This window comes from Paenibacillus sp. 276b (genome assembly GCF_900107875.1).
Classification (GTDB): domain Bacteria; phylum Bacillota; class Bacilli; order Paenibacillales; family Paenibacillaceae; genus Paenibacillus; species Paenibacillus marchantiae.
Genome location: NZ_FNRR01000003.1, coordinates 519,044 through 576,714, shown reverse-complemented (window position 1 = coordinate 576,714; position 57,671 = coordinate 519,044). Strand labels below are relative to the sequence as shown.

The window sequence follows — 57,671 nt, the reverse complement described above, 5'->3', positions numbered from 1 at the left end:
GGTTACCATAGGCATCAGTCGCCATTTGGGTTCCTTTTTCCTCAGTTTGGCTGGTGGTCTGTGCTGTATTGCTTGTTGTATCGGCTGTTTTACCGCAAGCTGTTGCAACCAATACAATCAAACATAAGGTGAGCAACGTGGTGAATCTCGACATTTTGTGTATCATGAATATCCCCCTGTATGGTTAAACATTTACTGATAATCATTATCAATAAACCAAGTGTAATGCGGTTCAAGGGTGCATTCAATGGAATAATAGGACGTTTTTTTTGCATTAATAGGCTGGTTGTGGGCAAGTTTCGGTCATTGATAACCAAGGAAGAGTTGGGTTATGATGATTCTAATTGATAATGGTTATCAGAAAAAAGGAGAGCTAGCTGTGGATCTGACTCATCTCAAAACCCGGTACGTTGTTCCCGACATTTATTACGAACTTCACGGGTTGGCTCTACAACATCTATCGCATAAAGATGGCATTCCACGACAAACGCTAACCACCGACCTCATGATTGTGGTCGAGGAGGGGGAAGGTCTGCTCATTTGCGATGGTAAGATAAATGAACTGCAATATGGGGTGCCCCTGGTCATCAATGCGGGACACACTGTAGAGATTCGGATGAATGAAGAGGCGTTGTTATCCGTGTGGTTAATCGCATTTACATTGCATGATCCTGAGCGCCAAATGTCCCCTTCCCTTATAGAGACCCGCGAAACGGATACGGCCGGATTTCGATCCATAGTGCAGCGAATCCGGGCCATTGAAAACCGCCGTATGGCGCAGGATCGCAAACAACGAGTCGGCATTCACACCCAGTTTCAGAGATTGATGAGCATGGTACTGAAAGATACCCCTGAGCACGAAGGAGAAGTCTCCAGTGAGCATACAAGAGCGAACATATCCGAGATCATTACGCAGCTAAAAGGCCGTTACAACGAGGAAATTACCGTGGATGAGTTGGCAGATCAGGCCAGGATTAGCAAGCGGAGGTTTACCCATTGGTTCAGGCAGCTGACAGGAACGAATCTGTCGGATTATATGACAACTCTGCGGATGGAACATGCCAAACAACTGCTATTACGCGGGGAGCGTATGAAGGAGGTGGCCGCTATGGTGGGATATCGGGATGAATACTATTTCAATCGTCGATTTAAACAGATGGAAGGAATCTCACCGGGCCAGTTCATTCTTAACCATCGGAAAAGTTCATCTAACATCTGTGTGATGAGTTGCCTCGGTCATCTGCTTGCCCTTGGGATCCGCCCAGCAGCGGTTGCCAAAAATCTAGCCAATGAGCATTACCTAAGCAAGTTGAGTACGAGTTTCCATAAGGTCAACAGCGTACCGCTGGACCCGCAGGAAATTTCCTATTTGCAGCCAGAGATGATTCTGGTTGGAAATCAGGAGGAGTACGATACGTTGTCGCCAATAGCGCCAACATATATTTTTTCACAGAACGACGACAAGCCATTCGTATTGTTACAGAAACTTGGTGAGGTCTTTGGTAAGGGGTTTGAAGCGGAGAAGGTAATGAAGCAATATGAGCGCAAGGCACAGCGCCTGAGATCGCGGTTGAAAGGTATGATTCAGAGTACGGATACGTTCTCTGTGATGGAAATACGCGATGACTCAATCTATGTGTTCGGGAATTACTGGTGCAGAGGAGCCTACAATCTGTATGATGGCCTTGGACTCCAGGCACCTGAACGTATACAGAAGGAATTAATAGACCGTCAGGCTTATCTCATGATCTCAGAGGAGCAAGTTGCATCCTATGTAGGAGACCACTTGTTCCTGACGGTACTGGATTCGGAGCGGTATCAACATATGTCCAGCAGCATCTGGTGGCAGGAAATGCCTGCAGTGAGGCAAAACCAGGTGTATATGACGGAGTATACGGAATTCGCAGTTACTGATCCCATATCTATGCCTTACCAACTGGATGCCCAGATGAAGTTAATACTTGAACGTAAAATGCTCCATTCCTGATCGGATCACTTAACTCTTATACCGTCTCAATTGAATTACCACTACGAGAGGTGAAAAATTTTATTTTGACAACGATGGATACCAAAGCAAGCAAACCAAAGATGATTCCGCTCCAGATGACCTGATGGATGCCGAGTTGGGCAATGAACCAGCCACCAATGGAGGTACCGAGGGTAATCCCCAGATTAGAGAAAGAGACAAAGAGGCTGTTTCCGAATTCCGGCGCTTCATGAGATTCCGTCGTAAGCCAAGTTTGGCTGACAATCAGACCGCCAGAGTGAATCGCACCCCAGACGAACACCATGATAATCATCGGAGTGAAGTAGGTACCTGCATAGAAAACGAGTAAATAAGCCGCCATGTATAGCACCGGGAAGAGGAGAACGGTCCTCGGAATATTCCGATGCAGAAGCTGTCCGAATACCAAATTGCCGGCAATCATAATAACACCAAAGGCCAAGAGCATCACACTAATCCATGAACCGCCCATTTGGGTGACTTGCCCCAGATATTCGGCGAAATAACTATATACGGAGAACATCGCTGCAAAAATAAAAATGACAGTAGCAATATTTAGCCACAGCGCAGGTTTACGCAAAATGCCGATCTGTTTGCCATAAGACATCTTCTCTTGCACAGGCATCGAGGGCAACCATATCCATATACCGATGAAAGCAATGATACTGACAACCGCTCCGAACCAAAACGCAGCCTCCAACGAGAATCGTTCCGCAAGATAGGAAGTTAGGGGCACGCCAAATGCAAAGCCGGCAGTGATTCCGGTAAAGACTTTGGCAACGGCCTGACTGCTTTTTTCCGGTGGGACCAGCTTGGCACCCGTGACGAGAGCAACGGAGAAGAAGACTGGATGGAAAATGGCCGGGATAATCCGAAAGATTAGCATCATGTCGAATCGGGTTGTGTAGGCATATACTACGTTGGAAATGGCGAACAATAGCACGGCAGTTAACAAAATGGTTTTACGATTGATACCAGATACGAGCAAAGTCAGGAAAGGGCCAGACACAGCAACGACGAGAGCGAAAATACTTACCAGCCATCCGGCCTGTGCAGCGGTGATGTTGAATTTCTGCGTGATCAGGGGCAGTACTCCGATAATGCCGACTTCTGTAGTAATGATGGCGAATACACCGAGCGCCAGAATGAGGATGAGTAACGGATTAACCTGTTGTGATTTCGATTTCATGTTAAAGTCTAGACCTCCAAATATATTTATATATACAGAAAAATAGATATATTAAACTAAAAAAATGCCTCCTCACCTATATAAAAATATATGGCCGATATAATAAGTTCTCAGAATTACATTATATCTATATTTATAGATTTGTAAATATAATAAAGTGTAAGTCATTTAGTTAAGTCATCATGTTAGTGCCCAACATCTATACTTTTTGAGGGACAAGCTATACTTTCTACATGGATAATTACAAATATATCCAGTAAAATGGAATTTGTAAGCGCTTACTAATTAAGCGAATACTAAAATTCAAAGGAGGAAGATCATGTTCAAGTCCAAATGGTTTAAGACTGTAGGTTCACTGGCATTGGTTGGTGTGCTCGCTACCTCAGTCGCGGTTGGCAGTGTGAGTGCAGGTTTGGCCAAAGGTAGCAAGTTTTTGGGCAATATCATTGCAAGCAGTGTTCCCTCCAATTTCAGTCCCTATTGGAATCAGGTAACGCCGGAGAATTCAACAAAATGGGGAGCAGTCGAAGCCACGCGTAACAATATGAACTGGTCTCAGGCAGATATTGCCTACAATTATGCCAACAACAATGGATTTCCGTTCAAGTTTCACACGCTTGTCTGGGGAAGTCAGGAGCCAGGTTGGATTAGTGGACTTTCCGCTGCAGATCAGAAAGCTGAAGTAATCCAGTGGATCAAGGCAGCAGGTCAGAGATATTCCAAATCCGCGTTTGTCGATGTAGTTAACGAACCATTACATGCCAAACCTTCCTATCGTAACGCCATAGGCGGGGATGGAGCGACAGGGTGGGACTGGGTTATTTGGTCTTTTGAGCAAGCAAGACAAGCTTTCCCGAACGCCAAACTCCTGCTGAACGAATATGGGATTATTGGCGATCCGAATGCAGCTGATCAATACGTTCAGATCATCAATATCTTGAAGAGCAGAGGCCTGATTGATGGCATCGGCATCCAGTGTCATTACTTTAATATGGATAACGTTTCTGTCAGCACAATGAATACCGTATTGAACAAACTGGCCGCAACCGGATTGCCGATCTATGTATCCGAACTGGATATAACCGGCGATGATAACACACAGCTGCAGCGCTACCAGCAGAAATTCCCTGTCCTCTGGCAGCATTCGGCCGTTAAAGGTGTGACGTTGTGGGGCTTTAATCAAGGTCAGACTTGGGTGAGCGGTTCTCATTTAGTGAATACCAATGGTACAGAGCGTCCAGCACTGCAATGGCTGAGAAATTATCTTGCGAACAATCCTTAAGCGAGGTAGGCAAAATCATTTACAGAATCATTTCTTTCCATAACTTTGCACAAGAATATAGCGTCATATCCCCCACATCAAGTAGGGGGACATGACGCTATTTCGTGGTTTGAATGGGTATTAGGATTGGGAAATAATAATACTGTTGAAGGAATCAGCCTCCAGCTCGAACCGGAGTGTCTGCCCTTCATATGCCAGTTGCAGGTCACGGCTGTCCTTGAACGGATTGTTGATGACAATGACGAGACTATTGTCCGGGTTACGGAAGGCCACGGCTTTGCCACTCCAGGCTCCAGACAGTCCTACTCTTCGTGCACCAGGCACGACATCATGAGCAAAATGCTTCATCACATAATACTCGGGATTCCGAATGATTCCTTTGGCATCCGGGTCTACCGTAATCATGGAGTTTTGCTCCCACCCCCATGTGCTGCGGCCTTTCGGCTCCAGAACCATGTTCCAATAAATATACGCATTCACTCCATTGCTGAAATAGTGCTGGTACAGATTAAATACATACTTGGCGTAGTTCCAAGAGTTGTTGCCATCACCGCACTCATTCTCGGTCTGCATGTAACGAAGCTCCGGGTAGCTCGCGGCTGTACGTTGGATGGCATTTTTGCCTGCCCACTGATAACCAACTCCCTTGATATAGGCGTACGCTTTGGGATCACTAAGTACCAGTCCGGCATATTCATCGAAATCATTGGTTTTCTTCTTGATCAATTCTTCCCACGGATCAGGTGCGTTGATCGTTCCCAGCCAGATTTCCGTGTCCAGACCATGCTGTTCAAAAGCAGGGCCCAGGTAATCGGCGATAAACTCACGTAGCTGCTCACCTGTCCACATGCAGGAAGGGAATTTCTGATCCGCGATGACTTCGTTTTGTACATGGACCTGATGGATGGTAATGCCAGCGTCCTTGTACGCCTGTACGAATTTGACGAAATACAGCGCATAAGCTTCCAGGATATCCTTCTCCCAGCGCAGCGTTCCATAGTTATAGGCTTTCGGTGATTTCATCCAGGTGGGCGGGCTCCACGGCGAGGCGAAGAATTGCAGATTCGGATTATAGCTCAGGGCCTCTTTGATGTATGGAATCAGATATTTGAAATCACGTTCGATCGAAAAATGTTCCATGGTCACATCGCCGTCCACCTCATTGTGACTGTACCATTGCTCTGCATAATCACTCGCGCCAATGGGCAGGCGACAGATGTTGAATTTATGTTCACCTTCCGGGTGGAAGAGGGAATGAAATACGTCATGACGCTGCTCCTCATTCAAGTGGGACAGGGCAATATAACCAAGCTCATTAAAACAACCGCCAAATCCTTCTACAAGCTGATGCTGTTCACCTGTGAGCTTTAAGTTAGCGTTTTTATTTGTAGATGTATAAGAGATCTCTTTCCATGCATGATCTGGTGTAGTGGAATAACCATGTAATGTCAGGGACATTGGAATTTCCTCCTCGCTTGAATCTTAGGTATGATGTACAGTCAGTATATCAAGTCCCATTGCAAAAGAAGATACGCTGAACCGCGTAAAATTTGCCCTAATCCAAGGTGGTGAAATGCATGATCATTCCTGAACCATACCGTTCTTATCTATCTCCGGAGAGCCGATGGCTGCCTGCGACGGACTGGAACGTCAAGCTGTTTGGTGCTCACATGCAGAAGGTAAAGCGAGGCTGGCAAGTGCCGCTGGAATCGCATTTGGCCTTTGAATTGATACTGATTCTGGAAGGATCGCAGACGACGATACTGGAGAACATCCGTTATGATCTCCACGCAGGAGATATATTGCTTATCCCGCCTGGATGCAAACATACCAATGAATGTAATCAGGAGCAGGGGCTGACCTACTTTATTGCCCATTTCAATGTAGATGAGGTTCTGTTTCGCCAGGAGATGAGTAGACATGTGCAGATGTTGTTCCCATGTGGCGGCGAGGATAATCAGCGATTAACGGAAGTTATGATGAAATGGGTGGATCTGCTTCAGCACAGAGAAGAATATACAACATCAGATCTGTTCCGTATGCAGGCTGGTTTGCTGGAGATTTTGGCGATATTGGCAGAGCAAAGCTTCTCCCGTTCCCAAGAAGCCGTATCGCCTACTGTGGCGCACTATGCAACACTGATTGCTGAGGCAATCAAAAGCCGCTTCAATGCCGGGAATATCCAGCGGGAAGGTCTGGGGGATAAGGAGATTCGGATTGAAGAGATTGCGGCCTCGCTTCAAATCAGCCCTGGATATGCTCTGGAGACGTTTCAGAAAGTATACGGCATCTCTCCGCGCAGATATTTGTCCGAACTGAAGCTTCACGAGGCTAAGCAGCTAATACACCAGCCTGATCTTAACCTCACTCGCGTTGCCACCATGCTCGGATATTCCAGTCTTGCGCACTTCAGTCGGCAGTTCAGGCGATGGACTGGCATGAGTCCCAGTGAATACAGACAGACCATGGGCAGCATCCGTTTTTTTGATTAAACTGCATTCCTGCCAGCTCGTATCTAGTTTAATGCTCATCAAAAATCCCCGCTGATGTTCAGACGGGGACTTCGCTGTGCATGTAACAATCTACATGGAGGGCATATGAATTGAATTGTGCATTAAGATAAGTTGAGATAAGTGCGCGGTGCTGATCATGCTTTGCTTAATTAAGGTTGTACATTTTCGTCCTGCGCTTTGTTTTCGAAGATCAGAATCGTTTTGCTGCTTCCGATATACGCAACCGTCGTATTGAATTGCTCCGAAATAAAACGTACCGGGACAAACGCCTTTCCATCCTTCATCAACAGGGGTGCATCATTTATAGCAAGCGTATCGTCCACAACCACCTGTTTGTTGCCCACCGTCCAATGAATCGTTGTATCATTCTGCGCAATCTGAACCTCCTGTGTATCCGGATTCCAGTTCACGCTGGCATTCAACTGCTCGGAGACAAAACGGAGCGGTACATAGGTCCGTCCCTCATCGATAAAAGGTGCAGCCTCCAGTGCGTAAGCACGATCCCCGACATAGGCTGTGGTAGAGCCTTCAATAAGCCGCTGAAAATTACCCTGTGGAGTACGCTTCTGCTCCCGCACATTCATCTGGTTTAGCAGGCGCATCGTGTCACTACCGTTCGCAACATCCAGATAATTATTTTGCACCGTAAGTCCGGCAGGTTCCGGTTCAGAGACCGAGGTCTGCGTACCGGAGGATAAGGAAGTGGAAGCCGAGATATCCGTTATCGTATTTGTATTTGCAGAGCTGTTTCTTGTAAAAGTAAAACCGGCAATCGGTGACAGATTCCACACCCGGTTATTGGACAGTTTCAGTACTTCCAGCTTGGACAGCTGGCGTAATGGCTCCAGATCATAGATCTGATTGGACTCCGCATTCAGTTCTTTCAACCCTACCAGATCTTCCAAGGGTGCCAGATGCTGAACCTGATTCCCGGAGAAGTCTAGCGCCTGCAGGCGTGTCATATGGTTCAAGGGCATCAGATCGGAGATCTCGTTGCCTGCCACATTCAGCTTCTGAAGTGTATTCGGCAGATCAGCTAGTACATCCAGTGTATGAATGTGGTTGTTGGCCACATTGAGCTGTTTCAGTTTTCTTTTATCCGCCAGTGGTGTCAGGTACGTTATCGCATTATTCGAGATTTCAAGCCATTGAAGATCATCTGCATCCGCCAGTGCGGAGAGACTAGTAATCTGGTTACCGCTGGCGTGAAACGTATGTAATCGGGTGAATCCACGTACAACTTCTATGGAAGAAATGGAATTGTTGCTGATATACAGCCGTCCCAGGTCTTTCAAATCAGCCAGTGCATCAATCGATGTAATGTAATTATTGCGAACGTCAACCTCGCGAAGCCGAGTCAGATGCGCCAGCGGTGTTAGGTCTTCAATCTCATTGCCATATAACCGGAGGTGAGTCAGATTCGTGGCGTATTCCAGACCGGACAGGCTTTGAATGCCTGCATTGCTCAGATCCACTACGTGCAACTGCTCCAGATCGGAGGAGGTTAGAGGGGCATCTACCGGTTTGTTCAGGATCAGCTTCAGTCCGTTCTCCAGTGCTGGATCTTTGATGATTCCTTCGCCCAAGTCTGCCGTAGTATAGGCCATCGCTTGCCCAGCCGCCCCAAGACTCAGGATGAAGACTAGAAATAGTAGAGTCATTCTTCTCATTGCATGAATTCCCTCCGATTCCGATTTTAAAATACTCCGAACAGATTGATTTTTTTCGATGATATATAAGGTAAGTACAATATTTACACGATAACGGAGAGGGCAGAAATAACCTGAAGAAGCGAAGCGGTCACCTTTATCACGGGATTTCTCCCTTTAGAAAAAGGGAATCAAGGAAATCCGGGGATAACAGTGATCGGAAGGTTGTTCTGCCATCGGAGTGGTAAGTGTAAATGGACCAGTTTAACTTATGCAGGCACGAATAAAAACACATCTATAGTTATTAACCCATCATGGGGCAAAAGGAACAAGAAATTCATGACAGGTAGAACATCTACTTCTATTCTATATGATACAAACCCCATACTGCACTCTTCCAGCCATCTTTTTCAAAAAATATTGTACAACTCCCCCAGATGCTATTCAACTCCATGGCAGAAAGGGTATAAATGAAGTAAGAATGCCATTTGGAGGAGAAGATGCAGGTATGCGCCAAGCCATGATCATTAGTAATCCATCGTCGGGTAAAGAAGAGGCTCAGGAATATGTGTCCCAGGTACAAGAAATTCTTGAATCACAGCAGTATGAAGTGGTGGTCAATGAGACGGCTGGTGAGGGAGATGCGACCAACTACTGTCTGAGTGCCTGCAAAGATGGCTGTGATCTCGTCATTTCCATCGGAGGAGATGGGACGCTGCATGAGACGATTAACGGCATGATGGATCAGGAGCATCGTCCCAGACTGGGTGTGGTGCCGCTGGGTACGGTGAATGATTTTGCGCGTGCGCTGAATATCTCGCTTGATCCGGAGGAAGCCATTCGGCAGTTACGTTCGGAGCAGATCCATAAGGTGGATCTTGGTAAAATCAATGATCGTCTGTTTGCCAACGTGGTGGCAGCTGGTTCATTGGCAGAGGCGTTGTTTTCGGTATCATCGGAAGAGAAGTCGAAGCTGGGTTCATTCGCTTATTTGAAAGAAGGATTAAAAGACCTGATGAATACACCGGCCAAGCCAATAACTATTGAGTATGACGGGCAGTTTTGGGAAGGGGAGTCTCCACTTTTTCTCGCGGCACTGACCAATTCGGTTGGAGGTTTTGAGAAATTGTCCCCGGAAGCAGCGGTGGATGATGGGTTAATTCATTGTTTTGTGATCCGTAGCATGAATGTCTTTAATACGGTAACACTCGGAACGTCCCTGTTGTTTGGCAACTTGAAGAACCATAAGGATGTTGATTATTTTACAGCAAAAGAAGTTCACGTCCGTTCTACAGAAGCCATTCGCACAAATGTGGATGGAGAAGAAGGGCCCTCTCTGCCCATTCAAATCAGTGTATTGCCTCGGCATATTGAAGTGATAGTCCCGGAAGAAGTGTAGGTGGAGGAACGATGCAGAAAAAAACCTCCATTATTCCATATAAGAATTCTAAAATTCCATTGAAACCGATTGCAGTTCTGTGTCACAATCATAGACGGAAGACAAGTATATACTAGTTGGCAAAGATCATGAGAATGAATGTACGATACTATTCGAATATGGAGGGAAATCATCTTGAGAACAATTAAACTTGGCAGCAGCGCACTCGAAATACCGGTTGTAGCCGTTGGCTGCATGCGAATTAATTCATTAAGCAGCAAAGAAGCTGAACATTTTGTTCATTCCGCCATGGAAGCAGGCGCGAACTTCTTCGATCATGCTGATATTTATGGAAACGGAGCGTGTGAGGAGATCTTTGCAGAGGCTGTGCAGATGAATCCCCAGGTTCGTGAAAATATGATCCTTCAATCCAAATGCGGTATCCGCAAAGGCATGTTTGATTTCTCCAAAGAGCACATCTTGAATTCGGTGGATGGCATTCTGCAGCGCTTGAAAACCGATTACCTGGATGTGTTGTTGCTGCATCGCCCGGACACCTTGGTTGAACCGGAAGAAGTGGCTGAAGCCTTTGACCAGCTGGAACGCGAAGGTAAAGTGCGTCACTTCGGGGTATCCAACCAGAATCCGAACCAGATCGAACTGTTGAAAAAATACGTTAAACAGCCACTGGTAGCCAATCAGCTGCAGTTGAGTATTACGAATACCACGATGATTGACAGTGGAATCAACGTAAATATGGAGAACGATGCCGCGGTTAACCGTGATGGCAGTATTCTTGATTATTGTCGCCTGCACGATATCACGATTCAACCATGGTCCCCGTTCCAATACGGATTCTTCGAAGGCGTATTCCTGGGCAGCGATAAGTTCCCGGAACTGAATGCGAAGATCGATGAGATTGCTGCAAAATATGAAGTGAGCAACACGACCATCGCAATTGCTTGGTTGCTGCGTCACCCGGCGCAAATGCAGCCCGTGACAGGTACAATGAACATCCAGCGTTTGCAGGATTGCATCAAAGCTGGCGATGTTCACCTTACACGCCAAGAGTGGTACGAAATCTATCGTGCAGCTGGCAATGTGCTGCCATAAACCCCAATCAATACATAGCAGAATGATCTGCTGTATTGCATGTAAAACACGAGCGTATATAGCGCTCGTGTTTTTATTTTATCCTTTATTTGATGCTTATTCGTTCCCGGTATAAAATAAGGGTAGGGCCTCTATTTTAACAAAAGGATTATTTTGTAATTAATACAAATTAGTTGAATTTATCTTATTGACCCTTGCTTAATTATTACATATAATTACTTTTGCATACCGTTAATCCTGTTTATGGTTTTTTATTTTGGAGGGTGGTGTTAGTTTGGAGCCGACAACCACGATACGCGATCATTTAGAGAGTTATCTGAAGCGTGAGCAGATGTCCATTAGTCTTTTTTCGGAAACGTCAGGAATTAACTCGGGTACGCTGAGCAACATTTTGAATAAGAATCGTCCGATTGCGATGCAGCAGCTGGATCGAATCACTTCAGCTATGAGACTTGAAGAAGGTTACTTCTATGAATTGTATATAGATGAGTGTTTTGTCCATGCTGCCCCTGACTGGCGAAGACTGGGACCATTCCTTCATCGATGTGCAGAATTGGATAAATTGAATTGTATTGAAGATGTTATCCGGTTGATGATGGATAATCTATCTTATATTCCTTTGTTATTTGATCTGGCTGAAGAATTCTACCATGCTGGTAAATTCAAACCGGCCGTTCTACTATATGAAACGATAGCCGAAAGTGAGAAAATGCAACACTCCGAACGGCTTGCACTATGTCAGTATCGACTATTCAGATTGGGGCTGAGCAATGATCAGCAACGAAATCTAATCATTGCGGCCCAATTCGAATACTATGTGGATCGGCTGGATGAACGCTATCAGCTGGATGCGCTTAACGAACTGATCAATGCCTTTGCATCTCTTCACAGGTGGAGCAAGGTTCAGGAGCTCTCTGAAAAGTTGAAAGTAAAAGCGACCATTCATTATGAGTTGAATGGAAGACGGAAACAGGAAGAGACGAAACGACCGATTATCTTTTATATTATGTATGCCTATTTGGCATCTGGAAGTGCTAACTTCCATCTAAATAATTATGAAATTGCACTGAAATATGTTTCTTTATATACGGACTACAGTTGGGTAAAAAAGCCTGATTCGGATGAGCTGGTTGTCATTAATCAATTCCAGGAATGGGCTGAAGGAAATCGCTATATATATCAATTAATGGCTGGACAGTTTGAGATATTGCCTGACTATCTCGATTACATCTCAACGAAAGAAAATGAGATTTTCCCTGCACTGTGTGACATTGTAACAGCTGCAAATCGCTATGATATGAATATTGACTATGTACTAAAGGAATACGAATCCTACTTCACTTATCAAGAACAAAGTAATCGAATTGGGAAAGTTAGCAAACAGGTAACGGATGATCGCTATGTTCGTCTGTTGGCAGGATTGGGAACCTATTACCTTAAAAAAGATGAATTTGCCAAGGGAATAGATTTTGTTCTTGATAGTTTGAGGTTTTCACTTGAAATTAGTGACGGACGAGGTATGCTTAGAGGTGTCGGGCTATTTGAGCAATATAGGGATTATGCGTCTGACACAGCTATACAGCAGTACAAAATTTTGATTAGTGAGGTGCAGAAACTCAATGAAGAGAAAGCTGGCTTTGCTGATAGTTACATGTAGTATAGTGGTGAACATCGTTGCTCCTGTTATTGGACCTGTCCCCACTGAGGAAGTTCCGAACCCTTCAATTTACCGAACTAATGACCATGGTTTAGGGACATAAGCCTAAGCCAAGGGACGCTTCTGAATATTCATTCAGAGGCGTCTTTTTTTGCGTCTGGTGGAAGAATAAGTATGTCGTACCCCTTGCGGCCTATCGATTGGCATAATAAACTAAAATATGACAAAAAGGAGGGGTACTATGGATTGCTTGAAGTTAATGTCACAGATCGAAGAAGCCAGACAACAGCTTCACCGCTTACAGTCGGAATACGGTAGTCTGCTTCATCCTGAAGTCATCCAGCAATCTGTAGTTCTGGACGGTCTTATTAATCAATACAATCGAGCCAAAATGAAAAATTTGATTAATTAGTGGTTCGCCTATTTACATATTGGTTTCCGTATACTATAGTTAGTCACATGAGTAACTAACCGACTAACTAATTAACGATGAATGAAAGTTGGAATCGCATGAAATCGAATTTGGATGAATCTCAGCCCATTTTTCATCAGATATCCATGATGATTATGGATGACATTGTAGACGGCAGATTGAAGGTAGAGGAACAGGTTCCGTCTACCAATGAGCTCTCTCGCTTTTACAATATTAATCCAGCCACGGCACGCAAAGGGCTTCAAATGCTCGTGGACAAAGGTATCATTTACAAACAGCGGGGTGTTGGAATGTTTGTTGCGAAGGGAGCCAGGGAAGCGTTGCTTGTTGAGCGAAAACAGCATTTCTACGAGGAATATATTAAACCTTTACTTGAAGAGGCCAGACGGATTCACATGAATGAGGATATGATTATTGATTTGATTCGCGGCAAGAAGGATAAGGAGAGTGAGTTATGATTCATATTGAGCAGATGAACTACAGCTATCAGAAAACAAAAACGCCGGTTCTGAACAACGTTACTTTGCATGAAAATGAGCCGATCATCAGTGCAATGTGGGGAAGAAACGGTGCCGGCAAAACAACCCTGATGAGTCTACTCGCAGGCCATAACCGACCTGATGCTGGAACCATTCAAGTGATGGGCCAGGATCCATACAATAACTTGGCTGCGCAGGAGAACCTGTGTTATATCCAGGAGAACCATCCCCTGGGTAGAAATTGGACGATCAAGGACATGGTTCGATTCGGTCAATACTTCCATCCTCAGTGGAATCAGGCTCTTGCCGAGCAACTAATCGACATCTTCGAATTACCAGAGAAGAAGAAGATCGTCAAATTCTCAAAAGGCATGAAGACCGCCGCTCAGATGATATTGGGTCTTGCCAGTAACGCAAGGGTAACGATTCTTGATGAGCCCACCAATGGACTTGATGCTGAGAAACGTAAATATTTCTACAATGCTTTACTGGAGACTTATGAAGATAACCCGCGTCTAATTCTAATATCAAGCCATCATATTGAGGAAATTCAGCCTTTATGTGAGTCCCTTATCGTTCTGCAAGCAGGGGAAGTGTTGTTTAATCAGTCGATGGAAGAGATGCGCGAAAAAGGAGTTCTTCTAACAGGGAGAATAGAAGATATCAATCGAGTCACCGCAGACGTGAAGGTCATAGAATCTTCCCAGATGGGATCGACCTTGAAAGTGATGATTGATGAGCCATACTCGAAAACGTGGAAAGACATCGCTCATACGCAGGGGCTTTCCATTGAGAAGGCGACATTACAGGATTATTTGGTTAACAGGACGCGTAATCAGGAGGGGATTAAGCGATGAACTCGGTGAAAGGTACGAATCGGCTGATTCTGGATGATATGCGCTGGTATTTGATGATCTTCTCCTTCATCACCCTTATGCTTACTGTAGTCTATCTGGCCATTGGATTCATCTTCGATATTGCTTATACTACACAACTTTGTGGTCCAATGTATGGAGGGATCTGTGCTTTTGCGATTGCGGGAATCGTTACCTTGTTTCCGGTTGCGATAGGTATAGGGAGTACACGCATTCAGTTCATGAAATCCTTCTATATCATTTCGGTTTGGATGGTCATAGGCACAATTACCATCCTGAATATAATCTATTTTATTACGCATCTTCTCCTTGAATATGGAACACTTCGCGTAACCTTTTATCAACCAGGCATGCTGTACTCAAGCGAATATCATTTTTTCTCCTATTTGTGGATCGATCTGATGATTGGTTTTCTCGTGCTGGGACTGTCCATCTTTTCAACCGTCTGTTGGATCAGATTGGGGATGCGCAATTTTTTCAGTCTGTTCTTTGGATTTAGCTTAATCGTCACGCTGGTATTTACTTTGACCGATCTTAGTGAGTTTATGTTGTGGATTGCGGGAGTCAATCGCATGACATTGTTCACTGCTCTGGGAGTCATTGGAGGTGCTTTGCTTCTGAGCACGTACCCCATGATGAAGAATGCACCGCTTACAATGAAAGGCAGAAAAGATTGATAAGATCAGAAAAACACGAGTGCGTACATACACGCCTCGTGTTTTTTTGTATGAGTTAAGCTTGAGCTTGTGGTTTGAATCCTTCTTCTTTGAGATACTCGCCTGCTTCGCTACGCGTTTCGAAAGCCATATCCAGATTAACACCGGAATACACATACCACATGTCATCTTCATATTTTAAAGTAAGTGTATGTCCATCTTCATCGACCCATGTTCCGCCACCGGTAGAGGTTGTAGCCAATGTAGGAGCAGCTTTGGCTTGTTCTGGCTCTTCTGATTCTACTGCGTTGGGATTGGTTGACATTGCTTTAATCGTTTCATCTAACAATGTGCGTAGATCTGCTTCGGAGTAATCACGAATATTGACGAATCCTTTATTATCTGTCTCATAGTTGGGCAGCAGCCCTGCATAGATATAACCGTTACCGTTAGGATGAATATGGAGAGCAACGATCTTTTTCTCGTACGCACTTTCTTCGTAGTGGAAATTAACACGGCCGAGAGAAACATCTTTGCGTTGCAGTTGGGGATACGATTGTAGCACTTCAAGCTTTTGTTCAACGTTAAGCATATTTTCCTCCTGTTAGTGTTGGGTAGTGGTGATTATAACATACATAGGTGAAAAGATAAGCATCAAAAAACAGGTGCAGTATAGCACCTGTTTGAGGATTCACATCATAGATGATCGCTTGTAATAGTAGCATTAAATGAATATCGTGGAAAAGTGCGCTTCCTTCTAGTGGAAAATGAGAAGCGCGCCTTTCTGTTAATTTCCAGATAGAATACTTTGCCCCAGTTCTTTCAGGTGTTCCATCGCTTGCAGATAAGGATAAGGTCCATAACTTACGCGTGCCACACCCAGCCCGGCAAGTTGTTTCGGTGAAGGTTCATGGGATGTAACCATCACGTTGACCGGAAGCGACGAACGTTCACACAATTCCTGAATCAGTTGTTGATTCTGTAAGCCCGGAACGAACAGACCACTGGCGCCTGCTTCTGCATATGCCTTGGAGCGAATAAGTGCTTCTTCCAGGAGAGGGTGATTGTGTCGTTCAGGTGCATTTTGCAAAAAGATATCTGTGCGGGCGTTAATGAACAGCGGAATGCCTGCCTGCTCCGCAGCTTCCTGGGCAGCCGACAGTCTCAGACATTGCTCCTCCACAGCGTACAGTCCCGCGCCAGAGGGGAGCTGATCCTCAATATTAATTCCTACCGCACCGTGATGGATCACTTGGCTCACATTTCCCTTCACTTCTGACGCCAACCTGCCATACCCTCCCTCAATATCGATAGTAACAGGCAAATCCACGCTCGCTGTAATCCGGGCCAGATTGTCCAGTACCAGCTGGAATGGCATCGCTTCTCCATCTTGTTCACCGTGGGCAGCAGCTACAGACCAGCTTCCAGTAGCGATTGCTGCTGCTCCAGCAGATTGGATGGCGAGTGCACTCCCGGCATCCCAGACATTGACCAGAACCAATGGATTGCCTTTGGTATGGGATTGGTGGAACATCAACGCTTTTTTTTGTAGGGTACTCATAAGACTTATCTCCTCCGTTACATAGCTGTATCCTTCATATCACTTGCCGTTCTTTTCTTATCTATTGAGTACTCAGCTACCCTGCTTCTCGTGAGTTAAAAGCCAGTTTTTGCGTGTCAGGCCTCCTCCGTATCCACCCAGTTCACCACTAGCATTGATCACACGGTGACAAGGAATAACAATAGCTAGCTGATTAGCTCCGTTGGCCTGTGCTACCGCTCGACATGCTGTGGGTTTACCCAGTGCATTCGCGATATCTTGATATGACCTCGTCTCCCCCGGCGGGATCGCAATCAATTGCTCCCATACACTCTTCTGGAATGGTGTTCCTAACCAGAACAACGGGGTATGGAATACAGCTAGCGTGCCTTCAAAATACTGTGCAAGTTCCCGTTCAATGGAACGAATCGGATCTGTTACTCCAGGTACAATGGCTGACTTCGTTCGTTTGCGCAATCGTTCCACCTCGCGCTCCAGACCTCTTCGATCCACGAATTCGAGCAGATATAATGCTTTCTCATCGGCTACAGCCATCATGGGTCCAAGACGTGTGTCGATCCAGGACGCCTTCAATACATGTTCTTCATCTACTTGTGTAGGCGCTGCGCCCATGATTCGCGAGAAGGCATCCCGGAACCCGCTGCCAGACTCGTAGCCGGTGGACAGCTGGGCATCAATGACCGTACGACCGGAGCGAATATTTTTCAGGGCCAGTCCCATACGGCGGGCACGGGCATACTCCACAAAGGTCATGCCAAATCGCTTCTTGAACTGACGTCTGGCCGTCGATTCGTCGATGGATAATGCCTTGAAGTCCTGGCCTTTCCAGCGTTTCTCCGGATGGTTCTCCACGGCTTCCACCAATACGCGTACCACATCAGATACCTGATTGGGATGAGACAACGGGCGGCAACGCTGGCAAGGACGATACGAAGCAAGCAATGCCTGCTGCGCCGTCTCGTAGAATTCACAGTTTTCGAATTTTGGTTTTCGCGCGGGGCATGTAGGCCGGCAGAATACACCCGTCGTCTTGACGCCTACATAGAATAAACCTTCGTATTCCGAATCCTTGGCAACCAGAGCCTCATAGTATTGTTCTTTCAGTTCAGCAGAAATCATTGGGCGCACGTCCTTATATCAGTAGAGTTTATCCTTATTGATATTATAAAAAAAACGATGCGCAGGGCATCGCCGAAAATCAGGCATGAATATTTTTATTTCATCAATACATTCTTATTATTTGTTCGTCCAGTCCAGTTTACCAGAAAGATACCCAGGAATATGCATAGCCCGCCCATATAGACGTAATTCCGAATGACTTCGCCCAGAAGCAGCCAGCCGGATAAGACCCCGAAAAATGGAGCAAGAAACAGAAACGCACTTGTCTGGCCCGGATCGCCCTTGCTTAACAGGTAATACCACGTAGCGAACTGCACAATGGAACCGAGGATCGCCAGATATAGAATCACCCCTATGGACGTGGTGTTCAGGATGAGTTTTGTTGATTCCATGGTAAAACTGAGCAATAACAGCGTTAGTCCGCCGAATAACATCTGATATGCCGTTAGCACCCATGTGCTGAAGTGTGAGCCCCATTGTTTGACCAAGAGGGTAGCGATCGCCCAGGACAAGGCAGACCCCATACCCAGTAACGTTCCTCCGGAGAATTGAAGATGGAAACCAAGCGTGATGAAAACTCCTGTTATACCGATGAGCACCCCAAACCACTGGTATACCTTATATCTCAGACCAAGAAATACACTCCCGAGAAGAACTACCAATAGCGGATTTGTAAATGTGAGAATGGATGTCTGCCCGGAAGGAATAGTGCGCATGCTCAGGAAAATGCAGGCCATCACACCCGTCGTCTGGAACAGACCGATGACGAACAACCGGAGCCAGTCAGGCGCGGTCACGGGAAGATTTTTATTTCGCACCCAGAGCGCCATTAGTCCTCCAGCGAGCGTAAATCGAATGCCGACCAGCAGAATGGGTGAGACATAAGTCAATCCGATTTTGCCCACAGCAAAGGATGAACCCATAAGCGAAGTGGCGAGTATAACGAGCATCATAAAAGCAAAGCGATTCAACCTTTTACCCCCTCAAATAGCATGTTTTTTTGACCCTTTCAGGGTAACACGCCAACATTTCAGGGTTCATCGAAGTGTATTAACGAATTGAATTTAGTACTCATTTACATAATATGGAGCTTAATGTGAGACGATATGGTGTAGTAATTACTATAGAAGGTGCTGATTGGAAAGTTCTCTTTGGATGAATGCATAAGGTTTGTTACTTTAGATAAATGGAGGGAGTACCAATATGAATCTTAATAAAAATAAATCTATTCTCTGGGTGTCTGTTCTATGTATTCTGCTGTTGACCAGCGCATGTGGGGCAAAAAACAACAACGAATCCGTACAGGAACACGCCTATCCACAATCAAAGCAGCCCATAGAGGAAGCGGGAAATAGTTCCGTTCCCAATATGGAGGCGAAGAATAACAATAATCAGGCGAACGAAAGTGGGAATGAAGGCAAGCCTACGGCCCAATCGGAATCCTCCGCTGATACGGCAGGACAGGTCATGATCGTCATTGACCAGACGGATAAGCCGTCCGAGGGCAATAGCTTTGATTTTGCGATAAAACAAATTCCTGAGGGCTATGCTTTATCCGAGATGCGCTGGACGTCCAACACGGTAACGATTGTGAATTCCTACAAGGAAGCGATCGAGCATGGCGCGAATGGAAAAGAAGGGTTTTATATCAGTGGTGACGGGCAATTCTCCGGATTTATTTATTCGGATGAGATGAAGGGTGAACGCGGCAAAGCGACGTTTGTATTTACCAATGAAGAGGGGAAAGAAGTGACCTCGGAGAAGGAAATTAAATTAAAATAATCAGGCAGATCATAACCGTGTGCAGTGCTTTCTGTTAATTCAAAAATGGAAAATGAAACAGACACATTATACGTGCGCCTTCATTTCTCCCATAAATGAGTAAAAGCAGCCGTCAAGGCTGCTTTTTATTGATCTGCAAGCTTACGCTTTGTTCTAGTAGACTGAGTGTGTCCAGCTCTCGTGTCTATAACGGACCTGCTCCTACATGAAGTCGAAGAAATAACGCACCACGTGGAACATGACTGGAGAGGTGTACGTCAGGCTGTCGACCCGGCTCAGGTAGCTTTTTTTCAACGCATCGAACTTATTGTCATCCCCGATTAACAAATCCCGCTTCAGAACAGAAACCGTCAGACTTCCGAAGAACCCTGCCAGAGCGATCAACACACCGATGAAAAGCGCGAAACGTGCATCAAACGGAGTCAGGTAAGGATGAATGAAATAAGAGGCAGCGGTGGTTATAACGAATGCACAGGCGAACCCTTCCCATGTCAAAAAAGGATTGGCCGTGGGCACCACTTTGCGTTTGCCCAGATAGAGCGAGGCCAGATAATGCACCACATCATTCAGCTGGGTTAATACGACCAGGAACAGGACCAGCTTTGAACCATATTCCGGTGTTGCGAACGGGAAGTAGGCTAGATGACTAAGTCCAAATACCATTAGCATTAATCCCCATTGCGTCGAGCTGACACTGCGCAGGAAACCAACCGTGCCCTTATTAATTAGACGGGGCAGGGGCAGCACCAGGAAGACATAGAGTGGAATAAACACGATAAACATCCCATACCATCCAATATAGATCCAGTAGAACTGTACCGGAATCGCCAGATACGCCCATAGAAACAACCTGCGATCAGCTTTGCGGGTGCTGCGGATCATGGAGAAGTACTCTTTCAGCGCGAAAAAGGTGAGTACCATAAGGGAGATCAGGGAGACAATCGGATTGAAGAGGGTGGCGAGACAGAAGATGACAAACATGCCCCACCAGGTTTTGATTTTGTTGCCAATGCCCGAATAATCCTTATCCGGCTGAAGCTTCGTAATGATTTTGTACACGATATGTATGACCAATAAAGCAATAAAAATCAGTGTTAAGGTAAAGAGTGAACTGCTCAAGTACAATCACCTGCTTATCCAGAAGTAAGATTCCAATATAGGGTACCTATGTTATTATGAAGGAATAGTGCCAACTTGATAAGGGGAAATTTCGTTATGACAGAACCACGCTCCATCTATATCCTGCTTACGAATACGGGAACGTTGTTTACCAAAGTCATTCAAAGTTACACCAGAGCGCCATACAATCATGCCTCCATCTCATTTGACCGGGAATTATCCGAGCTGTACAGCTTCGGTCGCAAGCATCCGAGCAATCCGCTGAATGGCGGGTTTGTGAAGGAAGATATTCAGACAGGTACATACAGTAAATATCCAAATACCACATGTGTCATTTATGAGCTTCAGGTGACGGAGCGTGAAGTGGAAAAAATGAAACGGGTGCTGCACATCTTCATCCGCAGCCGCCAGAAATATATGTACAATCTGCTTGGTGTGATTGGCATTACGTTGAAGGAGCCTGTGGAGTTCAGCAACTCCTACTTTTGCTCGCAATTTGTTGCCGAGATACTGCAGCGTTCAGGCATCAAGCTGTGGAACAAGCTGCCTGCGCTGGTGACCCCGGATGATTTTCGCCAAAGTGAACAACTGCAGTTGGTGTATGAAGGGAAGTTAAGCGATTATACGCCGGGAATTGAAAAGGGTGAATGAGGGCAAGGAGTATGTCTTAAGACCATGCGCTCGCTTTCTTATCACTCAAAAAACATAATATAAAACAGCCTGCCGCCACGGATTTCCGCGCAACAGGCTGTTCGGTTTGTGTAACGCTAGATCGATGGTGTAGAGGAACGGTCAAAATCAACCTCTTCGAGGAATTCGATCACTTCACCATTTGGACTATGCACAACCGCATTTCGAACTTGAAGTGGGGGCTCACCAAGTGAGATCCAATCGGGTTGAATATATGGTTGTGCACCATGAGCAAGCGCTCGCTCGTAGATCTCTTCCACATGGTCTACGTAAAAGGCGAAATGCAGTAATGCCCCATGTTTTACTGCTTCGGGAGACTCTGCTGGTTCACCTTCGGCCGCGATTACGGCTCCGGGGTCAAACAGTTCAATGCAGGTCCGTTGATCCGGTGAGATCAGCATGCACGCCTCAGTAATTTGAAAGGCGGGCAGACTCCAGGAGTGACCAACTTTAAATCCTAATACATTCGTATAGAATGAGAGGGTATCCTCATAATTACGTGCTTGAATGGCTACGTGAGCAAGTCCGTTTACACTCATGCTCATCACTCCTTCTTCAGATTGTTTTCTAAAGTATAAAGGGAACGCTGCATTGGAACCATGCGATATCAAAGGATATAATGGAGTGAGAGTTGCGATATATAAGCTCTTTTATCCCAAAAAACTTATTAAATTAGCCTGATTCTCGGGAGGGTCTACAAATGGGTTATGTTATAGATGAGATCGACCAGCAGATTATGCGTCTGCTGCAGCACCATGCTCGTATGCCAATTGTACAGATTAGCAAAGAGGTGAACATGTCCCAGCCTTCAGTCAAGGAGAGAATTCTCAAACTGGAGGAAAACGGGGTCATATCGGGATATTCAACCATCTATGATCTGGCCAAACTAAATCGTGGGACAACGACTTTTATTTTGCTCAAAACAGAGCATTGTGAGGAATTCGTTTACTTCTGTGAACAGGCTGTTGAGGTTACGGATTTATATCGGATTAGCGGTGAGTACAACTATCTGATCAAGGTACAGACGGCAACCATTGAAGAGCTTGCAGAGTTCCAAGACTCGCTTGTGAAGCTTGGTCCATCCAAATCCCATATCAGTATGAAAAATATAATGGAACACCGTGTGCTGCTCTAAGTAGCAGCGAAGCACGTTAGTGTATGGGTGGCAGGATATTCGGTCCTGCCATTATTCATTGTGCACGTGCACAATGAATTTCGTCTGTTCATCAATATTTATTTGGCTTACCAGTAACTATAATGAAAGCGTGTTCAAAAAAGGTTTATCCTTTAATAACACGGATGGGGTGGGAGAAGATGAGAGAGACGACATTTGTACTGGCACCGGATTCATTTAAAGAGAGCATGACAGCGAAAGAAGTATGTGTGGCCATGGAGAAAGGATTGCGTAAAATCTACCCAACCGCCAACTATATTCATGTACCGATGGCTGACGGAGGCGAAGGAACAGTGCAGTCGCTGGTGGATGCTTCTGGCGGCGTAATTCACCAGAGAGAGGTGAGCGGGCCACTGGGACAGCCTGTACTAGCGCAGTATGGTATTCTGGGCGAGGGGTTAACGGCGGCGATTGAGATGGCATCGGCGAGCGGCATTCATCTGGTGACCAAGGCAACCCGGAACCCGCTTCACACGTCAACCTATGGCACGGGAGAGCTGATTCGGGCGTGTCTGGATCAGGGTATTCGCAAAATCATTATCGGAATTGGTGGAAGTGCGACCAACGATGGGGGTACAGGCATGGCCGAGGCGCTTGGCGTAACTTTTCTGGATGCACACGGGCATCCACTTGCACGTGGAGGTGGGGCACTTGATCAGTTGGCACATATCGATGTGTCCGGCCTGGATGAACGATTGCAGGATGTGGAGTTCATTGTCGCCTGCGACGTAACGAATCCGTTATGTGGAGAGCATGGCGCTTCACGGGTGTTTGGACCGCAGAAGGGAGCTACACCGGAGATGGTACAGGTGCTGGATGCGAATCTTTCCCATTATGCAGATGTGGTGAAGCAGCAGCTGCACAAGGATATACTTGATGTGCCGGGTGCTGGTGCGGCAGGTGGTTTGGGCGCAGGGCTTTTGATTTTTACACAGTCTGTGTTGCGCAAAGGTATTGAAATCATCATTGAATACACTGGATTGCGTGACAAGCTGCTACATGCGGATGTGGTGTTTACGGGCGAAGGCGGCATTGATTTTCAAACGAAATTTGGCAAGACGCCTTACGGTGTAGCGCGTGCTGCCAAGGAAGCAGGCAAGCCAGTTATCGCCATTGCAGGTTACGTTGGTGAAGGGATAGATATGTTGTACACTGAAGGTATTGACGCGGTGTTCGGTATTGTGCCGGGGGCGGCTGATCTGGAACAACTTCTGCGCGAAGGCCCGGAGAATGTGGAGCGTACAACCGAGAATATTGCGAGAGTGCTAAAATTGGGTCTGATTTCTTAACATTCTGTGGTTCGGTTATGAGGCGTAGCCTGTTCATAACAGATGGCAATACTGGCGTCTCGTCTGCTAACAGAGATGAAGGCATGAGTTTTTATTCAGATTTCTCTTCGTTATGGGATTCCTCGACTAATTTCTCCGCAGTAATCATATGTTTGGTTCCGTTCAAATACTCCAGATGAGCCTTGCCCCAGCCGCACATGCCATCCAACAGCGTACCAATCGTCTGCCCGTGTTTGGACAGACTGTACTCGACCTTCGGTGGAACATCGCCATAGAGAGTGCGCACAATAATCTGATCCTGTTCCAGCTCACGCAGCTGTTTCGTTAACGTGCCCTGCGCTACATCAGGAATCATGCGTCTTAGTTCACCAAACCGTTTCGTGCCTTCCTTCATTAAAATAAACAGGATGAGTGGTTTCCATTTTCCATTAATGGCTTCCAACGTAACGAGAACACCTTGTAACCGTGGCTCCTGTAAATCCATAGTATTCACCTCAATTTAAACAACTATATGTAACTTCATCATACCTGATTTCTTCGCGTTCTGCTTGTTTTGTCTATGTGAATTGGGCAGGAATAACTGTGTCATCTGGTTCCAATAGTACGAATTTTCGTACCTGGTACGATTCAATTGCGTACTGTTCAGGGCTAATCTTTTCGATAATAATGAACAAATGCTAGAAAAACGAAAAATCCAGCTATACGAGAGGAAAATGCAGAATGAGTCCATTTACATTGGAGAATAAACGTGTCGTGATTATAGGAGGAAGCTCTGGGATTGGACTTGCAACGGCAATCCAGGCTGCTGAGGCTGGTGCACATGTAGTTATCGCGGGACGATCGGAGACCAGACTAGAGGAAGCGAGGGAGCAGATTGCTCGTGTCGCAGGCAAAGGCAAGACTGGCACGGTGTCCATCGAAGTGTACGTATTGGACAATCAGGATGAAAAGCAAATCGAACAATTTTTCAATCAGGTTGGTGCATTCGATCACCTGTTCACCCCTGGAGCTGCATACACCCGTGGTCCGTTAACTTCAGATCGAGAGACGGCCGAAAGCTGTTTCAAGGGCAAGTTCTGGCCTCAATATTTTGCTGCCAAATACGCAGCTTCGTATCTATCGGCTTCGGGTTCGATCACGTTAATGTCGGGGGGCTTCAGCCAACGCCCACTGGATGGTGGCGCTTCTTACGCAGCGTGTAACGGAGCGATTGAAAGTCTGGGCAAAGCACTTGCAGTGGAGCTCGCGCCTGTTCGCGTGAATGTCGTGTCCCCCGGAACCATCTGGCGAGAGGGGCAGGAGGGTACACCTCGCGGTGAACATTTTAAAGACTATGAGAGGCTGTCTGTGCTCAAGCGTGTGGGCTACAATGGGGAGATTGCACATACGGTTACTTACCTTATGACGAATACATTTACGACAGGAAGCACATTGTTTGTGGATGGCGGATATACGATGATTTGATGCGTCTACCTGTTTGTTATACAGGGAGCAGTGGAGGAGTATAGGGAAGACGTGACAAGAATCTTAATTTTTATAGAATATAGGACTCTATAATTAAATGAAGAAGTAAACATGATGAATAATGACGAAAAATATTTGAAATCCGGACTGTTTTTCACCTACAGGCCGGATTTTTTTCCGTTTATTGGAGTGAATGTTCAGAATCCGTTCAGAGTTGCGTACTACACTAGACCTAGATTGATAGGCAATTAGACATGATGCCTAAAAAACATGAGACAAGGAGGACAACGTTTTATGTATTACAAGAAGCTTATAAGTTGTTTATTAGCTGTAGTTTTGGTATTACAGGTAGTTAGTGTGGGAGGGGTTGCAAGTGCGGGTCCAGCTCCTACCGCATTGGAGCAGCTTAATGAAATAAGGAATTCATATGAGGATATTGAAGGAGCAATTTCAAGTGTCCAAAGTATCCTGACAAGCGGAAGTTTAATAGATATTACCGATATAATGACTACCTATAACCTGCTGACTCAAGAGCAAAAGAATGAACTGGTACGAGGAATGATTCTTTTGCTGCCACGTGAGATAGAGTATGAGAATCAAAGCCAAGTAGAGTATGTTTTTGCACTATTATATAACTTGGTCAAGCTGCCTAAAGAAACTAGTCCAGATACTGTACAGTATATTTTAAATGAGATATATGGTTTGTATAGCCATGCTGGTGGTTTTCTCCCTTCTGACCAAGCAGAACCCATGGTTGAGGAGAGTGCTACTTACAGCACGTTGAGAGGCGCCGACAAGGTGATGTATACAAATATCGTGATGTTTGGACCTGCTTTAGGAAAATATGAAACGCCAATCAATTATAATGGACAAATCGAATTATTAATGGATTTGCTGTCAAGATATCTTCCTATTAATGTTCCGAATAATATTTCGGACATGGAAGCTACACTAGATAGCATGTTTGGGCACTATTTTATGACTATGATGTTCGGGATGGATCCCTCAGTTACCGTTCAGCCTTTTCCAGTTAATATGGAGAAAATGTCTACCATAGAGAACAATGATCAGAAAAGGGCGGATCTTGCACAGTGGATGATTGAACACAGGCCAGTTGAAGGTTACGACGATGTGACACAGCTGCAAGCTGTATTTGATGCATTCTTCGAGCCTGAAGGTGATTCTTTGTTGGATCAGTATAACGAGCTCAAAAAGAAAGCAGACCGGGGTAACAGCAATGATTTTATTCAAGAAGCTATCTTGCTGCTTAGTAATAAGCAATTCATTGGCACGCCTGATTTTGAATCTTTGCCTGTAGAAGATCAGGAGGCTATTGCAAAATACTTATTAGATATCGAAGCGCCAACAAGCTATGGATATGAGAAAAAGGGGCAAGTTGAGTTCTTGGTGCAATTAGCTCTGAAAGCTCTTGAAGTGACTCGCCAAATCGATGGACCGAATGCATTAGTTGCACTTAATGACCTGTATAGTAAGCAAGCAGAAAGAATAAATCATTTTGATTATCCGAGTGCTGAAGATAATTTCTATCCACTCATTGCTGCATATAGCACTGCCTCCGAGGTAGATAAAAGCACAACGGCTTATCTATACGAACTTAAACTCAAAAAAACATCTTCCATTTCAAGCGTTTTGAGATATATAGACACAGCAGTGGAAGATACACCTTTCATTAATCGTGCAAATACGACTGAGGAAATGGTAACGTCACTGGATAAATTAAATAAAATTCATGAGAACATTCTGACTTATAACGAAGCGAATCCAGGAACTCCGATAACGAGCTTCGCTTTGGATACAAGCAAAATGGATAACTTGACACCAGAAGAGCAGGAACAGTTGGCTGATCATATGCTTACTGAAAGACCGATTGGTGGATATGCAAGTTTTGAATCCATTCAGACTACATTTAACGAATTTTTCCCTGGTAATGAAATTGATGCGTTGGCTGCTGTAAATGCTGCAAAGAGTAGCAACGATATTGATGGTATGATTCTGGCCGTGGAAAATCCTGATCTGGAAATTAATTTACCGAATGGATACTATGAATCCTTGCAAGTTAAGAAATTCATTGCTGGTTTCCTGATTGATTATGTGAAGAACGATTATAGAAATAAAGATCAGGTTCAATATATGATTGAACTCGCTGTTCTGGCACAATCCATCTGGGGGCAGAAGGAATTCGACGTTCTTAAAAACAAACTGGATTTATTTGCACAAAAGTTGGTGGATGGACCAGATTATTTTAATGACCAACAAACATATGTGCTGCGCAGCTTGGGGCAACAACATTTGGACCGTAGCCAAGTAGATAAAGGAGTTTTTGCTTATAAATACCTGCATCAGGTGGCTTTTGAAAGGTTGGAAGGAGAATTTAAAGGGAATATTGTTAATCCGGACATTGTGCTGAATCTCTTTTCTATGCCTTTGGAATCCTTTGAGAATGCTACTTCTATTCCGCTAATGGATCAATGGCTTGATCATGCCATGAACGAATGGATTGCAGGGGAAGCATTCTTCGATAACTATAAATTTAGACGTACAGGTGCCCTTGATTTGTCCAAAAGAGCTGAACTTAGCACGGAAGGCAAAAAAGAACTGGCCGAATGGGTGCTTAATGAACAAGACAGATACGAGGATGTTGGGAATCTACAATATGTAATCAATCAATTCTTTACGGCCCCTAATGTAACGGGAAATGATATCAACAACACGATAACCGGCTTGGATGACACGATGGAGATCTCCCTTAACGGCAAACTGAACTGGATTGATGTTGCGTCTATTCAGAAATTTGATTTTAGTGGTGACAAAACGGTATGGGTTCGTTACAAAGCCATCAGTGACTTATTGCCAGGACGTGCGGTGAAGATTGTCTTCACGGCGAATGGCGATAGCAATAACGGAAATGGTTCAACACCAAACACTGGTGGAAGCACAGGAGGTGGATCGTCAGTGACTACACCTGTAACGACTACACCGACGACCAAGCAGGAACAAATCGTCGTGGACGTGAACGGAGCGAATGGCACCAACCTCACCAAAACGCCAATTACACGTACAACCGAGGTAGACGGTACGATTAAGGACCTCGTGAAGATGTCTGAGGCGATTGCCAAGGAATCGGTGGAAAAAGCGAAGCAATTAAACATGAATACTGCACGCATTGTCATCCCTGACGCCAAAGATGCTGTGTCTGAGACACGCATTGAACTGCCAAAAGCAGCGGTGAAACAGCTGAATGATGGTGGGCTTAACCTTGAGATTTCCACAGAGAACGCTATTATCTCGGTTCCAACGAAGTCGATTGCCGGATTCGACCAGGATCTGTACTTCCGCGTCGTTCCGTTGAAAAAGGAATCCGAGCGTAAAGAAGTGGAAGAACGTGCGAAGAAAGAGCAGTTGATTCAACAGATTACTCCAAATTCAAACGTGAAAGTACTGGCTCGTCCGGTTGAGATTGAAACGAATATGCAAAGTCATGAAGTAACACTGACATTACCGCTGCGTGACAGTCTGCCAACTGATCCGGCTGCACGCCAGCAAGCTTTGGACAACCTGGCTGTGTACATTGAACACAGTGACGGTACGAAAGAGTTGATTCAAGGCAAACTGGTGAAGCTCAGCGATTCTAGTGAAGGCATCGAGTTTACTGTTAACAAATTCAGCACGTTCACGCTCGTTGTGGTGGATGGACTGAAAGCTTCCCAAGGCTCGCACAACCCGTATATCAACGGATTTGGTGCTGATTTCCGCCCGGATGCATTCGTAACCCGTGCGCAAATGGCAGCGATGCTGGCTCGTAATCTGTCTGATGAAGCGGGAACTGCATCCTCGAACGCTGTAAACTACGACGATGTATCTGCTACCCATTGGGCAGCGAGTGATATTCAAAAAGCGCAATCCGCAGGCATCATGAACGGTATGAACGCCACTCAATTTGCACCCGAAGGTTCGATTACCCGTGCACAAATGGCGACCATTGCATACCGCTGGATACAGCAACAAAGCGTAGACGCATCAAGCAGCACAACACAAGCAACAGATGGTGCTGGATTTACAGATGTGTCCGCCGACCTTTGGGCTTTCGATGCAATTGCCTACGTACAATCGGCTGGCCTGATGACCGGATATAACGATGATACATTTAAACCGAACAGCAAACTGACTCGTGCTGAAGCCGTGAAAGTATTAAATGTACTGTTCAAACGGACGCCGGTAACAGGCGTAACTACGCCATCTTTTATAGACGTACCTGCAACACACTGGGCTTTTGCAGACATTGAGGGTGCGGCACAGAAATAAGATAACCATATCTATAACAAAAGGGGAGCCCAACCATGAAAACATGGCGGGGCTCCCCTTTAAATTATTTAAAGCCAGCTCAGCAAGCACATCGTTGCTCGCCGAGTTGGCTTTTTTAGTTTAACGAACGAAGTGAATGCTATTCATAATAAGGCGTATATGATTCCTTAGCGTGTTTAATCACTTTCATGTGGAGCGTCTTTGTAAAAAACTCCATCCCGCAGTTGATCTACAAATCCCTGCAACCACTCATAATACTGCTCCGCATGCTGAAGTTTATGCAAATCGCGCAAAGCGTCTTCCCGTTCCTCCGGCGGAGTTGTTCTGGCGAGAATAATCTCCGATAACTGCGGAATGACCTCCCGAAGGCTTTCCTGCATCACGTCGATTTCCCGTTGAAGCTTGGCCCCGAAGAAGTTCTGAAACGTACGGAAAAAGTTGGTTTCGGCCAGATACTGATCCTGGCGTTCCCGCTTTTCCTCCAATTTATAGATCATCTGAGATTCGGTAAGCGAACGTACAGCATAACTCATATTACTTTTGCTCATGTTCATGGACGTTTTCATCTCTTCAAGCGTCATGGGACGATCCTCAAAATACATAATGCCATACAGTTGACCAAATGAATGATTGACTCCATACAGATCCATGGTATTGGCAATGGCGTCAATGACTTTCTCCCTCAGCTCGGGCCGATAGGACAACGACGAATGGTTCTGGTCCTCGGCAGCTTCTTTTCCCACAATCTCACCTCTAGTATATGGATGGGACTCCCTGTTTCCTTTTCATATTTTACATGACCTCGCGTTATTTTAACATAACCCGGAATTACATTTTTCAAATGTATTATACAATCATTTTTGTACAGAAGAGATTAAAGGGAGATTAAAGGGAGTTTAAGACATGATTTTTAGAGAAATTAAATAAAATTTGGACGATTAGGAGTGTGCAAATTGCGTGTGAAATTATGGAGGGAGACAGAAGCGGTTCTCTTCACCCTTCCTGCCCTTATCCCATTACTCATTTTCTGGCTGGGGCCTTTGGGATACATTGTTTATCTGAGTTTTACGGATTGGGACTTCATGAGTCCTGACAAATTATTCGTCGGTTTGGATAACTACAGCTATCTGCTAACCAATTCTGAATTTTACCGTTCATTAAAAGTTACGCTGTTGTTCGGTCTTGGAAGTGTAGTGCCTACGATTGTGGGTGGATTGGCGCTGGCCATGCTCATGAACAGCAAGATTAAGTCCTCCGGCTTGTTCCGGACGCTGCTGTTCTCCCCTTGGGTGACTCCGACAGTCGCAGTCTCCATTGCGTGGTCATGGATTTTCGAACCTGAAGTGGGGCTGGCCAACCTGTTGCTTGGCTGGGTCGGCATATCCCCGATCGGCTGGCTGAAAGATCAGAACTGGGCACTGGTAGCTGTGCTCATCGTCACGCTGTGGAAATCGATTGGCTGGTCTATGGTATTTTATCTGGTCGCATTGCGTAACCTGCCATCCGATCTGCTTGAAGCGGCATCGATTGATGGGGCAGGCAGCTGGGACAAGTTCCGAAGCATTACACTGCCGTTGATTTCACCCACCACGTTCTTCCTGTCCATCATTCTGACGATCCAGTCGCTTCAGGCTTACGACCAGATCAACGTGATGACGCAAGGGGGACCAGCGGGATCAACAAGAACACTGCTTTACATGTATTATCAATCTGCATTTGAGTCCTTCAATGTGGGCGAGGCTTCTTCCATCGCCGTTGTTATTATTCTGATCTGCGTTCTGCTGTCAGGAGTATCTTTCCTGCTCGGCCGACGCCTGGTGCACTATTGATGAACATGACCACTCTAAGCAACCAAACAAGAAAAGATAGTCTTCGTGAGGAAGTGCAGAAACGGAAGGTCCCTCGTGCAGGAAAAGGATTTGCTACCGCACTTCGCTATCTGCTGCTTGTGCTGGTGAGTCTGACGATGGCATTTCCGTTCTACTGGATGGTCATTAGCGGTTTAAAGACCAATGACGAGATCTGGCAGTTCCCGCCAACCTTCTGGCCCGAAACGTTCCGCTGGAACAATTATGTGGATGCGTGGCAGTCTGCTCCATTTGCCCGTTACATTCTGAACAGTACAGGGGTAGCGGCAGCGATCTGTCTGATCCAGGTCATTAACTCCAGCATGATGGCCTATGCACTCACCCATATGCGTTTTCGTATAAAAGGGGTTCTCACCGGACTGATTCTGGTAGGCTACATGATTCCGAGTACCGCCGTTTATTTGCCCAGTTATTTGGTGCTCAGCGAACTTAAATTACTGGATTCCTATACCGGACTGATTGTGTCCAACTGTGTCAGTGTGTTCTCTATCTTCCTGATTCGTCAGGCGTTCATGCAGGTATCCCACGAATTGGTGGAAGCCGGCCAGTTGGATGGAGCGTCGCACTTCCGCATTCTTTGGACCATTATGACGCCGCTGGTTCGTTCGTCGTTTGCCGTGATGGTGTTGATTACTTTCATTGACCAGTACAACAACTATTTCTGGCCGATGCTCATTACCAAAGACCCGAATCTGCAATTGGTATCCGCAGGTCTGCGCAGCTTTTTCGTGGAAGGTGGAGCCTACGGTCTGGCATGGCCGCAGATCATGGCTGCCAGTGCTTTTACCATCGCACCGCTGCTTATCCTTTTCCTGTTTACCCAGAAAACGATCATGCAGAGTGTGAATATTACTGCCGGCGTGAACAAGAACTGATTTTCACAACATACTTTATATAGGAGGAATCAAAATGAAATTGGGTCAAGCGAGTATGAAATGGCGTAACAAATTAAAGCTCAGGTGGAGAGGGGGCATGTCGCTGGTACTGGCTGCGAGTTTTGCCCTGATCACCGCGTGTGGTTCCTCTGCCGATAGCGGTACGGGCACGGGTTCAGATGCAGTAGCTGCGAATGGAGCTGATTCTGCATCAAGTAGTCCGGTCGAGATTGAGTTCTGGTATGGTCTGGGTGGTAACCTGGGAGATAACATGAAGAAGACGATTGACGCCTTCAATGCATCCCAGAACGAAGTTGTTGTGAAAGGGATTGTACAAGCCGATTACACGGAGACCGAACAGAAACTGCAGGCTGCCATTGCCTCGAAAAAAGTACCCGCCGCTGTACTAAGCTCCAATATCGACTGGGCGCGCAAAGGCTACTATGCACCTCTGGATGAGCTGATCGCCGCCGATCAGAGCTTTAACAAGGAAGATTACGTGCAAACCTTCCTGGAGCAGGGAAAAGTAGACGGCAAGCAATATTTCTTACCGATGTACGGAACAACTCAGATCATGTATTACCGTATGGATGCGCTGAAAGGTAATAATATCGATCCTGCCACTCTGACCACGTGGGAGGCACTTGCTGAAGCGGCAGCGAAGATGAGCAAGCAGGAGAATGGCAAGACAACCTTCTACGGCTGGGAGCCGATGTGGGGTAGCGATAACATGATCGACGCCGTGCTGGGTAAAGGCGGGAAAATTCTGAGTGATGACGGCAAGACCGTAACGATTGATTCACCGGAATGGGTAGAGACGTGGGAGCTGTTCCGCAAGTGGATTAATGAGGACAAGACCATGGGTATTCATTTTGGCGGCCAAGGCTGGGAGTACTGGTACAAAACCATTGATGATGTGATGAAAAATAAAGCAGCTGGATACACCGGTTCCAGCGGTGACCAGGGAGATCTGGATTTCAGCATCGTTGCAGCTATGGAACAACCGGGCTGGGAAGGTGTAGGCCAAGGCAAACCTGTAGCGAGTGCGATCATGGCAGGTATCCCGGCCGAAGCAAGTCCAGAACAGCAACAAGCAGCTTATAAATGGCTGACGTATTTCTCGGAAACAGCGAATACAGCCGCTTGGTCCATGAACACAGGTTACATTGCAGTTCGTCAATCTGCTCAAGAAGATCCTGCTTTCAAAACGTTCAGTGAAGAGAACCCGCAAATCAAGGTTCCACTGCAGCAGGCTTCCCATGCTTCGGCTCCGTTCCAGGACCCGACTGGAGGCAAAATCAATGATGCACTGAAGGATGCGGCAGATCAGGTACAGATTAATAACATTCCAGCGGCACAAGCGCTGAAGGAAGCCAAAGAAAAGGCTCAAAAAGAATTGGATCGCGTGAAATAACAAAGGAAACAGCTTAACTTGGAGGAGCGGTGCAGTCAGTCATATGTGCCGCTTTTCTGACTTAGTAATTCAGCAGAAAAGGAGCGTAACCGATGTCCGATTTAATGCTGGGGAGCCTTTCTACCCCAATTGAGGCTATTTTATTTGACAAGGATGGGACATTGCTTGATTTTACAGCCATGTGGGGCTTCTGGACCGATTGCGTGATGGAGAACTTCCGGGAAGAGCTTGCTGCCCGTGGCCTTCAGTTCAATGCAGCAGAGATTCCTCATATATGGGGAACATTCCATGATGAGCAGGGACGAATGAACGGCTATGATGTGCGAGGACCCCTTGCCATGGGAACGATGGAGGAAGTCTACGCCGTATTAACTTGGCATGGCTATCGTGCAGGATTAAGCTGGGCGGAAGCGAAAATTATTGTGAGGGAATGTTTGTTACAGGCAGAATACGCAATGAATAAGGAGCGCCCTGCTCAGCCCCTCCCAGGCGTTCTTGCCTTTCTTGAGCACTGTCGCAGCAAAGGACTGAAAATGGGTGTCGTCACAGCGGATGAGACAGAAAATGCCCTAAGTCATTTGAAGTGGATGGGGATTGAATCTTTTTTCACCGTAGTTGTAGGAACGGATCAGGTTGGACGGGGAAAACCGTTTCCTGACATGTTGCTGCTGGCGTGTGAGCGTCTGGGTGTACCTACTGCAAGAGTTGTCGTGATCGGCGATACGGATGGTGATATGGAGATGGCTCGTGCTGCCGGAGCTGCCTGGAAGATTGCTGTCGGCGAACCTGCTCATATCAAGCTTGCGGATCTTACGGTTCGTTCGTTTGATGAATTGCTGGAAGTCGAGGTAAACCGATGACGAACCATTCGTATACGGGATGGATACTACTTGCCCTAGCGATTGGATTGGAGCTGAGCGGTACGATTCTGATGAGGGTCTCGGATGGTTTTACCCGCGTATGGCCTTCCATTCTTATGTTTGCTTGTTATGGAGCGAGCTTTACCCTGTTGAATTTTGCTGTGAAGTATATGCCGCTGGGTGTTGCTTATGCCATCTGGTCGGGTGTAGGCATTACATTGATTGGGATCGTGGGACATTACTTTCTGGGTGAACGTCTGAAGGCGATGTCGATCGTCTGGATGGGCTTTATTCTGATTGGCATTATTGGACTGAAATGGAGTGATTCCTGATGGATAATGAAAATAAATACGAACAACCGATAATCAGCTTCCAGGTCATCACAGATACTCATGTGAGAGAGCAGGCTGATCATATCCATAACCGTCATCTGGAGAAAGCGCTGGAAGACATCGCAACGTATAGCCATGGCAGCAGCGGAATTATGCATGTGGGCGATGTGACCGATCGTGGACTGCCGCAAGAATACCAAGAGTTGCAGCGTATATTGGAGGCTCACGGCGAATCACTGCCTCAAATCCGTTACACTGTAGGCAATCATGATATTGGAGCCATTCTATGGGGAGATCCGCCGCTGAACCTGACCACAATGACCCAGCACGAAGTGGGTCAGGTGTTGGGGCATTCAGGGGATATGGGCCAGGTCGAGGCTCATGGTATTGAAAAACCCCAGAATTCCATCTCAATTGAAGAGTTATGGCAGAAGCGGCTGAGTGATTTTACAGCAATCACAGGTATGAACGGATCGTATCATGACCACTGGATCGACGGTTATCATTATATCTTTCTAGGTACGGAGCAGCCTCATCCGAAAGATTGTGATATGTCTGCCGATCAACTGCAATGGCTGGAAACAAAACTGTCGGAGCAAGCATTGCCTGAGCAGCCGATTTTTGTCTTTCTCCATCAACCACTGATGGATACAGTCGCGGGTTCCATGAAGGAACAGGGTTGGTATGGTGTGAGTCAGGACGCAGCATTAAAGGCAATTCTAAGTCGTTATCCGCAGGTCATTCTCTTCTCTGGGCACACCCATTGGCAATTAGAGGCTCATCGCACCATGTACGAAGGGGGCGGACAGCTGCCAACGATGTTTAATGCATCTTCCGTAGCTTATCTCTGGACGGATGAGGATGAGCATCTGGAGGGAAGCGAGAGTCTGCATGTGGATGTATACCGTGATCGGGTTGTCGTTAAGGGACGTAATCATATAACCGGGAGCTGGATTGAAGGCGCGGAATATACGGTTCCTTATCCGGTAAAAGTAAACGGCAGTAATTGATCCATACATCGGGCAAGTTGATGGAATATGCAGGGCAGCAATAGAAGACTTCGCTCGTTAATTGAAGCGGAGTCTTTATTATTGCTGTAAAAGTTCCACGTGAAACGTAGCAGTGGTACTTGAATCTGGACAAACTTGTAAATGGGTATCGCGGAGATCTATACTCAAATAAGTGGAAACGCGCCTGCCAGTACGTACGAAAGGGCGTTGAAGCAATACAAAATTATTCTTCGTGCACGTTATTTAATAAACCTTGAGACAGAATTTCATCAGCTCAAAGTTACACCCAGATCTGAACAATACCAGTCGTAAACTGGAACTATCGATCAGTAGAGAGGATGTATGTGCGCATGAGGGAACTTCAAGTAAACACAAGATATGGCACGGTTCAAGGAGAGCTTCTGCATGGAACGAGTGTATGGAAAGGCATTCCTTATGCTACACCACCCGTGGGTGAATTACGCTTTCAGGCTCCAATCCCACCCGAGTCGTGGGACGAAGTTCGGGAGGCGAAACAATTCGGTCCTGAAAATATACAGCCAAGAAATCCTCAAGCCGAGGGCCTATCTGGACAGCCTCCGGTGGAATCGGAAGATAGCCTTTACCTGAATATCTGGGCACCCGAAAAAGAAAGCCATGATCCACTTCCCGTAATGGTATGGATTCATGGCGGATCTTTCGTTTCAGGCGCTGGCAGCCAGCCCATGTACGATGGAACACAACTTGTCCTCCGGGGAGACGTTATCGTCGTGACGATCAACTATCGCCTGGGGCCGCTAGGGTTCTTGCATTTGGCTCCGCTTGGAGATGGTTTTACATCTAATGTGGGTTTACTGGATCAGATTGCTGCGCTGCAATGGGTACAGGACAACATCGAAGCTTTTGGCGGTGATTCGCATAACGTCACTGTATTCGGAGAATCTGCGGGCAGCATGAGTATTGCGGCTTTGATGGCGATGCCAGCAGCCAAAGGGTTATTCCACCGCGCCATTATGCAAAGTGGAGCCTCACAAGTTATGCCAGCAGAGCAGGCTTCAGTCTTTCGTGATGGCATGCTGAAGGTTCTGGGTGTAACACCGGATGACCTGCATAAACTCAAATCCATTCCAGTGGAGCAAATCATCGCTGCTGGCGAGACGGTCAAACAACAAAGCGGTGCAGGGATGGCCCTGTTGTTCCAGCCCGTACTGGATGGAGTTACACTTCCGAAGTCGCCTCTTCAGGCGGTAGAAGAGGGAGCGGCACAGGATATCCCTGTACTGATTGGAACCACTTTGCATGAAGGCTCGTTGTTCATTCAGCCTCAGGTGCCTTACTCCGAAGAGATCAACATGGTGAAGGCTGTTGATTTTATGACACCTGATCTGGAGAATCGGGCTGCCATTGCGGACAATTATCCCAAAACTGCAGATGGCCAGGCCCAGGTGATGACGGATCTGTTCTTCTGGCGCTCGGCTGTGCAATATGCGGCTGCTCAGCAGAAACATGCACCTGTATGGATGTATCGCTTTGATTGGGTGATGCCGGAGCATCCACTGCTGCATAAATCAATCCATAGTATCGATATCTTCTTTGCTTTTAATACGTTACCTGTATTGAAGTTTATGAATGCCGAACCGGATGCTGCCGCGGTAAAACTTGCAGGTAAAGTGCAGGATGCATGGATTTCGTTTGCCAAGCAGGGCAAGCCTGAGACATCGGAAGTTAATTGGCCTGCCTACGAAGATAATCGCGCTACGCTGATATTCAATCATGAAGTAGAGGTGGTCCATGACCCGGAAGCTTCCAAACGTGAGCTGCTGGGGCTATAGTTCGACCCTGTTTGGACTTCATCTCAACATAGACAAAAGGTGTGTCTCGTCATTGGCTGACGAGGCACACCTTTTTTTACGATGGATCAAACTTGCCGGCTTTAATGGCAAGCGCTACGGTAATATCTTTAACCTGAACCTATGTGCTGTGAGTGGAATGAGCCCGGAATTTATTTTCGGGAAGCTCTTGTCTTGGATACATCGTCACAGTAAAACGCTCGCTTGCCCCGGGAGAACAGCACCAGCATGACATGAACGAATAACACCGAGAGAATAAGCATATGCAGACCAAAAATTCCGACAGAGATCCACACCTTATAAGGTTCGAGCATCACATTTTCGTTCAGAAAGGCATAATCAGTTATGAATTGAGCTACGGTGACCAAGATCCAAGGGGCATAAAGTGCCAGCAACCTTTTGAACAGGGATGCGCTTGAAGGCTCGCCAGTTTCCCGGTTAACATATCTGAACCGCATGAGGGCAGACCCTGGAGTCTTGCCATCTCGCAAGGATGGAATAAAGAAAAATACAAACAGCATGGCGATCACCGTATTTAGCGCACTGACGATCACATTTGTATTACTCCAATTAAATATGGACATCAGATTGGACAGGAATACAACAACTACACCGTCAATGATAAGTGCCAGTAATTGAGGCACAGGATAGACCTTGTTTTGTTCCAGAATCTGCTCGCTCTTCGCCTGAATACTTGCTCGAGACGGGAATAAGGCAAGCAAGATGGGAGCTGCGAAAAATCCCAGTATCGTTCCTGAAGTATTCAGTAACAGGTCATCCACGTCAAACAGCCGGTACGGGCAATCATAAAAACCGTAGAAGCCGGTGATCTGGGTAATCTCAAAGAACAGGGATAAGCCGAATCCGCTTAACAAAGCCTGTTTCCAGTACGATCTCTTTTGCCAAAAATAACGGATATACACGCCAAGTGGCATGAGAAGCATTACGTTGAACAGAACCTGCAGAAAAGCTCTGCCCTGAATCATTCCCATATAGCTGGCCGGTTGAGACCAGATGATTGGTGTTTCTTTCATAATATCTTTTACAAAGGTGAACGGAACAAGGTTGTAATATACGGTATCCGCTGCTTGCTGTGCACATGTATTACGAGTGGTCGGGAAAGGAAGAATAACCAGACAGTACGCAGCCAGTAGGTAGAAAATAAATGAGAAGCTGACCCCAAACCGCGACCAGCTAAAAAATCCATCTTTCCGATATCCGTAGATCAACCAAGGAACCAGCAGAAACATGGCGATAAGGACAAAAATAAAGAAAGCCGTTTGGACAGGAAAAACATAGGGTGACATGAGCAGAAACTCCTTTTATAGGATATATATCAGCATTTCGTGTAAGACACGACTTTTAAGAATAGTATTTCGTTGTGATGCTCCACCATTTTTCTTTTATTGCTTCAGTATAAGGAATCTTCCTTAAATCAGGGGGCGGGGCAATCTTAAATTTAGTTTAAAATCAATTAACCACCGTGGCCTATATGGAACAATGGATTGCATTCCCGTATACTTGCGAGGAAGCCACAAAATGAATGGAGAGTTTAATACATATGTCTAATTTGCCTAATTGCCCCAAATGTAATTCCGAATACACGTACGAGGACGGTAATTTGTTGGTGTGTCCAGAGTGCGCGCACGAATGGGCGCTAGCGTCTGAACAAGAGAATGCGGAAGAAACTAAAGTAATACGCGATTCCAATGGTAATGTCCTGAATGATGGCGATACCGTTACGGTCATTAAGGATCTGAAGGTGAAAGGCAGCTCACTGGTAGTTAAGCAGGGTACCAAAGTCAAAAACATTCGTCTGATTGACGGTGACCATGACATCGACTGCAAAATCGACAGCCTGGGTGCGATGAAGCTGAAGTCCGAGTTTGTGAAAAAAATCTAGCATCTCCTTTTGGCACGCTGGATTGCCATGTTATTGGCCTTGTCTTAAACCATAAAGAACGTTCATTTCTGCAATGCTGTGGAAGTGAAGGTTCTTTTTTGTTGTGTGGAGAAAGGGTAAGAATGAACCTTTGAAGGATCGGCTTTGTCTATAGATTTGAGAAGGCTGATGCAGAGAAAGGAGGGAAAGCTTTTGAACGAAAAGGAATTGTTTGAGATATACAACAAGGATGTGTACCGAACTTGTTATTACATGCTCCATCATGCTCAGGATGCCGAAGATGTATGCCACGATGTTTTTATTACGGTATTTCGTCAGGATTGGCAGAAGGTTGAATACATGAAGACATGGCTGATGAGAATTACGGTGAATCATTGTCTTAACTTTCTGAAGAGGGAACGCACAGCCAAGCAGCGGGAGAAAAGGCAGTTTATTCTCACCCCTCAACGAACTGCTGATCCGGTTGATACGTTGATCGAACATGTGGAGGAGTCCGAGGTCTGGGCACAATGGGTTCATGAGCTACCTGAAAAGATACGTTCAGCGATTCTGCTGCGTTATATGAACGAATTAAGTTTATCCGAAGCTGCAGAGATTCTGGAAGTGCCACTGGGAACGGTGAAGTCCAGAGTATATAAGGGAATTCGATTGCTTAGGAAAAAATGGGATCAAGCCAAAAAGCAACATCAGAAAGGGGAAATGTATAGTGAAGCATACGGAAAATCTGTTATCTCGTCATCTGAAAAATAATGCAGATATTCGCTATCCCGATTTCGATGCCATGTGGAATCAGATTCAACAGGATCAGGAGCGTTGCCCAGAGCTTCATGTATCAGAGAATAAAGAACATCTGCCGCAACAGATCAAATGGAAAAAGACTGCACTGATAGGAACCGCTGCAGTTATTCTCATGGCGACGCCAGTATATGCAGCAGTCCATTATAACTGGGGTGAAATTTTAAATGACCGTAGTGGTATCCAGAATGCCATGCAAAAGGATCTTGGACAGAAACTGAATCAGTCCGTAACGGTCAACGGTGTGACTTTAACACTGGATACAGCCTTTTCCGATGATAATCGCACGGTTATTTTGTATACATTGGACCCTGGTAAGTACGGAGGTGATACATTACAATTCCCTTCTATTGGCCTGCGGGATGAGAGTGGTAAGCTAATCGAGGGAAGATACTACCATGTTCCTGATCAGACCGATGGAAAGTTTAAAGGGTACTTTGAGACGGAGTGGACACCATCAGGAAAAGAAGCGAATGTCGACTTCACTGTAGGTGGAATCCAAATATTAGTTCCGGAAGAAAAGGAAATTACCCTAAATCCTTTTCAGCAACAATCACAGGTGTTCAATATCAATAAGGATGGTTTGGGTGAACTTGTAGTGAGCGCATTCAATGAAAAGGAAGATAAGATGATGTTGTCTACATCATTAACCTTTGATCAACCGGAGGTTCGTGACTATGCCTTTCCGTATTTAAAGATATACGATCAGAAAGGAAAGATTTTGGAAGGGAATGCAGCAGGCATATATGGAAAGCCGGGAGAACATGGTGAATATATATCGGAACAGTTCTATAACTTGGAGAAGTTGAAGCAACAAGCAGCAAGTTATGTACTGGCTTACAGTAAAGAAGAAGGCAAAATGGAGCAATCACTGGATATTGGTATACGTCTGGATAAAACAGAGATGCTTAGTGGTACTAGTAAAAGAGTGCTAAATATACCTCTGGATCAGCAGTCGGATGGAGCAGTCATCAAGGAAGCCATAATTACACCCACCCAAATCAGGCTGATCGTTACTCATAGCGAATATTTCATGCAATTACCATATTTGCAATACACACTTGATGTAAATGGCAGCCAGTTAATTGGAGGGGTATGGCCGTCGGACGATCCGGCACATGAAGCGGAACTGCGCTTCGAATTGACCTCTGGTCTAGAAATCAACCAAGATACACCAATGACCTTGTACGCTCGCCATAAAGTCAACTATTTTCAGGGTGAATTTGAGCCGATTACGTTATCCGAGATTGGGGAGAAACCACAGTACCTTGATTCAAATCTGGGCGGTTCCATAATCCATTGGACATATTACCGTAAAGACGGTGATTTGTACGTGGAGAGATATAGTGATGATCTACATTTTGGTGGAATTAATCAGACCTATACGATCCAGAAGGGCAAACGAAGTTATGGTACTCCTGCCAAAACTCAATTTGCCGGTGACGGAAAAAACCTGGGTATTGATCGATATAATAATTACACGTCGGATACAGCAATCGTATATCCCTGGATGTACAGTACAGAAGAACCGGAACGTCAAGTAGCTGTGCAACTGGAAAATAAGAATTGACAGGAAATATTTAGAAGTAATATACTGGATAAAATTTAACAGTCAAACGCAATGATCAGGAGTATTAAGGCACAAGGTTTGGTCCAGAGAACTGTCGCTTCGGTGCAAGGCAGTCCAACCTTTCCCCAACTCACCTGTGAGCAGCAGAATCGAACCGTAGTTACATGAATATCGTCATTGCTCAGCGCACAAAGGGCTGGATGTTAAAAATGATGCTATACGCTGACTTCATGTAGATCCTGACGGTTAACCTCCGTCATCAGGTCCTGAGATGTTATGGCAGGATAGGTTGGAGCATGATGTTTCCAATCCTGTTCATGGATCAAGAAGAGTGGTACCGCGAAGGTCAGACCTGTCGCCTCTTAGTTGAGGTGGCAGGTTTTTGTTTTTTTATATGGCCTTAATGTTGAGAAAAGGCAGGTGCAGAATCATGGAAAGATCACGTGTGATTGAGTATTATTCCAGATTTGACGAGTGGGGAAGGTTGGATCGGGAACCGCTGGAGTTCATCATTAACATGCATTATATCCGAGAGTCACTTCCGGCAACCGGACTTGTGCTGGACAATGGCGCCGGACCAGGCAAATATGCGATGGAGCTTGCCAGGCTCGGATACCATGTCACGCTGTCAGACCTGACCCCTGCATCTGTGGATATGGCTCAGCAGAAGGCAAAGGAATTGGATTTGACACAGCAGTTTGACAGTTTCCATGTATTGGATGCGACCCATCTGAACGGCATTGCAGATGAGACGTATGATGCCTCTCTGATGCTTGGGCCATTGTATCATTTGCAGACGGAAGAAGAGCGAGTGGCTGCGGTAAGGGAGCTGAATCGGGTCACCAAGCGTGGGGGAACTGTGTTTGTAGCGATGCAGAGCCGTATGCGAATGGGCATTACCTCTTTGCAATCCCCGCAGCAATGGAAACCACATGACCACATGGAAGCTATCCGGTCTTTTGTGGAAAAGGGGACATTCGATCATCTGGATCAAGGACGGTTTACGGGGGCGTACTATTTCAACATTCAGGATATTAACCCATTTATGGAGCAGTACGGATTCGAAACGGTAGACCTAATTGGATCGTCCAGTCTTAGAGCTATGCTCACAGAAGAGCAGCAGCAATATTGGAAAGAACGCGGGGAATACGATGAGTTGGTCCAGTACATGATTGAGGCGGCCAAAGACCCGTCAATACTGGGAATCTCGTCTCATCTCCTGTACATTGGGAAAAAGAAATAATCATTAAATCATTGGATTTTGAGAAGAATATGTCACGAAAGTGCCCTCTGGAAAACAGGGGGCACTTGTATTTTTCCTCAAAATAGTTCAATATTAAGATAAATAACAAAAGGTGATCTACTTACAATAGGTTAGATGAACGACGGATCGCTTCATACCAGGGAGGAATAGACAATGGAAATCGGAATCAGTACATTTGTGGAGACGAACCCAGATATAAAAACAGGAGAACTTATAAGTCATGCGCAGCGTATTCGCGACGTCGTTGAAGAGATCGTTTTGGCAGATCAGGTGGGGCTGGATGTATACGGCGTGGGAGAACATCACCGTGCCGACTATGCCGCTTCATCACCCGCTATCATTTTGGCCGCCGCAGCTTCACAGACCAAACGCATTCGCCTAACCAGCGCTGTAACGGTGCTATCTTCGGCTGATCCGGTACGGGTATTTCAGGATTTTGCAACGCTGGACGGTATTTCGAATGGGCGTGCGGAGATTATGGCAGGGCGGGGATCATTCATCGAATCATTCCCATTGTTCGGGTATGATCTGAATGATTATGATGAATTATTTGATGAAAAATTGGAGCTCCTCTTAAAGCTGCGTGATTCGGAAAAAGTAACCTGGGAAGGCAAACACCGCCCTTCCTTTAATAATCTAGGTATCTACCCGCGTCCGGTACAAGAGAAGCTGCCTGTATGGATCGGGAGTGGCGGTAACCAGGAATCGGTTGTCCGCGCGGGTCTGCTTGGATTACCGCTTGTTCTCGCCATTATTGGTGGTCGTCCTGTTCAATTCGCACCACTGGTGGAGTTGTACAAAAAAGCAGCTGCACATGCAGGTCACGACGCTTCCAAACTGACCGTTGCTTCTCACTCTCATGGCTTCATTGCGGATACAACAGATGAAGCTGTGGAGAAATTCTTCCCTCCAGCTCAGGCAGTAATGAATATGTTGGGCCGTGAACGCGGCTGGGGACACTATAGCCGTGCAACCTTTGACGCGGCACGTAGTTTGGAAGGCGCGCTGTATGTCGGTGATGTGGATACCGTTGCTCAAAAGATTATCTATCTACGTAAAGAAGTTGGTATTACACGCTTCATGTTACACACTCCCCTCGGCACGATGCCGCATGAGGAGGTAATGAGAGCTATTGAACTGCTCGGCAAAGAAGTGGCTCCCAAAGTCCGTGCTGAAATCTCGCGTTGGGAAGCTGAAAACGAAACCGCACGTTAATTAGCGATAGTAATCCCTTATATATAATGATAAAAAGGAGCAGGTCCTTCATCCGAGCGATGAAGTGCCTGCTCCTTCTTTCGTTTCCTTATCCATTCATGGCTTAGCCCTTGGAGGATACTCCAACAAGAGAAAGAATAACCATGGACAACGTATGATCATATAGCCGTTTCGCGGCCTCTTCACTCTCAATATGGCCTCCCAGGTACAGGTGGATGACGCCATGCAGAGGGGCCCAGATCATACGAACTGCAAGCAAGAGATCGTTCTCCTTAAGCATTCCCTGCTCAATTGAGACCGCAACCAGGGACGTAATTTGTTTGAGTGCAGTTGCTGTTCCTTGCAGACTCTCTGCATCTGGTTTGAATTCTGCAAAAGAACCGCCAAACATCAGCTGATAGAAGCTGGATTGTGTAATTCCGAAATCCCAGTAGGCATAAGCGAGATCGCGAAAATAATTCTCGAATGATGCTTGCTGCGGCACGGATTCAAACGATTGGGATAGGAGGGAGCACCCCTCCATATATAGATATTTAGCTAACCCTTCTTTCTTGCCGAAGAGGTTATATATGATTTTGGTGGAGCACTCCATTCGTTCTGCCACGCGCCGAACTGTAACGGCTTCGGGGCCGTGCTCTTGCAGCAAGGATGCGGCGGCATGCACAATATTTTGGCGCAGGTTTTCGGAGTGCTGGAGTCTGGCTTCCTGAAAGGTAGTGACCGTGTGAGCGGATTCTTTGGAACCCGAATTGTGATCTTTCATCTATCTCATCCTCATACATCCATATTGTTGTTTAACGGTAACCGTGTTTCTTATCGTCATTCTACTGTTTTACGCTGGAAATCGTCAAATGATCAAAAGAAGTTGACAGTACGAAGACAAGAGAGTACGATGATTTCATTAGGAAACAGTGTTTCCAATAAAAAACGAGTGTTCTGAAAAGGTGGATGAGATATGAAGCAGGTTCAAAATCAATGGGTACTCATTACGGGGGCTTCTTCAGGAATTGGGCAGACTTTTGCATTGGAGATGGCGTCAAAAGGAAAACATGTGGTCTTGGTGGCCCGATCGGAGTCCAAATTGCGTCAATTGGCAGAACGGATTGAGCGAACCTATCAAGTGAAGACGGAAGTGATCGTAGCGGATCTATCCCAGGCGGATGCACCACAACACGTTTATGAGGAATGTATGAATCGGGGCATACAGGTTAATGTATTAATCAACAATGCGGGATTTGCCACGCATGGAATGTTTGAGCAGGTGGATGGTGCACGGCAGCAGGAAGAGATTATGCTGAATGTACTCGCAGTCATGAACATGACCCATCTTTTCCTGCCAGGTATGCTGCAAAAACGGAACGGTACCGTCATCAATGTTTCTTCAACAGCTGCTTTTCAACCTGATCCATACATGGCTGTATATGGGGCTACGAAATCTTTCGTTCTTTCTTTTACAGAGGCGTTGTATGAAGAGAACCGGAAACGAGGCGTTAAGTTTTTGGCTCTATGCCCTGGCTCAACCGATACCTCATTCTTTGACGTAGTAGGAGCCGAAGAGGCCTCGGTAGGAAAACGGGATACGCCTGAGCATGTTGTGGAAGTGGCGATGAGGGCGTTGGATTCAGGCAAGCCGTATGCTGTGCCAGGTGCCTCCAATTATTGGACGGCCCAGTTCGCCCGCCTTATGCCGCGCAGACAAATGCTGAGGATCGTAGGGGGTATGCTTCGGCCCCGTTCGAAGAGTGGCAAGCCGCAAAAGGCACAGGCTTAACCATACCAAACCTACCAAACTCAAAGACGCTGCCAGCTGAAATACCCCACTGGCAGCGTCTCTAATTGAACAATCTTCAATACTGTGTAGGGTTACGCTGCATCCAGCAGCGCCCATTGAAATCAACGTATCGTTCAATCCCAACCCGCGAACAGGCTCAATTTCGTACCTCGCCAGTCACCTGATTTCCGTTCTTAATCAGAGTGTAGCGAATGAGCTCACCACTCCAGAAGTGAAATGTCAGCTTGATCTGTCCGTCGTGCAGTCCTTTGAGCCAATCGGGCTGTAGCTTAATTTCATTCGTTTCATAAGAAGGAGCAAATGTGGTCAAGAATTCCTTATACGGTGTCCAGTCCTGTGGCGCTGTGTTCTCACCGGATGTATACACAGCCTCCATCGTGGCAAGCTGATCACCTTGAAACTGGGTGGGAATGGAGATGCTGTCTACCGTACCTGTTGCGTGGCCCAACTCGGGCTCCGTGGACACAATCACATTCCATTTCCATTCTGCACCCTGATTGAACTTCGCTGTGAGTATCCCATTGTTCCCAAGCTTCTGAGTTGAGCTGATCATCCGGGATAACGCAGTGGATTTGACGGTTAACGTGTTGCCACTGAACGAATAATCCGTGCCAGCTTTCAGCATCTCCTCACCCGCATACAGGGCAACCAGCTTGTTTCCGTTTAACTTGATCGTCAATGGTCTGTCTTCCACAGGCGAACCTTGTCTGAAATAGAGCAGATCGCTTTCTCCTAGGGCAGAACGTCCTGTCCAGGATGCTTGGATCATCTGAAATAAATCCGGGTCAGCCCACTGGAATGTTTGTCGATTCAGATGCTGACCGTTGTCCCATAACATGGACGTGATCTTTTTTTCTTTTAACTGATGACCGATGAATTCAAAATATTTCAGCTTCTCTCCCTGTTCGATGACATCCGTATGTTTGTCAAAACCGAGCAGGCCGTATTCGCCCAGAATAACCGGAATGCCCTGAACAACCAGTGTGTTGTACACATTATTGAACGTGCTGGCCGCATCATTTTTCGTATCCGTATCGAAGGTGGTATGCCCTGCAATGTTGACACTGAACGGCCAATATCCGTAATAATGCACCGTAGCAATCAGATTGTGATCCTTCAGCCTGGCTATCGTCTGCTGCAAACTGTCGAGTCTCACCTGTGTTGGCGAACCTTCCAGTGTAGGCAGGACCAACGGGCGCTCGGCGTTATTTCCACCTGTTTCTCGTACCAACTTTACAAATGCAGTGTTCAATTCATGCAAAAGCTCTAACTGCCGTGCCTCATCAATATTGCTGCCTGAGCCCATGTCGCCTGCATTTGTTGCTCCGCGGTTAAAGCGCGGTTCGTTAACACTTTCAAACATCAGCTTACGTGGTTCATCTTTGAACTGCTTGGCAATCTGATTCCATACTGCTTTATAACGGGAAAGCACCTGATCATGGTCCGTCTCCAGTTGGCTGATCCAGAGGTAGGAATCATGGTGAACGTTCACGACGACATAGAGGTTGGCATCCAGCGCCCATTGGACAACCTCCTGAACACGAGCCATGTAGGCTGGATCAACAGTGTAGTCTGGTGCGTCCCCAATATGCCCATCCCATGTGACGGGAATGCGAATACTTCGGTATCCCTGAGCAGCGATCTGCTGTATCAGTTCCCGGGTAACTCGCGGGTTGCCCCAATACGTTTCATCAGGTCCGACCGTATCCAGAGAATTTCCCAGGTTCCATCCCGGCTGCATCCCGTCAACATCGCTTTGTAGCGGGCCAAAGGCTGTCATTTCATGTTGTCTGGCAAGTTCAGACTTGGCTGCAGAGGCAGGCAAAGGAAGCAGAATAAACAGACACAGGGTGATGCAAACAAGTGCCAGGACGAAATGGTGGCTAGGTGGGTTCATGAGGGCTCCTTTGGATGGGTATACATCGTTAATCTCGTGTGTGAAGCTTGATGTATTGCATTATATCAAAATGAACGTCTGCATAAATCATGTATTTTCACCCATGCTTCTGCGCGTTCTCCGACTCGTACTTTTCCCGGTGCTCCTGCTTCATTTTCACATAATCCGGATCCGTTTTGGCGATCTCCCATTGTGCTTTGAAAATGGCTGCTGATTCAGCCTTCACCTTATCATTCTGATAAGGCAGGATGGAGCCGTCCTCCTTCGAGTATTTGCGTCCGCCTTTATGATTCGTATACCGCCTTGCCCGCGTATAGCCCATTTGCAGAAACTTGCGTGCCATATCCATACCGACAAAGTCATCCTTTTTCTTATACTCCAAAAATAGTTCGTAGATCTTCTGCGAGGATTCTTTCGCAATTTCAGGTGTTTTGAACCGCCAGTGCGGTAGAATCTCGCTTTTGTAGGGCTCCACCATTAATACTCCTTGCTCTCCCCGGCCAACGGTATACAGTTCAGGCTGCTTGCGCAGATCAAGCTCCTCGTAATTGAGGCTGTAATCAAACTTTTTCATGGATTCCGCTCCTCCTTGAAGATTATTGTTCCTTTCCACCTCTTTACCCCGATTCTTGTACAACATGCACGGTTAATGGGAAAGAAGGGAAGTACATACATAGGAGGGATAAGGGTATGGGCATGTCCGGCAGATATCTTGTTGTCACCAATGAATTAATTGCATCCATTAAGTCAGGTGAAGTCAGTGTTCATGATTGTTCGGTCGAGCTGGATATCGATAAAATGTGGCAGATGCTTCAGTTTACGTTGACTGGTGAAGTGGTAGAGGGGCAGCCTCCTCTGGGATATGTGGTCCCTTTGGCAGGCGAACAATATCTGGGCAACTATTCAGACATGGATCTGTTCCTGCTGAACAATGAACAGGTGCTCGAGGCGTACATGGCGTTAGAACAACTGACACCTGAAGAATTGAAGAAACGGTTTAGCCTGGAACAAATGGTAGCTGAGGGCGTGTATCCTGTCATGGAGGATTGGGACGCAGAGGAGACATTCCAGGAGATCGTTCAGACACTAAATGATGTTCAGGCTTTATATCAGGCAACGGCTGCAAGTGGGAACGGAATTGTCTTTTATATTTTCTAAGTTCCCACCTCTGTCTGTTTAATTTTTCATTATTCCGGTTATTGATAGAAACAAGGCACAGATTGTTGCCTAAAATCCGGTAGAAGAGAGGGAATACGATATGACACAAGACCAGAATGAAGAGAACAAAGCCATTCAAGACGACGAACCGGATCAATTTGAAACCCCTGCACGTACCGATGGTAAAGAATCCGATGAGGACACTGAGGCAGAGGATACGGAAAAAGAATAAACTGAACTGTTTATGATTGGACTAGGCATAGTGTTGTTGAAGCCAATTACACCAAATTTTAAATATACGTCATACCCGAGGTCGGACCATCGTTCGGCCTTTTTTTGGTATTTATTTACCGATCCGGTTTACAACAATTACCTATAACCCTCATAATAGGAGTGAACCACATTTTTCCTAAGGAGGAGATCGTATCAAAAATCACAAGCTATTGAAGTGGATTGCCGTACCACTCGTTTTGATGATGGTTACGCTTACGGGATGTCAGGCCGTAGGTGGCGTAGATATTAGCAAAGCCGTTGTCAACAGCACAACCGTCAAGTCCGGTGAATCCAAACAGTCGATGCATATAAAAATTGAACCTACAGCAAACCTCGTCGATGAGGATGCGCTTCAAATGATTGAACTCATTAATTCCGTTTCATTGGATATTGAAGATGCCAAAGTGAAGGACTCCAACACGGCGTCTGTCAAAGGTACACTGAGTATGCAAGGAAAGAAATTACCTTTCCATCTGTCGATGGATAAATCGGAAATGGTCATTGATGTAGACGGAGCGCAAAAGCCTCTATACATATCTTTGGAGGATGACACACTTCCTATGCTAGATACGAAGGCGTTGGAGAAGCAGATCGAGGAGCTTTCCCCGAAATTGCTGACCTTTGCGCTGAAGCATTTGTCCAACCCGAAAAATATTTCCGTAACGCCGGTACAGGAATCGGTTAACGGTGAATCGCTGAGCCTCTCCAAGCTGCATGTGGAGATCAGTGGAGAAGAGCTTCTTGCCATGGTTAAACCGTTTCTGACAAGTGTTGCTCAGGATGAGCAAGGACTCAAGGATCTGATTGGAGATCTGTATGATGTGTTCTACCCTATCCTCGTTACATTCAACACGGTTGATATTGGCGACGGCAGTGCCCTTCCTTCTACGATTAGCGAATCACGGGATGCCGAAGTTGCTTCATTGTATGAAATGATTAAGGGCGGTCTTGACGAGATTCTTGCCAATTACGACAAGGAACTAGCCAACTTGTTGACCGAAACACCTGAATTGAAGACGGTGTTCGGAACTGAGACCAATCTCAAATTGGACTTTTATCTGGACAGCGCACTGAATATCCGTAAACAGAATTATGATTTCAAAGTAGCGTTGCCTGCTTCTGAAGATCTGCCGATCAAATCGGTATCCGTATATGGTGACAGTGAACTGTGGAATATTGGTGGACCAGTAACTGTGGATGCCGTGGACAAAACGGCTGGTGCAATTGATCTGATGCAGGGAGATATCACTCCAGGTCAGATGTTGCGCAATTTTGATTCCAATTCACTTGTGTATCAGCTGTTGAAAGATGAAGCGGGAATCACCCGTAAATATGTCATGTTGTATCCGGACGACGAAACCTATGGCGCAGTCACTGTTAAAAATACAACATTTGTTCCTCTTCGTTATCTGTCCGAGGAATTGGATGCTGAAGTGAAATGGACCAAAGGGTCGGATAAAATCGTCGTTATTGACGATATCACCGGCGATGAGATTGTCCTGACTGTGGGTTCCAAGAAGGCCACCGTTGCAGGCAAGGAAGTAACAATGGTCGAACCTGCTTATGTGGGCAAAAATGGCAAAACTTACGTCCCGCTGCGCTTTATGGCCGAATCTCTTGGAGCATCTGTAGATAAGGAAAAAGAAACAGGCTGGATTTTCATCGACCGGCCATAAGTAAGATTTGTATGTGAGTCTTAGGTTGAGAGGGGATTTCAGAGTATGCCAGATTTCTCGTAATGATCATGAAAGAACACAATGAAAAAATTCCGTTAGACCATTAACGGGATACGTGTGTCCTTTTTGACCCATTACGAGGAGCTTCGGCGTTTCTGAAATGATGAAACGAATCGGGGAGTGTCTCTATTGGAGGTGCTCCTTTTTGTCGTGCCATCCCAAATAAATCCCCAGAGGTGTTATATATGAAAAGTCAATTAATCATCCAATCCAGTTCGATTACATTACGTCCACTAACGCTGGAAGACCAGTACGCGCTGTACGCATTAACCCGACAACCGGAAATCACGGATATTCTTCCCGAATGGAGGATGACAGAGGAACAGCTGCATGGTTTTCTGCAATTTGTTGTTGGCAGTTACGAGCAGTTCGATCCGAAAGATGTACGGGTCATGCTAGCTGTTGTACACAACAAAGATCAGCAAATCATTGGCTGGTGTGGTGTGTTTCCCAATGACATGCTGGATAGTGATGATCGTGAAGTGGCTTACGCCATTTCACGGGATTATCGGAATAAAGGGTATATCACAGAAGCAGTGAATGCCTTAACGACATACTTATTTGAACATACTCTATTGGATCGAATTGTGGGTATTGTAAAGCCGTTTAACCAGCCTTCACGCAAGGTGCTTGAGCATGCTGGATTTCGTTATGTCTCTCGCAGAAAACTTTCGGATCAGGCAGACTACGATTATTTTGAGCGACATAAAGTACAACCGGCACCAGCATCTTCACTGGGGCTGCAATCTCTAGTTCAGCTTCGTCGTGCACGCCATGAGGATGCTGAAGTGCTCACGGAGATATGCACCAGAGCCTTTGATCATGCGATCAGGGTCTGGGCTAAAGGAGACACAGTTCCGGACAGCAACCTTTGTCCACCAGGCTATTCGTCTGTTCGTATGCACAGTTACGTGATCCGTGAATGGGACTATTACGTTATAGAATGGGATGGATGTACCATTGGTGGAGTCAGTGTCAATGTATTGGGAAGCAGGCATGCGAGACTGGATAAAATCTTTATTGATCCCGTTTGTCATGGTCGGGGTATAGGATCTCAGGTCATCAGGCTTGTTGAGGCCGAATTCCCGGAGATTGGGATATGGAAGCTGGAGACGTCGGGAAGACAGCGGGATAATCATCATTTTTATGAGAAAATGGGTTATATCTGTCTCTATGCGTCTGAAGATGAATATGGATATGAGAAAATCATAACAATAGAGCCTGTGATCCAGCTCCCATCCGAGGAAATATCCAATGTTAAGGATGAGACGGTTACTGAATTTTACCAAGCTGATCTGGATTCACTTCGCTTCAGCACCAGCAATCTTCGGGATATCCGGATGACCGATTGCAACCTGAGTGGGGGCAAATTCACCAATCTGAATATGACCAACATATTATTGGCCGATTTGCGTTTAACAGATAGCAAGGTTGAATTCTGTGCTTTGGATGGTGTTCATTTTCAGGATACACACCTCGGCGCAGACAGAGCACCCATGCGTTGGGAGCATTGTGACCTCAAGGGCAGTCATTTCAATGACTGTAATCTATCCGGCGTACAGTTGGAACAGTGTCAGGTGGCAGGAATGAAGATTAATGGCGTGGCTGTAGAGGAGTTACTTGCTGCGTATGAATCCATGAAGGCCAAAAGATAATTTACTTATAGCGAAATAGAGAACGCCCGTTTCCGACCTTTGTGTTGGAAATGGGCGTTTTTTTGATGTTACTTTGTAAACAGTCAGCTATGCTGCAAAGCCTGCGGCTTTTTGCTAAAGCCAGTGCTTCCCGCGGTAAAGCCCATCTGTTGGTAGAATTCATGCGCAGCTTCACGATCCGGGCGATTGCCGCTGTTTAGAGACAAGGAATCCACGCCATGAGTGGCTGCCCATTGTTCTGCTTCCAGAATAAGCTGACGACCGATGCCGGAGCTTCTGAACTGGTCATGCACGATAAGAGCCATAATACGGCAGTGTCTTCCGTTTTTTTCATATAGATAAGATGTTTGGAGGCCAATCAGTCCAACGACACGGCCACGGACCTCGGCAACCAACGTTGCAAAGTTTGAATCCGCAGCGATGTGCGAATAACGCTCCTTCATCTCGGCATACGTGGTTGGGTAACCGAGTTGATCCATAAGAACGACCATATCCTGTAGATCTTCAGGGGAACTGTTACGAATTGTTATATTCAGACTCATGATCGCGTTGCCTCCTTTTGGCGTTCTATTAATGAGAGATCAATAATGGAATCCAGCAAACTGGCAAAGGAGATACCAGCAGCGGCTGCACTTTTGGGCAGCAGGCTATTTCGGGTAAGACCTGGCAACGTATTCACCTCAAGCACATAGGGCATGCCATCCCGAATCATCATGTCCACGCGAGCATAGACACTACATTTCAACACCCGGTAACAGGTTAATGCCGCAGCTTCTACACGTTTATGCAAATCCGCAGGCAAATGGACGACCTGCTCCTCAGCGCCGCCATCATTATATTTGGAGGTGTAATCGAAAAAATCGGCATTTGAACGAATCGAGATAACAGGAAGCATCTGACCATCCAGAACGGCGCAGGTAATCTCCTCACCCTCAATATATTGCTCAATCATGACGACTTCGTCCCAGACGAGAGCCGCTTCTACAGCCGCATGAAGAGCCGAGGGTTCTTGCACCACTTGCGTGCCGATACTGGAACCGCCTGAATTGGGCTTTACCACAACGGGATACGTTAACTGCTGCACAGCGACTGATGACAATTCATCCAGACTGCTTACCTGAAGCCACTCGCCAGTAGGTACACCCGCATGCTGGATGAGGCGTTTGGACATATCTTTGTCCATGCATACGCTGCTCGCGAGGACACCACAGCCTGTGTAAGGAACACCCAGCGACTCCAACGTACCTTGAATCGTACCATCCTCGCCGTATTTGCCGTGCAGAGCGAGCAGTGCCACATCCAATCCTGCGGCTTTGTCAATAAGATCTCGTTTGCTGTTGATCTCCACCGGAATAACCTCATACTTCTGTCCATCCAGATGGTTCATCATCTCCCGTCCGGTGAGCAGAGAAACATTCCGCTCCGAAGATGTGCCACCCATTATCACGCCAACTTTCATGTGAATCCTCCTCATTTCATTTGAGCAACCGTCTCGCCAATGATGCGAATACCTTTGCGAATGTTCTCATCGCTGACTCGGGAGAAGCCCAAACGCATCGTGTTTTGTCCCTGGCCTGGTTCAAGATAAAAGGTATCCCCGGGCATGAAGGTAACGCCTTTTGCCTTGCAAGCCGCCAGCAGCTCCCTCGTGCGGTATTCTGGTGGGAATTGTACGAACAGGTGAAGTCCGCCTTCACCGGAAACCCGGCACATTGGCAGATGCTGCCGCAAGCAACGGACCACCAGTTCATATTTTCGCTTGTACTCTGTACGGGCCCGCTTCAAATATTTCTCGAAATTGCCGTTGCTCAGATATTGATAGAGCAGGGACTGGTCCAGCGTCGAGGTATGAATGCTGCGCGCCCGTTTCATGCTTTCCAGGTAATCAATCAGCGCCGCATCCGCAATGACCCAGCCTACACGCAGTCCCGGAAACAATATCTTGGAGAAGCTGCCCAGATACACGAGTCCGTTCCCTTTGCCCACACTGGCAATCAGAGGGGAGACATGGGAACCGGAATAGCGCAGTTCCTCGTTAAAGCCGTCTTCAATAATCGGCACCTGGTACTGGTTCATCAACCGAATGATCTCTGTCCGTTTGGCAGGTGATGTGACGATCCCGGTTGGATTGTGGTAGGAGGGCACGAGATAGGCCAGATCATACGGGTTGGCTGCAAGTTCCCGTTCCAACTGCTTTAGGTCCAGACCATCTGATTCCATATCCACACCGGTGAGATGGAATTGATGAAGTCTCAGATTTTTAACAGCGGTATGATGTGTCGGGTTTTCACACAGGGCCCTGCCGCTTTTTTTGCGAAGTGCGCCCAGTACCAGATCAAAACCTTCCGTAAATCCGTTGGTAATTAAAATATCCTTGCCGGATAGGTCGACACCTTTATTTTCCATATAGCGCAGCAGATACTTCATAAGAGGTCTGTAGCCTTGTGCATATCCGTAATTCAGCAGCACTTCCCCTTCAAGCGACATCCGGTCGAGAAAGGCTCTTTTGACATTGTGCATGTCGAACAGCTTCTCATCCGGCGCGATGCTGGTAAATGAAATCTCACCGCGCTCAGAGCCAGAGCCATGTTTCATCAGATCATACTGCTCCGCCTGGATTGCATAATCGCTGACACGTTCGTTCCAGTCCAGCTGCCACCCGGATGTTGCCTCAGGTGCATCAATGGTGGAGCTTACGTAATTGCCTTTGCCTTTGACCGCGTAAATCAGGCCTTCCTCCTCAAGTTCAGCATAGGCCAGCAGAATCGTGCTGCGGCTTACTTTCATGAGTGTACTGAGTTCGCGGGTGGAAGGAAGCTTTTGTTTGGCTTGCAGACCGCCTTTGAGCATCAATCGCTTCATATAATCTTTGACTTGTATATATACAGGGCGGTCCTCCGTCAGTTGCAGATCGGAATACATCCCATCACTCCCTTATTTGCTATCTTGCCATATTATAACCCCCGCAGAAAGAACCACGATACCTCTGTTTCCCTGCGGAGGTGGTTGGTTGTTTGCGCAAACGTAAAAAAGCCCTGGCATCATGCCGGGCTGGGGTGAAACGTGATCCATCTTTTATAGTGCTGCTGCTTATAACTTTCTAGGTTGGCGTTGCATGACTAGTCTCTCTAGGATCGATAGCTATCTGTCCTTCTACGTGTGTCTATTTACTCTCGTACGGCTATAATTGCAGGCTTTCTAGGTCAATCCAGTTCTATACTATCTTCGTAAATCTAGGATCTTTCTACGTTTGCTTGCTGCAAGGGTCGAATAGATGATGAATCGTAAAGCTATAAAGCTAGGTTCTTGCTAACTGTACTCTTGTCGTGCGCACGTAACAGAATTCAGTATGAAAAAGATGATCAATCATAGGGTACAATAGACGGAAGTAGATATAAAGACATATGTCTTAGTGCCCAAATTCTTCCTCATACCCCTATAGTACCACTTTGAATCAGGGAAGTTAACCTTTTTTTTGAAATATTTGTCGTAATAGTTGAAAAAAGCTTGAATCTTGCTTCTTATTAATGAAATGGTTTCCCTTTATAATATATGATAGGATGTAAACCTATAGATAATGAGGAAGTGAACCTATTGATTAATATTACTGTGCCAACACCAGATGTCATCATCACGAAGCAGGCTGATCCACAGCTTAGCCACATTTATGGATTCACCGATTTCCACCTGATTACACGGGAACAGGGCGGTATCTTCATGTTTTACAATGCTGCTGATGAGTTGTTATTTGTCGGGAAAGCACGAAAATTAAGACCGCGCATCAAGAAACATTTTGAAGATACCGTATCACCAATGAAGTCACACCGCGAGGAAGTAACCACCATTGAAGTGTGCGTTATTGAAGATCCGGTGGACCGCGAAATTTACGAGACCTATATCATCAACACGATGCGTGCGAAATACAATGTAGATAAAGTGTTGTACAAATAATTATCTCGAATATGCCCCAAGAGCGTTAAGAATTGGAATCAAATGATGGAATGTGCTGAATAAAGCGTAAAGTATTCTTCGCAAAGTTTTGGGACATATAGCCCATGCCTTGCGTCAACAGACAAGGATGTGATCTCCGGATTGCATCCCACGTCTGCCTGGAAGCATTAGAATTTATATTTTCAATATGCAATTTAATATGTAGTTCGTAGAAATGGCAATGTAGAACGTAGAGATGGTAGTACAGGATTAACCAAATACATAGAAGAGGTGATTGTTTTGATCGGACGTAGCGGTAACCCCACACTCAAAGATAGTACGTTTGAAGACTCCAGAGGCTATGGAGATGATCGATATCAGACTAGAATGACGATTAACGGTACGGTAAACAAGGCGTTTATTACGCTGGTAATCCTGCTGGGCAGTGCATTTGCATCTTGGATGATGTTTTTCAATGGGCAGGAAGTGCTTCCTCTTGCATATGGAGGGGCGATCGTCGGATTTATCCTCGCATTGATTATTTC

At 46.1% G+C, this 57,671-nt stretch carries 54 protein-coding genes (2 of these 54 running past the window's edge); 35 read left to right on the top strand and 19 right to left on the bottom strand.

Going from position 1 to position 57,671, the window contains the following annotated elements:
* Window positions 1-166 carry the beginning of an ABC transporter substrate-binding protein gene (locus tag BLV50_RS18520; RefSeq protein WP_090809306.1) on the bottom strand. The gene continues 809 nt to the left of window position 1, outside the view, so 166 of the gene's 975 nt are visible here — the first part of the coding sequence; it begins with the start codon at window positions 164-166; its stop codon lies beyond the left edge, outside the window.
* Window positions 167-331: 165 nt separating this feature from the next.
* Between BLV50_RS18520 and BLV50_RS18515 the strand changes: the two genes are divergently transcribed.
* Window positions 332-1,987 carry a helix-turn-helix domain-containing protein gene (locus BLV50_RS18515; RefSeq protein WP_072733868.1) on the top strand — a complete coding sequence of 552 codons (1,656 nt, stop codon included), beginning with the start codon at window positions 332-334 and terminating at the stop codon, window positions 1,985-1,987.
* Between the two features lie 16 nt (window positions 1,988-2,003).
* On the opposite strand, the gene BLV50_RS18510 is transcribed toward BLV50_RS18515, so the two are convergent.
* Window positions 2,004-3,194 carry an MFS transporter gene (locus BLV50_RS18510; protein WP_090809304.1) on the bottom strand — a complete coding sequence of 397 codons (1,191 nt, stop codon included), beginning with the start codon at window positions 3,192-3,194 and terminating at the stop codon, window positions 2,004-2,006.
* Window positions 3,195-3,513: 319 nt separating this feature from the next.
* Here BLV50_RS18510 and BLV50_RS18505 point away from each other — a divergent pair, with 319 nt between their 5' ends.
* A complete protein-coding gene (locus tag BLV50_RS18505; protein WP_063565840.1) occupies window positions 3,514-4,476 on the top strand; it encodes an endo-1,4-beta-xylanase in 963 nt (320 codons plus the stop codon).
* Between the two features lie 120 nt (window positions 4,477-4,596).
* Here BLV50_RS18505 and BLV50_RS18500 read toward each other — a convergent pair whose 3' ends face one another.
* Window positions 4,597-5,934: a glycoside hydrolase family 30 protein gene (locus tag BLV50_RS18500; protein ID WP_090809302.1), complete on the bottom strand. Its 1,338-nt coding sequence runs from the start codon at window positions 5,932-5,934 to the stop codon at window positions 4,597-4,599.
* Between the two features lie 119 nt (window positions 5,935-6,053).
* On the opposite strand from BLV50_RS18500, the gene BLV50_RS18495 reads away from it, so the two are divergent.
* Entirely contained in the window at window positions 6,054-6,968 is a 915-nt protein-coding gene (locus BLV50_RS18495; protein WP_072733864.1) for an AraC family transcriptional regulator, read from the top strand.
* 170 nt (window positions 6,969-7,138) lie between these two features.
* Here BLV50_RS18495 and BLV50_RS18490 read toward each other — a convergent pair whose 3' ends face one another.
* The gene (locus tag BLV50_RS18490; RefSeq protein ID WP_090809300.1) at window positions 7,139-8,659 is read right to left on the bottom strand and encodes a leucine-rich repeat domain-containing protein; all 1,521 of its coding nucleotides are present in this window, start codon (window positions 8,657-8,659) and stop codon (window positions 7,139-7,141) included.
* Between the two features lie 487 nt (window positions 8,660-9,146).
* On the opposite strand from BLV50_RS18490, the gene BLV50_RS18485 reads away from it, so the two are divergent.
* The 7 genes from BLV50_RS18485 to BLV50_RS18455 all read left to right on the top strand — a co-directional run bounded on the left by BLV50_RS18485 (window position 9,147) and on the right by BLV50_RS18455 (window position 15,250).
* Window positions 9,147-10,037 carry a diacylglycerol/lipid kinase family protein gene (locus BLV50_RS18485; protein ID WP_090809298.1) on the top strand — a complete coding sequence of 297 codons (891 nt, stop codon included), beginning with the start codon at window positions 9,147-9,149 and terminating at the stop codon, window positions 10,035-10,037.
* Window positions 10,038-10,211: 174 nt separating this feature from the next.
* Window positions 10,212-11,129: an aldo/keto reductase gene (locus BLV50_RS18480; protein ID WP_063565845.1), complete on the top strand. Its 918-nt coding sequence runs from the start codon at window positions 10,212-10,214 to the stop codon at window positions 11,127-11,129.
* Between the two features lie 274 nt (window positions 11,130-11,403).
* A complete protein-coding gene (locus tag BLV50_RS18475) occupies window positions 11,404-12,786 on the top strand; it encodes a hypothetical protein (protein WP_063565846.1) in 1,383 nt (460 codons plus the stop codon).
* A 241-nt stretch (window positions 12,787-13,027) separates the two neighbouring features.
* Entirely contained in the window at window positions 13,028-13,198 is a 171-nt protein-coding gene (locus BLV50_RS18470) for an aspartyl-phosphate phosphatase Spo0E family protein (RefSeq protein WP_082935338.1), read from the top strand.
* 98 nt (window positions 13,199-13,296) lie between these two features.
* On the top strand, window positions 13,297-13,677 hold the full coding sequence (locus BLV50_RS18465) for a GntR family transcriptional regulator (RefSeq protein WP_063565917.1): 381 nt from the start codon (window positions 13,297-13,299) through the stop codon (window positions 13,675-13,677).
* A complete protein-coding gene (locus tag BLV50_RS18460) occupies window positions 13,674-14,555 on the top strand; it encodes an ATP-binding cassette domain-containing protein (RefSeq protein WP_064641593.1) in 882 nt (293 codons plus the stop codon). The genes BLV50_RS18465 and BLV50_RS18460 overlap by 4 nt, the downstream gene beginning before the upstream one ends.
* Window positions 14,552-15,250: a hypothetical protein gene (locus tag BLV50_RS18455; RefSeq protein WP_064641594.1), complete on the top strand. Its 699-nt coding sequence runs from the start codon at window positions 14,552-14,554 to the stop codon at window positions 15,248-15,250. The genes BLV50_RS18460 and BLV50_RS18455 overlap by 4 nt, the downstream gene beginning before the upstream one ends.
* Window positions 15,251-15,305: 55 nt before the next feature.
* Here the strand turns inward: BLV50_RS18455 and BLV50_RS18450 are convergent, their stop codons facing one another.
* The 4 genes from BLV50_RS18450 to BLV50_RS18435 all read right to left on the bottom strand — a co-directional run bounded on the left by BLV50_RS18450 (window position 15,306) and on the right by BLV50_RS18435 (window position 18,880).
* Window positions 15,306-15,821, bottom strand: coding sequence for a hypothetical protein (locus BLV50_RS18450; RefSeq protein WP_072733858.1), 516 nt, complete (start codon window positions 15,819-15,821; stop codon window positions 15,306-15,308).
* A 195-nt stretch (window positions 15,822-16,016) separates the two neighbouring features.
* The gene (locus BLV50_RS18445) at window positions 16,017-16,790 is read right to left on the bottom strand and encodes an isocitrate lyase/PEP mutase family protein (protein ID WP_090809296.1); all 774 of its coding nucleotides are present in this window, start codon (window positions 16,788-16,790) and stop codon (window positions 16,017-16,019) included.
* 72 nt (window positions 16,791-16,862) lie between these two features.
* On the bottom strand, window positions 16,863-17,909 hold the full coding sequence (locus BLV50_RS18440) for a bifunctional transcriptional activator/DNA repair enzyme AdaA (RefSeq protein WP_079697064.1): 1,047 nt from the start codon (window positions 17,907-17,909) through the stop codon (window positions 16,863-16,865).
* Between the two features lie 95 nt (window positions 17,910-18,004).
* On the bottom strand, window positions 18,005-18,880 hold the full coding sequence (locus BLV50_RS18435; protein ID WP_090809294.1) for a DMT family transporter: 876 nt from the start codon (window positions 18,878-18,880) through the stop codon (window positions 18,005-18,007).
* Window positions 18,881-19,112: 232 nt separating this feature from the next.
* On the opposite strand from BLV50_RS18435, the gene BLV50_RS18430 reads away from it, so the two are divergent.
* Window positions 19,113-19,691 carry a hypothetical protein gene (locus BLV50_RS18430; RefSeq protein ID WP_090809292.1) on the top strand — a complete coding sequence of 193 codons (579 nt, stop codon included), beginning with the start codon at window positions 19,113-19,115 and terminating at the stop codon, window positions 19,689-19,691.
* Between the two features lie 201 nt (window positions 19,692-19,892).
* Here BLV50_RS18430 and BLV50_RS18425 read toward each other — a convergent pair whose 3' ends face one another.
* Window positions 19,893-20,810: a phosphatidate cytidylyltransferase gene (locus BLV50_RS18425; protein ID WP_090809290.1), complete on the bottom strand. Its 918-nt coding sequence runs from the start codon at window positions 20,808-20,810 to the stop codon at window positions 19,893-19,895.
* Between the two features lie 96 nt (window positions 20,811-20,906).
* Here BLV50_RS18425 and BLV50_RS18420 point away from each other — a divergent pair, with 96 nt between their 5' ends.
* Window positions 20,907-21,461, top strand: coding sequence for a C40 family peptidase (locus tag BLV50_RS18420; RefSeq protein ID WP_072733852.1), 555 nt, complete (start codon window positions 20,907-20,909; stop codon window positions 21,459-21,461).
* A gap of 116 nt (window positions 21,462-21,577) precedes the next feature.
* On the opposite strand, the gene BLV50_RS18415 is transcribed toward BLV50_RS18420, so the two are convergent.
* Window positions 21,578-22,039 carry a VOC family protein gene (locus tag BLV50_RS18415; RefSeq protein ID WP_090809288.1) on the bottom strand — a complete coding sequence of 154 codons (462 nt, stop codon included), beginning with the start codon at window positions 22,037-22,039 and terminating at the stop codon, window positions 21,578-21,580.
* A gap of 161 nt (window positions 22,040-22,200) precedes the next feature.
* Here BLV50_RS18415 and BLV50_RS18410 point away from each other — a divergent pair, with 161 nt between their 5' ends.
* Window positions 22,201-22,635: an Lrp/AsnC family transcriptional regulator gene (locus tag BLV50_RS18410; RefSeq protein WP_090809286.1), complete on the top strand. Its 435-nt coding sequence runs from the start codon at window positions 22,201-22,203 to the stop codon at window positions 22,633-22,635.
* 179 nt (window positions 22,636-22,814) lie between these two features.
* Window positions 22,815-23,963: a glycerate kinase family protein gene (locus BLV50_RS18405; protein WP_090809284.1), complete on the top strand. Its 1,149-nt coding sequence runs from the start codon at window positions 22,815-22,817 to the stop codon at window positions 23,961-23,963.
* A gap of 91 nt (window positions 23,964-24,054) precedes the next feature.
* Here BLV50_RS18405 and BLV50_RS18400 read toward each other — a convergent pair whose 3' ends face one another.
* Complete coding sequence (locus tag BLV50_RS18400) at window positions 24,055-24,447, bottom strand: winged helix-turn-helix transcriptional regulator (RefSeq protein ID WP_090809282.1); 393 nt, start codon at window positions 24,445-24,447, stop codon at window positions 24,055-24,057.
* Window positions 24,448-24,683: 236 nt separating this feature from the next.
* On the opposite strand from BLV50_RS18400, the gene BLV50_RS18395 reads away from it, so the two are divergent.
* Window positions 24,684-25,427, top strand: a complete 744-nt coding sequence (locus BLV50_RS18395) for an SDR family oxidoreductase (RefSeq protein ID WP_090809280.1) — start codon at window positions 24,684-24,686, stop codon at window positions 25,425-25,427.
* Window positions 25,428-25,721: 294 nt separating this feature from the next.
* Window positions 25,722-29,750: an S-layer homology domain-containing protein gene (locus BLV50_RS18390; protein ID WP_177031216.1), complete on the top strand. Its 4,029-nt coding sequence runs from the start codon at window positions 25,722-25,724 to the stop codon at window positions 29,748-29,750.
* 176 nt (window positions 29,751-29,926) lie between these two features.
* On the opposite strand, the gene BLV50_RS18385 is transcribed toward BLV50_RS18390, so the two are convergent.
* Complete coding sequence (locus BLV50_RS18385) at window positions 29,927-30,493, bottom strand: GbsR/MarR family transcriptional regulator (protein WP_072733846.1); 567 nt, start codon at window positions 30,491-30,493, stop codon at window positions 29,927-29,929.
* A gap of 210 nt (window positions 30,494-30,703) precedes the next feature.
* On the opposite strand from BLV50_RS18385, the gene BLV50_RS18380 reads away from it, so the two are divergent.
* The 7 genes from BLV50_RS18380 (at window position 30,704) to BLV50_RS18350 (ending at window position 37,920) form a co-directional block, all read left to right on the top strand.
* A complete protein-coding gene (locus tag BLV50_RS18380) occupies window positions 30,704-31,579 on the top strand; it encodes a carbohydrate ABC transporter permease (RefSeq protein WP_063565861.1) in 876 nt (291 codons plus the stop codon).
* Entirely contained in the window at window positions 31,579-32,493 is a 915-nt protein-coding gene (locus tag BLV50_RS18375; RefSeq protein WP_240321477.1) for a carbohydrate ABC transporter permease, read from the top strand. The genes BLV50_RS18380 and BLV50_RS18375 overlap by 1 nt, the downstream gene beginning before the upstream one ends.
* A gap of 34 nt (window positions 32,494-32,527) precedes the next feature.
* Window positions 32,528-33,907 carry an ABC transporter substrate-binding protein gene (locus BLV50_RS18370; protein WP_063565862.1) on the top strand — a complete coding sequence of 460 codons (1,380 nt, stop codon included), beginning with the start codon at window positions 32,528-32,530 and terminating at the stop codon, window positions 33,905-33,907.
* A gap of 92 nt (window positions 33,908-33,999) precedes the next feature.
* On the top strand, window positions 34,000-34,767 hold the full coding sequence (locus BLV50_RS18365; protein WP_090809276.1) for an HAD family hydrolase: 768 nt from the start codon (window positions 34,000-34,002) through the stop codon (window positions 34,765-34,767).
* A complete protein-coding gene (locus BLV50_RS18360) occupies window positions 34,764-35,099 on the top strand; it encodes a DMT family transporter (protein ID WP_063565864.1) in 336 nt (111 codons plus the stop codon). Before BLV50_RS18365 ends, BLV50_RS18360 begins: the two co-directional genes overlap by 4 nt.
* Window positions 35,099-36,109: a metallophosphoesterase family protein gene (locus BLV50_RS18355; protein WP_090809274.1), complete on the top strand. Its 1,011-nt coding sequence runs from the start codon at window positions 35,099-35,101 to the stop codon at window positions 36,107-36,109. Before BLV50_RS18360 ends, BLV50_RS18355 begins: the two co-directional genes overlap by 1 nt.
* 350 nt (window positions 36,110-36,459) lie before the next feature.
* Window positions 36,460-37,920, top strand: a complete 1,461-nt coding sequence (locus BLV50_RS18350; RefSeq protein WP_090809272.1) for a carboxylesterase/lipase family protein — start codon at window positions 36,460-36,462, stop codon at window positions 37,918-37,920.
* A 170-nt stretch (window positions 37,921-38,090) separates the two neighbouring features.
* Here the strand turns inward: BLV50_RS18350 and BLV50_RS18345 are convergent, their stop codons facing one another.
* Window positions 38,091-39,245, bottom strand: coding sequence for a VanZ family protein (locus tag BLV50_RS18345; protein WP_090809270.1), 1,155 nt, complete (start codon window positions 39,243-39,245; stop codon window positions 38,091-38,093).
* Window positions 39,246-39,499: 254 nt separating this feature from the next.
* Between BLV50_RS18345 and BLV50_RS18340 the strand changes: the two genes are divergently transcribed.
* From BLV50_RS18340 to BLV50_RS18320, 5 genes are all read left to right on the top strand, one after another.
* On the top strand, window positions 39,500-39,841 hold the full coding sequence (locus BLV50_RS18340; RefSeq protein ID WP_063565920.1) for a zinc ribbon domain-containing protein YjdM: 342 nt from the start codon (window positions 39,500-39,502) through the stop codon (window positions 39,839-39,841).
* A 192-nt stretch (window positions 39,842-40,033) separates the two neighbouring features.
* Entirely contained in the window at window positions 40,034-40,591 is a 558-nt protein-coding gene (locus BLV50_RS18335; RefSeq protein ID WP_072733841.1) for an RNA polymerase sigma factor, read from the top strand.
* Window positions 40,548-42,206, top strand: a complete 1,659-nt coding sequence (locus BLV50_RS18330; protein WP_090809268.1) for a DUF4179 domain-containing protein — start codon at window positions 40,548-40,550, stop codon at window positions 42,204-42,206. The genes BLV50_RS18335 and BLV50_RS18330 overlap by 44 nt, the downstream gene beginning before the upstream one ends.
* Before the next feature lie 430 nt (window positions 42,207-42,636).
* On the top strand, window positions 42,637-43,449 hold the full coding sequence (locus tag BLV50_RS18325; RefSeq protein WP_090809266.1) for a class I SAM-dependent methyltransferase: 813 nt from the start codon (window positions 42,637-42,639) through the stop codon (window positions 43,447-43,449).
* A 174-nt stretch (window positions 43,450-43,623) separates the two neighbouring features.
* Entirely contained in the window at window positions 43,624-44,685 is a 1,062-nt protein-coding gene (locus BLV50_RS18320; RefSeq protein ID WP_063565871.1) for an LLM class flavin-dependent oxidoreductase, read from the top strand.
* Window positions 44,686-44,788: 103 nt separating this feature from the next.
* Here the strand turns inward: BLV50_RS18320 and BLV50_RS18315 are convergent, their stop codons facing one another.
* Entirely contained in the window at window positions 44,789-45,448 is a 660-nt protein-coding gene (locus BLV50_RS18315; RefSeq protein WP_063565872.1) for a TetR/AcrR family transcriptional regulator, read from the bottom strand.
* Window positions 45,449-45,640: 192 nt separating this feature from the next.
* Here BLV50_RS18315 and BLV50_RS18310 point away from each other — a divergent pair, with 192 nt between their 5' ends.
* Window positions 45,641-46,456: an SDR family NAD(P)-dependent oxidoreductase gene (locus BLV50_RS18310; protein WP_063565873.1), complete on the top strand. Its 816-nt coding sequence runs from the start codon at window positions 45,641-45,643 to the stop codon at window positions 46,454-46,456.
* A 157-nt stretch (window positions 46,457-46,613) separates the two neighbouring features.
* Here the strand turns inward: BLV50_RS18310 and BLV50_RS18305 are convergent, their stop codons facing one another.
* Window positions 46,614-48,374, bottom strand: coding sequence for a cellulase family glycosylhydrolase (locus tag BLV50_RS18305; RefSeq protein WP_090809264.1), 1,761 nt, complete (start codon window positions 48,372-48,374; stop codon window positions 46,614-46,616).
* A 97-nt stretch (window positions 48,375-48,471) separates the two neighbouring features.
* The gene (locus tag BLV50_RS18300) at window positions 48,472-48,948 is read right to left on the bottom strand and encodes a DUF4385 domain-containing protein (protein WP_063565875.1); all 477 of its coding nucleotides are present in this window, start codon (window positions 48,946-48,948) and stop codon (window positions 48,472-48,474) included.
* Between the two features lie 122 nt (window positions 48,949-49,070).
* Here BLV50_RS18300 and BLV50_RS18295 point away from each other — a divergent pair, with 122 nt between their 5' ends.
* The 4 genes from BLV50_RS18295 to BLV50_RS18285 all read left to right on the top strand — a co-directional run bounded on the left by BLV50_RS18295 (window position 49,071) and on the right by BLV50_RS18285 (window position 53,196).
* A complete protein-coding gene (locus tag BLV50_RS18295) occupies window positions 49,071-49,532 on the top strand; it encodes a YfbM family protein (RefSeq protein WP_218135407.1) in 462 nt (153 codons plus the stop codon).
* A gap of 100 nt (window positions 49,533-49,632) precedes the next feature.
* Window positions 49,633-49,764, top strand: coding sequence for a hypothetical protein (locus BLV50_RS33550; protein ID WP_256336468.1), 132 nt, complete (start codon window positions 49,633-49,635; stop codon window positions 49,762-49,764).
* A gap of 211 nt (window positions 49,765-49,975) precedes the next feature.
* Window positions 49,976-51,481 (top strand): copper amine oxidase N-terminal domain-containing protein, encoded by a 1,506-nt coding sequence (locus tag BLV50_RS18290; RefSeq protein WP_231952839.1) that lies wholly within the window; start codon window positions 49,976-49,978, stop codon window positions 51,479-51,481.
* A 245-nt stretch (window positions 51,482-51,726) separates the two neighbouring features.
* The gene (locus BLV50_RS18285) at window positions 51,727-53,196 is read left to right on the top strand and encodes a GNAT family N-acetyltransferase (RefSeq protein WP_090809262.1); all 1,470 of its coding nucleotides are present in this window, start codon (window positions 51,727-51,729) and stop codon (window positions 53,194-53,196) included.
* Between the two features lie 83 nt (window positions 53,197-53,279).
* Here BLV50_RS18285 and BLV50_RS18280 read toward each other — a convergent pair whose 3' ends face one another.
* Genes BLV50_RS18280 through BLV50_RS18270 form a run of 3 tightly spaced genes read right to left on the bottom strand, consistent with a single transcriptional unit; the run spans window position 53,280 to window position 56,118 of the window.
* Complete coding sequence (locus BLV50_RS18280; protein ID WP_256337988.1) at window positions 53,280-53,738, bottom strand: GNAT family N-acetyltransferase; 459 nt, start codon at window positions 53,736-53,738, stop codon at window positions 53,280-53,282.
* The gene (locus BLV50_RS18275) at window positions 53,735-54,655 is read right to left on the bottom strand and encodes a D-alanine--D-alanine ligase (protein WP_072733833.1); all 921 of its coding nucleotides are present in this window, start codon (window positions 54,653-54,655) and stop codon (window positions 53,735-53,737) included. The genes BLV50_RS18280 and BLV50_RS18275 overlap by 4 nt, the downstream gene beginning before the upstream one ends.
* Window positions 54,656-54,666: 11 nt before the next feature.
* Window positions 54,667-56,118 (bottom strand): MocR-like pyridoxine biosynthesis transcription factor PdxR, encoded by a 1,452-nt coding sequence (locus tag BLV50_RS18270; RefSeq protein ID WP_090809260.1) that lies wholly within the window; start codon window positions 56,116-56,118, stop codon window positions 54,667-54,669.
* Window positions 56,119-56,790: 672 nt separating this feature from the next.
* Here BLV50_RS18270 and BLV50_RS18265 point away from each other — a divergent pair.
* Together BLV50_RS18265 and BLV50_RS18260 are read left to right on the top strand one after the other, a co-directional pair.
* Complete coding sequence (locus BLV50_RS18265; protein WP_090809258.1) at window positions 56,791-57,147, top strand: nucleotide excision repair endonuclease; 357 nt, start codon at window positions 56,791-56,793, stop codon at window positions 57,145-57,147.
* 279 nt (window positions 57,148-57,426) lie between these two features.
* A protein-coding gene (locus BLV50_RS18260) for a Bax inhibitor-1/YccA family protein (protein WP_063565881.1) crosses the window boundary here: on the top strand, window positions 57,427-57,671 show its start. Its footprint extends 505 nt past the window's final position; 245 of the gene's 750 nt are visible here — the first part of the coding sequence; it begins with the start codon at window positions 57,427-57,429; its stop codon lies off the right edge, out of view.

Excerpts from the sequence above, each read along its gene's own strand:
- BLV50_RS18280 (WP_256337988.1), bottom strand. The coding sequence starts at position 53,738 with ATGAGTCTGAATATAACAATTCGTAACAGTTCCCCTGAAGATCTACAG.
- BLV50_RS18360 (WP_063565864.1), top strand. The coding sequence starts at position 34,764 with ATGACGAACCATTCGTATACGGGATGGATACTACTTGCCCTAGCGATT.
- BLV50_RS18325 (WP_090809266.1), top strand. The coding sequence starts at position 42,637 with ATGGAAAGATCACGTGTGATTGAGTATTATTCCAGATTTGACGAGTGG.
- BLV50_RS18275 (WP_072733833.1), bottom strand. The coding sequence starts at position 54,655 with ATGAAAGTTGGCGTGATAATGGGTGGCACATCTTCGGAGCGGAATGTT.
- BLV50_RS18365 (WP_090809276.1), top strand. The coding sequence starts at position 34,000 with ATGTCCGATTTAATGCTGGGGAGCCTTTCTACCCCAATTGAGGCTATT.
- BLV50_RS18405 (WP_090809284.1), top strand. The coding sequence starts at position 22,815 with ATGAGAGAGACGACATTTGTACTGGCACCGGATTCATTTAAAGAGAGC.
- BLV50_RS18505 (WP_063565840.1), top strand. The coding sequence starts at position 3,514 with ATGTTCAAGTCCAAATGGTTTAAGACTGTAGGTTCACTGGCATTGGTT.
- BLV50_RS18300 (WP_063565875.1), bottom strand. The coding sequence starts at position 48,948 with ATGAAAAAGTTTGATTACAGCCTCAATTACGAGGAGCTTGATCTGCGC.
- BLV50_RS18420 (WP_072733852.1), top strand. The coding sequence starts at position 20,907 with ATGACAGAACCACGCTCCATCTATATCCTGCTTACGAATACGGGAACG.
- BLV50_RS18455 (WP_064641594.1), top strand. The coding sequence starts at position 14,552 with ATGAACTCGGTGAAAGGTACGAATCGGCTGATTCTGGATGATATGCGC.
- BLV50_RS18495 (WP_072733864.1), top strand. The coding sequence starts at position 6,054 with ATGATCATTCCTGAACCATACCGTTCTTATCTATCTCCGGAGAGCCGA.
- BLV50_RS18400 (WP_090809282.1), bottom strand. The coding sequence starts at position 24,447 with ATGGATTTACAGGAGCCACGGTTACAAGGTGTTCTCGTTACGTTGGAA.
- BLV50_RS18350 (WP_090809272.1), top strand. The coding sequence starts at position 36,460 with ATGAGGGAACTTCAAGTAAACACAAGATATGGCACGGTTCAAGGAGAG.
- BLV50_RS18340 (WP_063565920.1), top strand. The coding sequence starts at position 39,500 with ATGTCTAATTTGCCTAATTGCCCCAAATGTAATTCCGAATACACGTAC.
- BLV50_RS18305 (WP_090809264.1), bottom strand. The coding sequence starts at position 48,374 with ATGAACCCACCTAGCCACCATTTCGTCCTGGCACTTGTTTGCATCACC.
- BLV50_RS33550 (WP_256336468.1), top strand. The coding sequence starts at position 49,633 with ATGACACAAGACCAGAATGAAGAGAACAAAGCCATTCAAGACGACGAA.
- BLV50_RS18465 (WP_063565917.1), top strand. The coding sequence starts at position 13,297 with ATGAAATCGAATTTGGATGAATCTCAGCCCATTTTTCATCAGATATCC.
- BLV50_RS18510 (WP_090809304.1), bottom strand. The coding sequence starts at position 3,194 with ATGAAATCGAAATCACAACAGGTTAATCCGTTACTCATCCTCATTCTG.
- BLV50_RS18370 (WP_063565862.1), top strand. The coding sequence starts at position 32,528 with ATGAAATTGGGTCAAGCGAGTATGAAATGGCGTAACAAATTAAAGCTC.
- BLV50_RS18285 (WP_090809262.1), top strand. The coding sequence starts at position 51,727 with ATGAAAAGTCAATTAATCATCCAATCCAGTTCGATTACATTACGTCCA.
- BLV50_RS18315 (WP_063565872.1), bottom strand. The coding sequence starts at position 45,448 with ATGAAAGATCACAATTCGGGTTCCAAAGAATCCGCTCACACGGTCACT.
- BLV50_RS18395 (WP_090809280.1), top strand. The coding sequence starts at position 24,684 with ATGAGTCCATTTACATTGGAGAATAAACGTGTCGTGATTATAGGAGGA.
- BLV50_RS18355 (WP_090809274.1), top strand. The coding sequence starts at position 35,099 with ATGGATAATGAAAATAAATACGAACAACCGATAATCAGCTTCCAGGTC.
- BLV50_RS18490 (WP_090809300.1), bottom strand. The coding sequence starts at position 8,659 with ATGAGAAGAATGACTCTACTATTTCTAGTCTTCATCCTGAGTCTTGGG.
- BLV50_RS18415 (WP_090809288.1), bottom strand. The coding sequence starts at position 22,039 with ATGAGTGTAAACGGACTTGCTCACGTAGCCATTCAAGCACGTAATTAT.
- BLV50_RS18270 (WP_090809260.1), bottom strand. The coding sequence starts at position 56,118 with ATGTATTCCGATCTGCAACTGACGGAGGACCGCCCTGTATATATACAA.
- BLV50_RS18345 (WP_090809270.1), bottom strand. The coding sequence starts at position 39,245 with ATGTCACCCTATGTTTTTCCTGTCCAAACGGCTTTCTTTATTTTTGTC.
- BLV50_RS18500 (WP_090809302.1), bottom strand. The coding sequence starts at position 5,934 with ATGTCCCTGACATTACATGGTTATTCCACTACACCAGATCATGCATGG.
- BLV50_RS18485 (WP_090809298.1), top strand. The coding sequence starts at position 9,147 with ATGCGCCAAGCCATGATCATTAGTAATCCATCGTCGGGTAAAGAAGAG.
- BLV50_RS18375 (WP_240321477.1), top strand. The coding sequence starts at position 31,579 with ATGAACATGACCACTCTAAGCAACCAAACAAGAAAAGATAGTCTTCGT.
- BLV50_RS18515 (WP_072733868.1), top strand. The coding sequence starts at position 332 with ATGATGATTCTAATTGATAATGGTTATCAGAAAAAAGGAGAGCTAGCT.
- BLV50_RS18310 (WP_063565873.1), top strand. The coding sequence starts at position 45,641 with ATGAAGCAGGTTCAAAATCAATGGGTACTCATTACGGGGGCTTCTTCA.
- BLV50_RS18410 (WP_090809286.1), top strand. The coding sequence starts at position 22,201 with ATGGGTTATGTTATAGATGAGATCGACCAGCAGATTATGCGTCTGCTG.
- BLV50_RS18430 (WP_090809292.1), top strand. The coding sequence starts at position 19,113 with ATGAATCTTAATAAAAATAAATCTATTCTCTGGGTGTCTGTTCTATGT.
- BLV50_RS18295 (WP_218135407.1), top strand. The coding sequence starts at position 49,071 with ATGTCCGGCAGATATCTTGTTGTCACCAATGAATTAATTGCATCCATT.
- BLV50_RS18440 (WP_079697064.1), bottom strand. The coding sequence starts at position 17,909 with ATGATTTCTGCTGAACTGAAAGAACAATACTATGAGGCTCTGGTTGCC.
- BLV50_RS18450 (WP_072733858.1), bottom strand. The coding sequence starts at position 15,821 with ATGCTTAACGTTGAACAAAAGCTTGAAGTGCTACAATCGTATCCCCAA.
- BLV50_RS18320 (WP_063565871.1), top strand. The coding sequence starts at position 43,624 with ATGGAAATCGGAATCAGTACATTTGTGGAGACGAACCCAGATATAAAA.
- BLV50_RS18470 (WP_082935338.1), top strand. The coding sequence starts at position 13,028 with ATGGATTGCTTGAAGTTAATGTCACAGATCGAAGAAGCCAGACAACAG.
- BLV50_RS18390 (WP_177031216.1), top strand. The coding sequence starts at position 25,722 with ATGTATTACAAGAAGCTTATAAGTTGTTTATTAGCTGTAGTTTTGGTA.
- BLV50_RS18445 (WP_090809296.1), bottom strand. The coding sequence starts at position 16,790 with ATGAGTACCCTACAAAAAAAAGCGTTGATGTTCCACCAATCCCATACC.
- BLV50_RS18460 (WP_064641593.1), top strand. The coding sequence starts at position 13,674 with ATGATTCATATTGAGCAGATGAACTACAGCTATCAGAAAACAAAAACG.